We start from the raw sequence: 57,006 nt of genomic DNA, 5'->3' as shown, positions 1-57,006 counted from the left end.
TTCACCATCGCATTAAACTTATGCGCGCGAATAGTCTTGATATTGCGTTCAAGCTGCGCCGCGATTTCGGGAATGGAATATCCGCATGACATATAACGTAAAATTGCTCTTTCCGTTGGGCTTAACATCCGGTTCTGACTGCAGTACCAGTGGTTAAGCATATTGTCATTAATGCGCAGCGTTTCGCTCAACAATACCACTAACTCCTTCAGCAGGTGTTCAAGGGTCACCGATTTACTGACCACACCGTGAAGACGTGAAGGCGAAAGATGGCTAATCAACCTCGCCTCCATCTCATCCGAGACCAGGATAATGCGCTGAATATGGCTATGCGTAAACGCGAGATCCCGCAGATGCGCCAGGCAGTTACGTCGTTCTTCTCGCGCATCGGAAAGCGAATAGATCAGCGAGAAAAAATTCACGTGTTGCAGTGCTTTCTTAAAGCCATCAAAATCATTAAACAGGTGCAGTTGATATTGGCTGAGTTCAGGCTGCGTAAAAAGATGCTGCAGCCCGACCGCACTCATCGAGCAATTTTCGATGATGGCGATATGTCTTGTTGAATCGGTTTTTTCCATTCCTCGAACTCTCCATAGGCTGACATTAAACTCAGCTCTCTCATTCCCTGTGTACTGTTGATCCAGGCGTACATATCGGCATTACTCCGCAATGACAGCCTTCGCATCGCACTGTTTTTCTGCGCACTGATCGTTTTATTGCTCTTTTTAAGCAACGTAGCGATTTGGTTAATCCCCCACCCTTTGCCTAACAGGCGAAGCACCTTACGTTCTGAGTGCGTGAGCGCAATAAAGTGTTCTTCGTCATCCTCACTTTCCTCAGGTTCTGGGGTTAATAACGTCTGGCTTATCCGTTCTGCGCGTTCACTCCCTGCCCGGATAGCGTTAACGACACCTTCGATAGGTTCCATATCAGAAAGCAGCGTGCTTTCCGGCCGCATAAGCAGCTCAACGGCAATAGGGTAAAACGGCCGGGAGACCAAAAAGATCCAGTGGATTTCCCGGTACTGGTTCAGTAAGCGGTAATACTCTTCGAGCGTACCCCGTGGGTTCCTGTATTCGCCTGAAACGTCGGCGATAATCACATCTGCGCGGCGCAACTGAAGCAGGGTTAACTCCTGCAGTGAGCGGCAGTAGGTCAATTCAAAATCGGGGAAATGACGTGCCATCACGTCCCCTAACCCATTCTGCATGACGGGTATCCGGCTAATGACAACGCCATGCTTATCAGGCAACGACAACATAGACCCTCCGTGTCCATTTTCCTTCGGTGCGTCATGTAAAACGCACCAGGGTATAAATATTTTCTTCCCTGAGTATAAAAAGATTAATACAAGCAGAAGATGAGATATGTTCTTAGTTTAGGAAATGCCTAAAACAGCGCTAATATCTCACAAAGCGCAAATCAATTTAATTGTGCAGACATTAAAATATCAACAAAATAAAATTAGAATTTCTAAATACAAATATTTTATTATTTCAGATTAATAATTCATCGTATTAATAAATTAATCCTGTAAGTCGTCGTGACGAGGGGGGGTAACTGTTTGCATAAACCTTGATCTGACCCACAGCAAGAGCCACTGCACTTTGTGCTAAAAGTAGGCGTTACGGGCCAACCGGCAACTATTCACCTTATCTTCGGGATAATACATGCAGGCAGATCGGTCAACGCAGCGTGCTATCACGCGGCTCTGTATTCAGTGCGGTCTTTTTCTGCTCCAGCACGGCGCGGAAAGCGCGCTGGTCGAGGAGCTTTCAACCCGGCTGGGGCTGGCGCTGGGGATGGACAGCGTTGAGAGCGCTATCTCGTCCAACGCCATTGTGCTGACCACCATTAAAGACGGGCAGTGTCTTACGTCCACCCGTAAAAATCACGACCGCGGCATTAATATGCACGTTGTAACCGAGGTCCAGCACATCGTCATCCTGGCTGAGCATAAGCTTCTCGATCTCAAGGAGATTGAAAAACGTTTTAACCAAATCAAGCCATTACGTTATCCACGCTGGCTGGTCGTGCTCATGGTGGGGCTGTCATGCGCCTGTTTTTGTAAGCTCAATAAAGGCGGCTGGGACGGCGCGATCGTCACCTTTTTCGCCAGCAGCATCGCCATGTACGTGCGCCAGCTGCTGACGCACCGGCAGCTGCACCCGCAAATTAACTTCTGCATTACCGCGTTTGTTGCCACTACGGTGTCTGGCCTGCTGCTGCGCCTGCCGCAGTTTGCCGCTACCCCGACGATTGCGATGGCCGCCAGCGTGCTTCTGCTGGTGCCGGGCTTCCCGCTGATTAACGCCGTTGCCGACATGTTTAAAGGGCACATCAATACCGGCCTGGCACGCTGGGCTATCGCCAGCCTGCTGACGCTGGCGACCTGCATCGGCGTGGTGATGGCGATGACGCTGTGGGGGTTACGAGGATGGGCGTGATAGATTTTCTGCTGGCGCTGGCACAGGACATGGCCCTGGCGGCCATTCCTGCCGTCGGCTTTGCGATGGTATTTAACGTTCCGCAACGCGCTCTGCCGTGGTGTGCGCTGCTGGGCGCAATTGGCCACGGCTCGCGAATGGTGATGATGACGGCGGGCTTTAACATCGAATGGTCGACGTTTATCGCCTCTATGCTGGTCGGCAGCATCGGTATTCAGTGGTCGCGCTGGTATCTGGCGCATCCGAAAGTGTTCACCGTCGCCGCCGTTATCCCGATGTTCCCCGGCATATCTGCCTATACGGCGATGATTTCCGCGGTGAAAATCAGCCATTTTGGCTACACCGAGCCGCAGATGATTCTTCTCCTTAGCAACTTTCTTAAGGCGTCCTCCATCGTCGGTGCGCTCTCTATCGGGCTGTCGATACCCGGGCTATGGCTCTACCGCAAACGCCCGCGCGTTTGATATTTGTGTTATTTCGCTGCCGTGGAGATAATCTTTCTGGTCCGTTTGGTAAAAATAAGGAAAGGATGTGGCTAACTCTGGCAGCGAACACCCCAATCACAGTGAAGAATCGAGCCTGAAAGAGAAAATTTTTCAGAGCGCTATCGCGCTGTTTGCCGAATTTGGACTGAACGGCGCCCGCATGGAGCAGATCGCGGAGAAAGCAGGTACCACCAAACGCATGGTCGTTTACCATTTTAAAAACAAAGAAAATCTCTACCTGCTCGTCCTGGAGTACGTTTACACCCAAATTCGCGCCAGTGAAAAGGCGCTTAGCCTGGCGGATATGCCTCCCGTCGAAGCGCTGGTCCATCTGGTTGAAGCCACCTTTGACTATCATGCCGACCACCCGGATTACATCCGTATTATCTGCATGGAAAACATGCAGCGCGGCCGTTTTATGCAGCAGTCAAACTATCTGCGGCAGGTCAACCGCAGCGCGCTCGACCTGCTGGAAGGCATCCTGCGCCGGGGCAAAGAAAAACAGCTTTTCAGCCAGACGGTTGACGCCCGCGACCTTCATCGTCTGATCAGTAGCTTCAGCTTTCACTACGTTGCCAACAGCTACACCTTCACCCTGCTGTTTGAAGAGGGTGCAGACGAGCAGGCCCAGCGCCAGCACTACCGTAAAATGGCCGTTCAGGTGGCGCTGCGTTATACCTGCCCCTAAAATTGCTTGCAATTAAATCGTGCACAATCTATATTCATTTCATGAACGCAAAAACGAACGACACGACCGCTGCGCTCCTGCTGGATAACCAGCTCTGTTTTGCCCTCTATTCGGCAAATCTGGCGCTTAATAAGCTGTACCGGCAACTGCTGGCGCCGCTAAACCTGACTTACCCGCAATATCTGGTGATGCTGGTGCTATGGGAGCAGGATGACGTGACGGTGTCGGACATCGGTGAACGGCTGTTCCTTGACTCCGCAACGCTGACGCCGCTTCTGAAGCGTCTGGAAAGCGCAGGGCTAATCAACCGCCACCGCTCGCGTAAAGATGAACGTCAGGTCGCCGTCACGCTGACTGAAGCCGGACGTGAACTTCAGCAGCAAGCACTGAGTATCCCACACGCGGTGGGGTGCGCCGCACAGTGTGATACCGACACCATGCTGGCGCTCAAGCAGCAGTTGGAACTTTTGCGACAACAGATTCAACGCGCGTAAGGCTATACTTTACGCGTTATTATTTAACCATATATATCGCACGCTATTTAATAGCACACATTAAAGCAAGATGAGGAACCTGCCATGTCTTTAGAAAAAGTTGTTTATACCGCCAAAGCAAAAGCAACCGGGGGCCGTGACGGCCGCGCGACCTCTTCCGATGGAGTTCTGGACGTTAAACTGGGCGTGCCCAAAGAGATGGGCGGTATGGGTGGAGAAGTCACGAACCCTGAGCAGCTGTTTGCTGCGGGTTACTCTGCCTGCTTCCTGGGCGCGATGAAGTTTGTGGCGGCTCGCGACAAATTTACCCTGCCAAAAGAAGCGTTTATTGAAGGCGAAGTGGGTATAGGCCCGCTGCCGACCGGTTTTGGTATCGAAGCAAAACTGAATATCCACGTTGAAGGTATGGATCCTGCGGAAGCCAAAAAGCTGGTCGATGCGGCGCATATCGTTTGCCCGTACTCTAACGCGACCCGCGGCAACATCGACGTGACCCTGAATATCATCGCGTGATAACTGCCTGATGGCGCTGCGCTTTTCAGGCCTACGACTGTAGCCCCGGTAAGCGCAGCGCCACCGGGGAAATCCCCTCCATCCCCTCCCCTCTCTGTGCTACCATAAGCCCATATCACGCCCGTAGTAATCAGTTGAGTAAGCGTTATGTCCTCCAGAATTCTGACCACCAGCATTGCTGGCATTGATGCCTTTATGCGCGACCCACGCGGTGTGTTGACCCACGCCGAAGGCGGCACGGTTGCGGTTTTTGCCGACAACGCGCCGGCGTTTTACGCAATCACGCCGGAACGTCTGGCGCAGCTTCTGGAGATCGAAGCGCAGATGTCACGTCCGGCAAGCGACGTCACGCTGGATAACCAGTTTTTTGAAGAACCGGTTAATACCCCGCTAACCGTTCCGATGGGCAAATTTGTCCTGTACGCGGGCTGGCAGCCTGACGCAGATTTTCAGCGGCAGGCAGCATTGTGGGGCATTGCGTTAACCCAGCCAGCCACCGCGGAAGAGCTCGCCGCGTTTATCGCCTGGTGGCAGGCGGAAGGCAAAGTGTTCACCCACATTCAGTGGCAGCAAAAGCTCGCGCGTCATCTTCAAATTACCCGCGCCAGTAACAATGGCCAGCCTAAGCGCGATATCAACACGTTTTCAGAACCGGATAAACAGATCCCGAGTGGATTCCGAGGTGCGAAATGAAGAACGTCGGCGACCTGATGAAACGTCTGCAAAAAATGATGCCAGCCAACGTGAAGCCCGCCTTCACCACGGGTGAAGAGCTGCTGGCGTGGCAAAAGGAGCAAGGTAAAATTCGTGCCGCCGCGCTCGCCCGCGAAAACCGGGCGATGAAAATGCAGCGCACCTTTAACCGCTCCGGTATTCGTCCCCTGCATCAGAACTGCTCGTTTGATAACTATAAAATTGAGACCAGCGGGCAGATGAACGCGCTCGCCGCCGCGCGTCAGTACGTGGATGAATTTGACGGCAATATCGCCAGCTTCATTTTTAGCGGCAAGCCGGGCACAGGTAAAAACCACCTCGCGGCCGCCATCTGCAACGAACTGCTTCTGCGCGGTAAATCGGTCCTCATCATCACCGTGGCCGATATCATGTCCGCCATGAAAGACACCTTCAGCAACCGTGAAACCAGCGAAGAGCAGCTTCTTAACGATCTGAGCAATGTCGATCTACTGGTCATCGACGAGATTGGCGTTCAGACCGAATCCCGTTATGAAAAGGTCATTATTAACCAGATAGTCGATCGCCGCTCTTCGTCCAAACGTCCCACCGGGATGCTGACGAACCACAACATTGACGAGATGACCCGCTTACTGGGTGAACGCGTCATGGACCGCATGAAGCTGGGCAACAGTCTGTATGTCATTTTCGACTGGGACAGTTACCGCAGCCGCGTCACCGGCAAAGAGTATTAAGACAGTTCCAGGAATCGCCAGCAGGGCGCAGGTATATACTGGAACCCCTTCCGGCCCAAAACGGACCTTTTTGAGAAAGCCATTATGAAAAAACAGATTCTTATCAGCACCTTTTTAGGCGCGATGCTGATTACCGGCGCAGCACAAGCGGCTTCGTGGCAGGAGTCCCTGTCAAGCGCAGCGAATGAGCTGACCAAAGAGAGCAGCAGCGCCCAGGGCGGGCTCTCGGGCTCTTCTCTCACCAGCCTGCTGAGCAACAGTTCCCAGAGCCTGAGCGCGGGCACGATGAACAACGCGGCGGGGATTCTGGAATATTGCGCTAAGCAAAAGCTGGCCTCGGTGACCGACGCGCAAAACGTGAAAAACCAGGTGCTGGGTAAACTGGGTCTCGACACGCAGGAGCAAAAAGCGGATACCAGCTATATGGACGGCATTCAGGGCCTGCTTAACGCGCAAAACGGCCAACAGCTTAACCTGAGCACCCTCGGCAACTCCGTCCTGGCAAAACAGGTGAAAACCAAAGCCTGCGATCTGGTGCTGAAACAAGGCGTTAATTTCATCTCCTGATCCGCCCCATTTTCTGCCACAACACGCCGCGTTTAATGCGATAGGCTTGCATCGCGGCGTTAAACGAGCGTTTTTCCTACCTGCCACCGTCTCAGCGTCCGTTTGTCAGGATGCGACCATCCTCATAAAAACGATTTTATAAACCAAATCCTAACAACAGCACACTTTCGTGACACTAAAATTGCAGCTAAACGACATCGCCATTACATTGTCTTACCAAAAATAAACAGTTAGCCAGCGAAGCACCTGGCGTCATGAGGATATGCTGTTGTCAGAATTCATCTCTCTTATCCTTTTCCTGGCTTCCGTCGGCGTTTATGCCTGGAAAGCTGGCCGTAACACCTGGTGGTTTATCGCCACGCTGGTGGTGCTCGGCATTTTTATCATTTTAAACATTACCTTATACGCCAGCGATTACTTCACCGGCGACGGCATTAACGATGCTGTGCTCTACACCCTGACGAACAGCCTGACGGGCGCGGGGGTGGGTAAGTACATCCTTCCGGGGCTGGGGCTGATCGTGGCGCTGGTGACGATTTTCGGCGCGCTCGCCTGGGTGCTGCGCCGCCGTCGCCATCTCCCTCACCATCATGGCTACAGCCTGCTGGCGCTGTTCCTGGCGCTGGCCTCCGTTGATGCCAGCCCGGCGTTTCATCAAATTACCGAGCTTGTGAAATCCCAGTCGCGTGACGGCGACCCAGACTTCGTGGCTTATTACAAAGAGCCGTCAAAAACGATCGCCAACCCGAAGCTCAATCTGGTCTACATCTACGGTGAAAGCCTGGAGCGTACCTACTTTGATAACGACGCGTTCCCTAACCTGACGCCGGACCTGGGCGCGCTGAAAAACGAAGGCCTCGATTTCAGCCACACCATGCAGTTACCCGGCACGGATTATACTATCGCCGGGATGGTGGCCTCCCAGTGCGGTATCCCGCTCTTCGCGCCTTTTGAAGGCAACGCCTCCGCTTCAATGTCGACGTTCTTCCCGCAGAATATTTGCCTGGGCGATATTCTGAAAAACTCCGGCTATGAAAACTACTTTATGCAGGGAGCAAACCTGCGCTTTGCCGGAAAAGATGTGTTTCTGAAATCCCACGGTTTTGACCACCTGTATGGCTCGGAAGAGTTAAAAACGACGGTTGCCGATCCGACCTACCGCAACGACTGGGGCTTCTATGACGATACGGTGCTGGACGAAACCTGGAAGAAATTTGAGGAACTGTCCCGTGCCGGGAAGCGTTTTTCTCTCTTTGCGCTGACGGTGGATACCCACCATCCGGACGGGTTCGTCTCGCGCACCTGTAAGCGCAAAAGCTATGACGTGGATGGCAAAAACAATAAGTCTTTCAGCGCCGTGACCTGTAGCCAGGAGCACATCGCCGCGCTGGTCGAGAAAATCAAAACCTCGCCCTGGTTTAAAAACACCGTCATCGTCGTCTCGTCCGATCATCTGGCGATGAAAAACAGCGCGTGGGATCAGCTCAACAAGCAGGACCGCAGCAATCTGTTCTTCGTCCTGCGCGGCGACAAGCCGCAGCAGGAGACGATCGCCACCAAGCGCAACTCCATGGATAACGGCGCGACGGTGCTGGACATTCTGGGCGGCGACAACTTTATTGGCCTTGGACGCAGCACGCTGTCCGGACAATCCCTGTCGGAGGTCTTCCTCAACATGAAGGAGAAAATTCTCGCCTGGAAGCCCGACATCATCCGCCTGTGGAACTTCCCGAAAGAGATGAAAGACTTCACCATCGATCGGGATAAAAACACCGTCGCCTTCTCCGGCAGCAATTTCCGTCTGCCGCTGCTGGTACGCGTGTCGGATAGCCGCGTTGAACCGCTGCCGGAAAGTGAGTACTCCGCGCCGCTGCGTTTCCAGCTGGCCGATTTCGCCCCTCGCGATAACTTCGTCTGGATCGACCGGTGTTACAAAATGGGCCAGCTCTGGTCACAGCCGCTGGCGCTTTCTACCGACTGGTGCGTCTCTCAGGGGCAGCTTGGCGGGGAACAAAACGTGCAGCATGTTGACAAAGCCCAGTGGAAAGGCAAAACCGCCTTTAAAGATACGGTGATTGATACGGCTCGCTATCAGCACAACATCGACATGCTTAAAATCGTCGACAACGACATTCGTTATAAAGCGGACAGCTTCATCTTTAACGTGGCCGGCGCGCCTGAAGAAGTGAAGCAGTTTAGCGGTATCTCCCGTCCGGAGTCGTGGGGACGCTGGTCAAACGCGCAGCTGGGCAACGAGGTGAAAATTGAGTACACGCATCCGCTGCCGGAGCAATTTGATCTGGTGATCACGGCCAGGGCGTACGGGCCTAACGCGAATAAACCCGTACCGGTGCGCGTGGGCGATCAAGAGCAGACGCTGACGCTTGGAAATGACGTAAGCACTCACACCCTGCATTTTGAGAATCCATCGCGCAGCAGTACCCTGGTGATTGTGCCGCCAGACCCGCAGTCCACCAATGAGGGAAATATCCTTGGGCATTCACCGCGCGAGATCGGAATTGGCATGGTTGAAATCAAAATCATTAGCAAAGCGGGTTAATGCGCGTCGCGCCCGGCGTTCTGCCGGGCGCTTATGAAAATAAATAATCCTTTATAAATATTATAAATTAGATAAAAACACTTTATATAAGCCATTTTTATCTATAAATACCCTGTCAAAAACCAAATCTATAAAATGTGCAGCTCCTGTAATCACCACGGAGCGTTACGCACATTTATCATGCTAACCGGCTATAAGTTCGAATCCATCCGGGCACTGCGCAGTGAAAATGTGATTGCCTGGGAGGTATTGTCCACGGCAAAGCCCCACGTCAATCTTGAAGATTACTTTGGCTCGATGTCCGCGACGCAGCGTAAAGCGCACTTCTTTGCGCAGCTTCGTTACGCCATGTTTTACATGGATGGCGACAAGTATTATCTCAATGCGACATCGGATTTACTGCTGGAAACGGGCTTCCTCGACAAGCTAAAAGAAGAAACCCCGTACCCGGAGAGACTTGCTATCGAGATCACCGATCTCCATACGATGGTCCAACTCGACGATACGCAAAGCCGGGCGCTGCGAAAATGCATCGCGACGCTCCATCAGTGGGGGATAGAAGTATGGGCAGACGATGTCTGCGAAGACCTTCTTCCCGACCTGCTGGCCAGCCAGATCCGCTTCTTCGGCATCAAAATTGACAAACATACCTTCTGGAACGGACGGACCGAGCAGGCGAAGTTTCTGCATCTCACCCGCCAGTGCAAGCGCGTCGCCAGCAAGGTGCTGATCGAAGGCATCGAAACCACCCGTGATTTCGCGCTGGCCCGTGCCAGTACGGCCGACTACGGCCAGGGTTATTTGTGGAGGATGGAATGACCCCTTTCATCCTGAATGCTGGCTATAAGGTCATCGTTTTGAGCAGCAACACGTTTTTATGGCTCGGCCTCCATTCAATAATATCGACCGCTGTGTCCCCCCGTCCTGAGGCGTACTGGATTAACAATGTTAATCCAGAAGGGTTTCTGCGTTTGCAGAAGCTGCTCAATACGCATGCCGGACAGAACTGGCTGTTATTTACGGATGCGGACCAGGTAAACGACATTAACGCCTTGCCAGGCAATGAACGGGTCAGAGTGGTCGTGGACAATGTCTCCCTTGCCCAACTGAGCCACTGCTTTAGCGACATGACCTTCTCTTTCGAAAATACCGCCACGCTCACGTACCAGGAAATGCGGGTTTGCATGCTGTTTCACAAAGGATTCAGCCCGGTGCGTATCGCACAAATCCTTAATAAGTCACCGAAAACGATTTACACCCACAAGCGTAACGCGATGAATAAATTTTGCTGTCAGAACCTGGCGGATTTCCATCGAAAACTCTGCCTGCTGGACGCTCTGGCCACTTCTTTGTAATTGCACTGTTATTCACCTCAGGAAATAAGCTCATGAAAATTATCTCCACTGTTATATGTTGTTCCTCTCTCCTGCTTCCTGCCGCTGCGATCGCCGCAGAGGGTACAGCAAGCGCGACGATGCACGTTTCACTTGAGGTAGTAAAATCCTGCACCCTCAAAGCCAACGATCTCAATTTCTCGCGCCACGGGTCGGATGAATCAAGCGAAATTCAGGCCAAAACGCAGGTCAACATTGTTTGTACCAACGGTACGCCGTTCACTCTCTCCGCCACCAGCAACGATAGCAGCGAAAACGGCACCTTTTGGCTGAAGCCGGACAACGGCGAAACGGACGCACAGAAGATTGCGTGGAAACTCTTTGCCGATGAGGGCAAACAGACGCAAATCACCAGCACCGATGGACTCACCGACACCGGCAACGGTATGGAGCAGGAAAAGACGCTGTACGGCGTTATTGACGCAGGGGCTCTTATGACCGCACAGGCCGGTGCCTATAGCGACGATGTCACCTTAAATCTGGTGTATTGATCATGCGACGTTGTCTTCCCTGCTTCCTTCTCTGGCTCCTGATGCTGACGCTGCTGTCGCGCTACGCGCTGGCCGCCACGCTTCAGGTAGCCCCTGTGACGCTCGATCTCCAGAACGGTCAAAAAGCATCCGCGATCTACCTCACTAACAGCGGAAAAGCAGCCATCCATGCTCAGATACGGGTTTACGAATGGAACCAGCAAAACGGTAAGGATGTGCTCACGGCCACCGACGAGGTGGTCAGCAGCCCGGCGATGACCTCTCTGGCGCCGGGCCAGCAGCAGCTGGTGCGCATCATCGTTGTGGCGCCAGAAATCCGTGAACAGGAGCAAAGTTACCGGCTGGTCATTGATGAACTGCCGGATACAACATCCCGGGCGGCCAATCCCAACGCGGTGCACTTTCTGCTGCGTTACTCCATTCCCGTCTTTATTGCCGGAAACCAGAATATGCCCGTCAGCCACGATGTCCTGTACTGCGAACAAGCGGAGATTCCGGGAGCGATCCGCTGCTATAACGCCGGAAACAGCCATATTCGCCTGAGCCATCTGCAGGCTCTGACGGTCAGCGGGCAGGTTGTGGGATCGGTGAAAGGGCTGGCAGGTTATGTCCTGCCGGGACAGACCGCGCTTATGACACTTAAGCAGGCTCCATACCACACACTCAGCGCGCTACGCGCCTATCTCAATGATGCCCCCCATGCCAGTCAGATTCCCCTGCACCCGCTCGATACTCGCGCTCCTGCTTTGGCTACCGCTCATGCTGTCAGCCCGGACTGACACCGCCGCCAATACCGTACAATGGCTGGCCATCACGGTGAATCATGCCCCTCGGGGGGAAGTATGGGCCTGCCGGGTAGTGGGTGAGGCGCTGTGGATTGAGCGCGGCGACCTCAAAAAACTGGGGCTTCACGCCCCGGACGGTCACAACGAGTGGGTTGAGCTGACGTCCCTGCCGGGCCTGAAGGTCAGTCTCGATTTACATGCGCAACAGGTCTCCATTACCGCTGACGCAAAGGCGCTCGACGGTCTGCAGCATCTGGCTTTCGAGAGGCCAACCTCGCAATATCGCTATCCTGAGGCGCAGCCCATAAGTGCGTTTACGCTCGGGTATGCCCTTTATGCCAGCGATTCACAAGGGAACCGCCAGCTTAACGCACAGACCTCGCTGACGGCATCCGGGGCGCTTCCCGGAACGTTCAGCAGCAGCTTTTCAAGCCATGCAGGTGAGGAAAACCGCGCGGATCGCCCCCACCACACACGCCTTGAAACCCGCTGGCAATGGGACAACACAGACTCGCTGACCAGCCTGGCACTGGGGGACAGCATTACCACAGGCACCCGCTGGAGCCGACAGGTACGCTTTGGTGGGCTGCATTGGGCGCGTAATTTTGAGCTTAATCCGCAGCTCAACACCGAACCACGCAGCCGTTACAGCGACACTGCGGTCCTGCCTTCAACTGTCGATCTATACATCGACGGGCTTAAGCAGAGCAGCCAACGCGTGACGCCGGGGAATTTTCTGCTGGATACCCTGCCCTCCTTCACCGGAAGCGGACAGGCGGAGGTGGTTATTACCGACATCAACGGCCAGCGTCGTACCGTACAACTCGATCTCTACGGTGCGCCGGGGATGCTGGCGGAAGGGCTCAGCAGCGGTTCACTGGATATCGGCTGGATGCGGCAGAACTACACCCTGCGCTCTGATGACTATGCCCCCTCGCCTGTGCTCGACGCGGGCTGGCGCTATGGGGTGAATAACCAGCTGACGCTGGCGTTGCACACGGAACAGCAGAGTAAGCTGCACAATGTCGGGACAGGGGTCGACTGGCTGATCTCGCCCAACACAGGGATTGTCAGCCAGCATGTTGCCCTGAGCAGCAGCCCCTATGGTCAGGGAAAACAGTGGGGTCTTGGCTGGCAATGGAACGGCCACGGGACGGGCATCTCTGCCAGTACCGTCCGTACCGATGACGCATTTGCCGATAACGCCCGCACGATCGGTGCCATGCCGGTCAGACGCAGCGATAGCGTTTGGCTAAGCCGCTCCGTTCCCCGTTTCGGTACTGTAGGTGCAGGCTGGGTACAGCAAAACATTCGGGGCAGCAGACTGCGCTATCTCAACGCCTCCTGGTCCACCTCGCTACCAGCCCATCTGTCCACCACGTTGAGCTATACCCGTTCGTTTACGGATTCGTCGAGTCAGGTTCAGCTTCTGCTCTCGATCCCGTTAGGTCGTGAGGATACCCTCTCCGTTCAGGCCAGCCGCGATATGCCGCGCATGGATTATCGCCACCAGCCGGACAATCGGCTCGGCGGTTGGTCATGGCAGATGGGGCAAAGCGTTGGCGAGCACCGGGATAAGTATGCAGACGTGGGCTATCTGGGCCATACAGGTGAGTGGCACGCCGGGCTGGAGCAAGGCGCTAAGTCGGGCAACCAGTACGCCTCAGCCGAAGGCAGCCTGACGCTGCTCGATGGCAGCCTTCATACCCTGCGCTACAGCCAACAGGGCCTGGCGCTGGTCTCAACGCACGGCGTTGGACACGTGCCGGTGATGCTGGAAAACCGCCCGGCAGGCGAAACCGATGAAAACGGTTATCTGCTACTGACCGACCTGCCGCATTACCACAACAGCAAAGTCAGCATCAATCCGCTGGATCTTCCTGTCGATGTGATGGCCCCCGTCACCGACATGCATGCCAGACCGGGCAACGGTAGTGCGGTAAAGGTCGATTTCAACGTCCATCATGCCGTGACGGTTCAGGCCCGACTGGTCGACAGTCGCCACAAGCCGCTCCCGCTGGGCAGCATCGTTTCTACGCCACACGGCGCCACCATCGTCGGACGCGACGGTTTTATCTGGCTTGAAGACCCGCCTCTGCCGGGTGAACTGGTAGTGAACATCGGCGAGGGAGAGTGCCGGGTCACGCTGCCGGCCCCGCGTTCCGCTTCATCAATACAGAACATTGGAGAACAACTGTGTCATTAAGAGCACCGTTATTGCTGCTGCTCGTGCTGTCCATGAAGGCGATGGCAGCAGCATGCTGGATAACCTCACCCGCCGTCATCAACTTTGGCCGAGTCGTGGCGGGTAATACCGCCTCGACCAATACCGAGGTAAAATTTAGCTGTCAGGCCAGCAATAATGGCGCGATGGAATATATCAATGTCTGCCTTAGCAGCATTGATACTCCCCCCTTTCAGATGCTGTCGCCGTCGGACCAGGAGGGGAAACAGTACACCCTGCTCTTCCGTCTGCTTAGCGGCGTCGTACGTTCTCAGGAGCTGGGCCCCGCCAGCGGCGGGGATCTGATTCAGCAGACTCTCACTGCGAAAAGTAATACCAGCATCAGCGGAAGTTTTCCGCTTATCGCCACCCTCCCGGCAGGGCAAATCCAACTTCCGGCGTACCACTATTACAACTACAACATGAATTTGCGCCTCGCCTGGCACAGCGCCCCCCGTCAGGATGCGCTGCAAAACTGCTCGGACGGCTCCGCGGAGGGAGAACAGGTGCAGGGTGGCACCAACGCGCAGGCTGAAATCAGCCAGGGATGCTACATAGAACGTGTCACCCCGCTCAACTTCGGCACGCTGAACAGCTCCGCCACGCTGCGCCCGACGCGTTCCACGGCAACACTCACCACGCGCTGTCCGGCCAGCACGGCGTTTACCCTTGCCATGGGCAGCGGCAACCATGCCAGCGGCAATCAGCGGCAGCTTTGCAACAACGAAGGTCAATGCCTGCGCTACGGGCTCTGGCAGGATGCCGCTGCCACGCAACGCTGGGGCGATCAGCGCAGCGGCGATGCGCTGCACGTTACCAGTTCCGCAGGCGGCACTCAGAACTTCACCGTTTACGGAGAAGTCCCGGCCCAGCCGCTGAGCGGTACCGGGGAATTTATTGATGACGTGATAATCACGCTAACTTATTAAACCACCTAAAATCCCGTCTGGATCAATGTTATCGGTAACAATGGCGTTAAAATAGCCAGCAGTTATGCTCAGAAGATGTAAACACCTTCTCTTTAAATTCATTATCTCTGTCTGTTTTACAACACATTATGAAATACCTGCTTGCTGACACCATCGTCTACAACGACGAGGACGGTTCTGTTGCTCTGATCAATGCGCCGGATGAGGATGCGCAGATCCTCACCTGCACGGCCAATACCATCATGAGGCTGCTGGTTCAGCATCATGGGAACGTGGTCGAACGTGACACCTTTCTCCATGAGGTCTGGGATCAGCGTGGGCTCCAGGGGTCTAACAATTCGTTAAATCAGTACATCAGCATTTTACGCAAAATGCTGATCAGCCTGCTTCCCGACGCGCTGTTTATCGTCACTGTTCCCAAGACCGGCTTTATGCTCAGCGCCGACGTCACGGTAACGGCCCTGGAGGAAGCGCCTCCGGCAGCCAGAACGGCTAAACCGGCATGGCGTGTTCGACCGGAACGCCTGTTCTGCGGCGCGCTTACCCTGGCGATCGTGGCGCTGTGCCTCTGGATAACGGCGATCAAACCCGAAAACCCGCAGAGGGAAATCCATCTGCTGACCCATATCGACACCTGTCCGGTCTACACCTTTACGCCGCTGGCGGATGTGTTTCGCGAAAAGGCGATCGCCCTGGCGCAAACCCTTCGGCAGGACGGCCATCTCCCTTGTCTGAAAAATTCAGTTTTCTATATGCACATCCAGAGAGCTTTTTTCTACGGCCATGAAGGGCGACTGGTGCTTTCACAGTGTTCCCTCACGCAGGATAAAGCGAGCGCTTGTCGTACGCTTTACTATGACGAGTGATGTTATGCGACACATAAAAATTTGGCTCTTTCTGATCCTTAACCTGATGCTAACCGGCGGCGCGCTGACGTGGTATTTTTATACCCCCCCGTTGTCGGTGACCTGCGGCGGCAATCTGACCTTCTCTGACAAACGTGAAAATCATTATTTTACGTTTGATGGGGAGATCGTCATGCGTTTTCACCCTGACAAAACCGGGTATATCACCCTGAACGGCAACATCGGGAATACCCCGCAAAGCTGGGAAGTGTCTCGTCAGGAGATGTTTAACTGGCGGCATGTGGAGGGTGAACTGTATGAGATTATCATTCAAAAAGTGGAGCGTTTTAGCCACGACGCGATGCCCCCTGGCGTATTTGAAAAATACGTCACCGGCCTGACGCTGGGGAAAAAAAGGCTCCTGGCGGTAGAACGCACGCCGCATGATGCGCTGGTGATTAGCAACTTTTACTCGCCGGTGCTGGTCTGCTCGAAATAATGTCGGAAAGTCAGGCTATACTTCCCGCCATGAATATTTACTTTCGCCCCAGCACCTGCGACGACGTTGCCGCCCTGCCCGCCATTGAGCGCGCGGCGGCCGGGCGCTTCCGTGGCTTCCCGGCACTCGCCTGGCTTGCCGATGGCGAGGTCATTTCCGCAGAGCAACACCTCGGCTATGTCGAACGCGGGCTAAGCTGGCTGGCGCTGGCAAACGACCACCCCGTCGGGTTTATCCTTGCCGAAGCCCATCCTTCATCACTTTTTATTGTCGAACTCTCGGTTGATCTGGACTGGCAGGGAAAAGGGATCGGCAGGCAGCTCATCGCCTGCGTGGCAGACCATGCCCGTAACAGGGGGCTGACAGCGCTGACGCTGACGACGTTCAGGAACGTCCCGTGGAATGCGCCGTTCTATGCCCGGCTGGGGTTTGAAAAAATGACTACCCTGACGCCTGAACTGCGTCAGAAAAGGGAAGAAGAGACAGCGCACGGTTTCGCGTATGAAACGCGCTGCGCCATGCGCCTGCCGCTATGATATCGCCCGGTGGCGCTGCGCTTACCGGGCCTACAACAAGCTTCCGTTGGCCGGGTAAGGCGTAGCCGCCACCCGGCACAACACACGGCGTTAGAAGGTTTCCCAGTTATCGCCCGCGTCCGCCGTCGCGACTTTACGCGACATCACCGGCGCGGCAACGCTTTTCGCGGCAGCGAACTCGCGCGCCTTCATCTGCTCCTGCTGAATGCGGAACACCGCCACGGCCTGCGTCAGACGGCTCGCCTGCTCTTCCAGAGCCGCCGCCGCTGCGGCTGACTCTTCCACCAGCGAGGCGTTCTGCTGGGTCACGCGGTCCATCTCTGCCACCGCCAGGCCCACCTGGTCGATACCGCGGCTCTGCTCGTCGGACGCAGAGGCAATCTCGCCCATGATATCGGTCACGCGGGTCACCGCGTTCACGATCTCACCCATGGTTTCACCGGCGCTTTCCACCAGCGTTGAACCCACTTCCACGCGTCCCACGGAGTCTTCAATCAGGCTCTTGATCTCACGTGCTGCCTGAGCGCTGCGCTGGGCCAGGTTACGCACTTCCCCTGCCACCACCGCAAATCCACGGCCCTGTTCGCCCGCACGCGCCGCTTCTACCGCCGCGTTCAGCGCCAGGATGTTGGTCTGGAAGGCAATGCCGTCGATCACGCTGATGATATCGGCAATTTTCTGCGAACTGCCCGCGATGTCGCGCATGGTTTGCACCACGTTGTCCACCACCTTGCCGCCCTTCTGCGCGGTTTCAGACGCGCTTAGCGCCAGGTGGCTCGCCTGACGGGCGTTCTCGGCGTTCTGCTTAACGGTCGCCGTCAGCTGCTCCATGCTGGCAGCGGTCTCTTCCAGGGAAGCGGCCTGCTGTTCAGTACGGGAAGAGAGGTCGTTATTGCCCATCGCGATTTCGCTCGCGCCGCTATAAATAGCGTTCGCGCCGTTACGCACGTCGCCCACGGTACGCACCAGCTCGCCCTGCATATGACGCAGCGAGTCGGCCAGTTCGCCCATCTCGTTAGAGCCTTCCACGTCGATGCGCTTCACCAGGTCGCCGCTGGCGATGTGGCGGATATTGTCAATGAGACGCGTCAGCGGAGAGATCAGCGCCTGCTTGATACCCAGCCAGACGGCCACAATCACCACCAGCACGGCAACCAGCACGCTGATCAGCACCCAGATAGCCTGAGTGTAAGAGCTGTTGCTGTCTTCAACCGCCATCTGGTACAGCTTGTCGTTCTGCTGCAGGTAGCTCACGTACTGCTTCTCGAATCCATCCTGGTAGCTCTGGGTCGGCTGGTCGAAGAAGGCGTTGATTTTGCCCGCCCCCAGCAGCTGAATCAGCTCAGCCAGCGCACCGTGGTAGATATCGTAGTTACGTTTAATTTCTAGCGCAGCGGCGTCGCTCTGACGCGGGTCGCGCGGCAGGGCTTCATAGTCAGCCCAGTTTTTTTCCGCCTGTTTCAGCGAGGCAGACGCAATCTGCATCAGATCGTTAACGGTCGCGCCGCTGCCGATATTGTTCTGATCCATCATGTAGCGGATGCCCGCGCGGTTCAGGGTATTACGGGTTTGCAGCAGCGCAACCCAGCTCCCGTTAAGGGTGGATTGTTGCTGACGAATGGTTTGCAGGACGGTGAAATTCTCTTTGTCATTCTTCAGAGCATTAAAGAAAAGACCACCGGATGTGAGTTGTAAAAGGCCAAATATCGCTAAAACCAGCATTAAGCTGGTGACAATCTTGATACGGTTTAACATGTTTTCTCTTTCCTCAGACAGATACAGAATTTTCGGCCTGGAAAGGGAAAACTTTACGAAAATCATCCTGGAATTTGTGGTTTTTACTCTTCTTCCCGCGCTGCGTTATGCCGGTTTCCGAGTTCAATAAACTCTTCCAGCAGCGCCGTCAGCTGCTTCATCTTCTCCGGCGTGTATTCCGCCTCAATCTGCTGATACGCCTCTTCCACCTGCGCCTGGGCGTGCTCGTACAGCGCATTTCCCTCTTTGGTCAGCGACACGTACAGCTTGCGCTGGTCGTTCACCGGCTTTAAGCGCAGCACCAGGCCGTCGCGCTCCATGCGCGTCAGAATGCCGGTCAGGCTCGGGCGCAAAATACAGGTGCGAAACGCCAGATCGTGAAAATCCATCGACGGATGTTCAGCCAGCACGCGCACGATGCGCCACTGCTGCTCGGTGAGGTTATGCCGCTTCACAATCGGACGGAAGTACGACATCGCCGCTTCCCGCGCCTGCAAAAGCGCGATGGTTAATGAATCATGCATAGCCTCTCCCCTTCACATCATTAACAAGTAAATGATTCATAAAAGATGTTTTTATAAACAACACGTTTCCTGCCAGAAAGTCTAACAGAAACCATTCGTTTTTATTAATCAACTGATTTACATAGGATTAAAATCCATAATGTAAATTTATTGTTATTCATATCACAAATTTTTCACTTCTGATTGCGAAATAAACAGCAAAAGCATAAAACCAGATCATTAACATATTAATGAAATCATAACCCGGACCGTCGGGGTGAGGAGTAGGTGAATGAAAGGTACCGTATTTGCCGTCGCGCTGAACCACCAGAGTCAGCAAGAAGCCTGGGCTGAGGCGTTTGAAAAAGCCCCTTACAACACGCCGCCAAAAACGCCGGTGTGGTTTATCAAACCGCACAACACGGTGATTCGCGCGGGCGAGCCCATTCCTTTCCCGCAGGGGGAAACGGTGTTAAGCGGCGCGACGGTGGCGCTGGTTGTGGGTAAAACCGCCAGCAGGGTGCGCGTAGAGGACGCCGCGGCCTACATCGCCGGCTACGCGCTGGCCAACGAGGTGAGCCTGCCGGAAGAGAGCTTCTACCGCCCGGCCATCAAGGCCAAATGCCGGGACGGCTTTTGCCCGCTCGGCGAAATGGTCGCCGTTGATAAGGTGGATAACCTGACCATCATCACCGAAATCAACGGCCGCGAAGCGGACCACTGGAACACCGCCGATCTGCAGCGCAGCGCCGCCGAACTGCTGAGCGCCCTGAGCGAATTCGCCACCCTCAATCCCGGCGATGCGATCCTGCTCGGCACGCCGCAAAGCCGCGTGAAGATCCGCCCGGGCGATCGCGTGCGGATTCTGGCGGAAGGTTTCCCGCCGCTGGAAAACCCGGTGGTGAACGAGCGCGACGTTGCCCTTTCCCACCGCACGCCTGAACACGCCACGCTGTTCGCCCTCGGTCTTAACTACGCCGATCATGCCAGCGAGCTGGACTTCAAGCCGCCCACCGAGCCGCTGGTGTTTATCAAAGCGCCGAACACCTTCAACGGTGACAACCAAACCTCGGTGCGCCCGAACAACGTCGAGTACATGCACTATGAAGCGGAGCTGGTGGTGGTCATCGGCAAAACGGCCCGCAAGGTGAGCGAAGCCGAGGCGATGGACTATGTTGCGGGCTATACGGTCTGCAACGACTACGCCATCCGCGACTATCTCGAAAACTACTACCGCCCGAACCTGCGGGTGAAAAGCCGCGACGGGCTGACCCCCATCAGCCCGAACATCGTGCCGAAAGAAGCCATTCCTGATCCGCATAACTTAACCCTGCGCACCTTCGTCAACGGCGAACTGCGTCAGGAAGGCACCACCGCCGATCTCATTTTCAGCATTCCTTACCTGATTGCGTATCTGAGCGATTTTATGACCCTACAGCCGGGCGACATGATCGCCACCGGCACGCCGAAGGGGCTGTCCGACGTGGTGCCGGGCGATGAAGTGGTGGTGGAAGTGGAAGGCGTGGGCCGCCTGGTGAACCGGATTGTCAGCGAGGAGACTGCAAAATGAAAAAGATTAACCACTGGATCAACGGTAAAAACGTCGCCGGAAGCGAGTACTTCCATACCACTAACCCGGCCTCCGGCGAGGTATTAGCGGAAGTCGCCTCCGGCGGTGAAGCGGAAATTCATCAGGCCGTTGCCGCCGCTAAAGAGGCGTTCCCGAAATGGGCCAACCTGCCGATGAAGGAGCGCGCGCGCCTGATGCGTCGCCTGGGGGATCTGATCGACCAGAACGTGCCCGAGATCGCCGCCATGGAAACCGCCGACACCGGCCTGCCGATCCACCAGACCAAAAATGTGCTCATCCCGCGCGCCTCGCACAACTTCGAGTTCTTCGCCGAGGTGTGCCAGCAGATGAACGGCAAAACCTACCCGGTCGACGACAAAATGCTCAACTACACGCTGGTGCAGCCGGTGGGCGTCTGCGCGCTGGTGTCGCCGTGGAACGTGCCGTTTATGACCGCCACCTGGAAGGTCGCGCCGTGCCTGGCGCTGGGCAACACCGCGGTGCTGAAGATGTCTGAACTCTCGCCGCTGACCGCCGACCGTCTGGGCGAGCTGGCGCTGGAGGCGGGCATTCCGGCGGGCGTGCTGAACGTGGTGCAGGGCTACGGGGCGACGGCAGGCGACGCGCTGGTGCGCCACCACGACGTGCGCGCCGTCTCCTTCACCGGCGGCACCGCCACCGGGCGCAACATCATGAAAAACGCCGGGCTGAAGAAATATTCCATGGAGCTGGGCGGCAAATCCCCGGTGCTGATTTTTGAAGATGCGGACATTGAGCGCGCGCTGGACGCCGCGCTGTTCACCATCTTCTCCATCAACGGCGAGCGCTGCACCGCGGGCTCGCGCATCTTCATCCAGCAGAGCATCTACCCGGAGTTCGTCAAGCGCTTCGCCGAACGCGCCAATCGCCTGCGCGTGGGCGATCCGACCGATCCGAACACCCAGATTGGCGCGCTCATCAGCCAGCAGCACTGGGAGAAAGTCTCCGGCTATATCCGCCTCGGCATCGAGGAAGGCGCCACCCTGCTGGCGGGCGGCCCGGACAAACCGACCGATCTGCCTGCACACCTGAAGGGCGGCAACTTCCTGCGCCCGACGGTGCTGGCGGACGTCGACAACCGCATGCGCGTGGCGCAGGAGGAGATCTTCGGGCCAGTGGCCTGCCTGCTGCCGTTTAAGGACGAGGCGGAAGGCCTGCGTCTGGCGAACGACGTGGAGTACGGCCTGGCGTCGTACATCTGGACCCAGGACGTCAGCAAGGTGCTCCGTCTGGCGCGCAACATTGAAGCGGGCATGGTGTTCGTCAACACCCAGAACGTGCGCGACCTGCGCCAGCCGTTTGGCGGCGTGAAGGCCTCCGGCACCGGCCGCGAGGGCGGCGAGTACAGCTTCGAGGTGTTCGCGGAGATGAAGAACGTCTGCATCTCCATGGGCGACCATCCGATTCCAAAATGGGGGATCTGACAATGGGCAAGCTAGCGTTAGCGGCAAAAATCACCCACGTGCCGTCGATGTATCTTTCCGAGCTGCCGGGGAAAAACCACGGCTGCCGCCAGTCCGCCATCGACGGGCATAAAGAGATCAGCAAGCGCTGCCGTGAACTGGGCGTGGACACCATCATCGTGTTCGACACCCACTGGCTGGTAAACAGCGCGTATCACATCAACTGTGCGGAGCATTTTTCGGGCGTCTACACCAGCAACGAGCTGCCGCACTTTATCCGCGACATGACGTATGACTACGACGGCAACCCGGAGCTCGGGCAGCTGATCGCCGACGAAGCGGTGAAGCTCGGCGTGCGCGCCAAGGCGCACAACATTCCGAGCCTCAAGCTGGAGTACGGCACCCTGGTGCCGATGCGCTACATGAACGCGGATAAGCACTTCAAAGTGATCTCCATCTCGGCGTTCTGCACGGTTCACGACTTTGCCGACAGCCGCAGGCTGGGCGAGGCCATCGTCAGCGCCATCGAAAAGTACGACGGCACCGTGGCGGTGCTCGCCAGCGGCTCGCTGTCGCACCGCTTTATCGACGACCAGCGCGCGGAGGAAGGGATGAACAGCTACACCCGCGAGTTTGATCGCCAGATGGACGAGCGCGTGGTCAAGCTGTGGCGCGAAGGCCAGTTTAAAGAGTTTTGCAGCATGCTGCCGGAGTACGCCGACTACTGCTACGGCGAGGGGAACATGCACGACACGGTGATGCTGTTGGGGATGCTCGGCTGGGACCGCTATGACGGCAAGGTGGAGTTTCTCACCGAGCTGTTCGCCAGCTCCGGCACCGGCCAGGTCAACGCCGTTTTCCCGCTGCCCGCGTAAGGAGTTGTTATGCCGCACTTTATTGCTGAATGTACCGACAATATCCGCGCGCAGGCCGACCTGCCGGGGCTGTTCGCCAAAGTGAACGAGGCGCTGGCCGCCACGGGGATCTTCCCGCTCGGCGGCATCCGCAGCCGCGCCCACTGGCTGGACACCTGGCAGATGGCGGACGGTAAGCATGATTACGCCTTTGTGCATATGACGCTGAAGATCGGCGCCGGGCGCAGCCTGGAGAGCCGGGAAGCCGTGGGGGAGATGCTGTTTGCGCTGATCAAAACCCACTTCGCGGAGCTGATGGCGGAGCGCTATCTGGCGCTGTCGTTCGCCATGGAAGAACTCGATCCGACGCTCAATTACAAACAAAACAACGTGCACGCGTTGTTTAAGTAGCCGTCTGCTCGCCCGGTGGCGCTTCGCTTACCGGGCCTACAACGGCCAAGAACGTAGGCCGGGATCGCTACGCGCCACCCGGCAAAAACAGGATATCGCCATGCTGGACAAACACACCCATACCCTGATCGCCCAGCGCCTGCATCAGGCGGAACAGTCCCGGGAGCAGATCCGCGCGATCTCGCTGGAGTACCCGGAGATCACCATCGAAGACGCCTACGCCGTACAGCGCGAATGGGTGAGCCTGAAAATTGCCGAAGGCCGCGTGCTGAAAGGCCACAAGATTGGCCTCACCTCGAAAGCGATGCAGGCCAGCTCGCAGATTAGCGAGCCGGACTACGGCGCGCTGCTGGACGACATGTTCTTCCACGACGGCAGCGACATTCCCGTCGACCGCTTTATCGTCCCGCGTATCGAAGTGGAGCTGGCCTTCGTGCTGGCAAAACCGCTGCGCGGCCCGAACTGCACGATCTTCGACGTCTACAACGCCACGGATTACGTCATTCCCGCCCTGGAGCTGATCGACGCCCGCTGCCACAACGTTGACCCGGAGACCCAGCGCCCGCGCAAGGTGTTCGACACCATCTCCGATAACGCCGCCAACGCCGGGGTGATCCTCGGCGGTCGTCCGATTAAGCCCGACGCGCTGGATTTGCGTTGGATCTCCGCCCTGCTCTACCGCAACGGCGTGATCGAAGAGACCGGCGTCGCCGCGGGCGTGCTTAACCACCCGGCGAACGGCGTGGCGTGGCTGGCGAACAAGCTCGCGCCGTACGACGTGCAGCTTGAGCCCGGACAAATCATCCTCGGCGGCTCGTTTACCCGTCCGGTTGCCGCCAGCAGAGGCGACACCTTCCATGTTGACTACGGCAACATGGGCTCCATCAGCTGCCGCTTTGTATAAGGAGGCGACCATGCAAAACGCATTCAAAGCGGCGCTGCAGGCGGGCCGCCCGCAAATCGGTTTATGGCTGGGGCTGACCAGCAGCTACAGCGCAGAGCTGCTGGCCGGGGCCGGTTTTGACTGGCTGCTGATCGACGGCGAGCACGCGCCGAACAGCGTCCAGACCGTGTTAACCCAATTACAGGCTATCGCCCCTTATCCCAGCCAGCCGGTGGTGCGCCCGTCGTGGAACGATCCGGTGCAGATCAAGCAGCTGCTGGACGTGGGGGCGCAAACCCTGCTGGTGCCGATGGTGCAAAACGCTGACGAGGCGCGGCTGGCGGTAAGCGCCACCCGCTACCCGCCTGCGGGCATTCGCGGCGTCGGCAGCGCCCTGGCGCGCGCGTCGCGCTGGAACCGCATCCCGGATTACCTGCATCAGGCTAACGACGCCATGTGCGTGCTGGTGCAGATCGAAACCCGCGAGGCGCTGAAAAACCTGCCGCAGATCCTGGACGTGGAAGGCGTCGACGGCGTGTTTATCGGCCCGGCGGATCTGAGCGCCGACATGGGCTTTGCCGGCAATCCGCAGCACCCGGAGGTGCAGGCCGCCATCGAGCAGGCGATCGCGCAGATCCTCAGCGCGGGCAAAGCGCCCGGCATCCTGATGGCGAATGAACAGCTGGCGAAACGCTATCTCGGCCTCGGCGCATTGTTTGTGGCGGTCGGTGTGGATACCACCCTGCTCGCCCGCAGCGCCGAAGCGCTGGCGGCCCGCTTTACCGACGTCACCACAGCAGTTGATAACAATAAATCCGTCTACTAAACGTACGATGTGGAGCGCAACATGACGACCTCAACCCTGCATAATAAAGATGTAGAACATCGCGCAATAAATAAGCTGTTCCGTCGTTTGATCGTGTTTCTCTTTATCCTGTTTGTTTTCTCGTTTCTCGATCGCATTAACATCGGCTTTGCCGGGCTGACGATGGGCAAAGATCTGGGCCTCACGTCGACCATGTTTGGCCTGGCCGCGACGCTGTTTTACGTCACCTACGTGCTGTGCGGGATCCCCAGCAACATCATGCTGGCGAAGGTCGGCGCACGCCGCTGGATCGCCGGGATCATGGTGGTGTGGGGCATCGCGTCCACCTGCACCATGTTCGCCACCAGCCCCGAAACGCTTTACGTCCTGCGCATGCTGGTGGGCATTGCGGAAGCCGGTTTCCTGCCGGGGATTTTGGTCTATCTCACCTGGTGGTTCCCGGCCTATCACCGCGCCCGCGCCAACGCGCTGTTTATGATCGCCATGCCGGTGACCATGATGCTCGGCTCGATCCTCTCCGGGTACATTCTGGCGATGGACGGGCTGTGGAACCTGAAGGGCTGGCAGTGGCTGTTCCTGCTGGAGGGGTTGCCGTCGGTGGTGCTCGGCGTGGTGACCTGGTTTTACCTCAACGACACGCCGGATCAGGCCACCTGGCTGGATGAGGACGAAAAGCAGGCGCTGAAAACGATGATCGCGCGCGAGCAGGAGGTCGCCATCGCCCAATCCGTCACGCCGCGCTCGACGCTGCGCGAGGTGCTTACGCCCGCCGTGCTGCTCTACACGCTGGCCTACTTCTGTCTGACCAATACGCTGAGCGCGATCAACATCTGGACGCCGCAGATCCTGCAAAGCTTCAACACCGGCAGCAGCAATATCGTGATTGGCCTGCTGGCGGCGATCCCGCAGTTTTGTACCATCCTCGGGATGATCTGGTGGAGTCGCCGCTCCGACAGGCTGAAAGAGCGAAAAAGGCACACCATCCTGCCGTACCTGTTTGCAGCGGCGGGATGGATGCTGGCCTCCGCGACCGATCACAGCCTGATCCAACTGCTTGGCATCATCATGGCCTCAACCGGATCGTTTACCGCCATGGCGATATTCTGGACCACGCCGGATCGGGTTATTAGCCTGCAATCCCGCGCGGTGGCGCTGGCGGTGATCAACGCCATCGGTAATGTCGGATCCGCCGTCAGCCCGCTGCTGATTGGGATCCTGCGCGACGCGACCGGCAGCTTCAGCTCCGGGCTGTGGTTCGTGGCGGGTCTGCTGGTGGTCGGCGCGCTGGTGCTGACGCGTATCCCGATGACGCAGCGGGTTCAACAGAGGAACGATCATGTGCCAGAGCCCTATCGCCAACATTGATATCAGCAAGGAGTACGACGAAAGTCTGGGCACCGACGACGTTCACTATCAGTCGTTCGCCCGCATGGCGGCCTTTTTTGGCCGCGACATGCAGGCGCATCGTCACGACCAGTACTTTCAGATGCACTTTCTCGACACCGGGCAGATTGAGCTCCAGCTCGACGACCACCGCTATTCGGTGCAGGCGCCGCTGTTTGTGCTGACGCCGCCGTCGGTGCCGCACGCGTTTATCACCGAATCCGACAGCGACGGGCACGTGCTGACGGTGCGCGAGGATCTCATCTGGCCGCTGTTAGAAGTGCTCTACCCCGGCACGCGGGAAGCGTTCGGCCTGCCGGGGATCTGTCTGTCGCTTGCCGACAGGCCTGACGAGCTGGCGGCGCTGAAGCACTACTGGCAGCTCATTGCCCGGGAATCCACGGAACAGCTGCCGGGCCGTGAGCATACGCTGGTCCTGCTGGCGCAGGCGGTATTTACCCTGCTGCTGCGCAACGCGAAGCTCGACGACCACGCGGCCAGCGGGATGCGCGGCGAGCTGAAGCTGTTCCAGCGCTTTACCCAGCTGATCGACACCCATTACCACCAGCACTGGACGGTACCGGAATACGCCAGCGAACTGCACCTGACCGAATCCCGCCTGACGGACATCTGCCGCCGCTTCGCCAACCGCTCGCCGAAACGGCTTATCTTCGACCGGCAGCTGCGCGAGGCCAGGCGCCTGCTGCTGTTTTCCGACAGCGCGGTCAGCGAGATTGCCTGGCAGCTGGGATTTAAGGATCCGGCCTATTTCGCCCGGTTTTTCAATCGCCTGACGGGCTGCTCGCCCAGCGCGTATCGGGCGCAGAAAGTACCGGTTTCCTGAGCGCATCGCGGTATGTAGGGCGGGTAAGCGCAGCGCCACCCGCCAAAAACCCGCACAGATCACAAATCCCAATCCCGCCCGAAAAGTACCCGCCGTTGTCCCAATCGTCCCTTCACGTTCCGCCCCTCTCACGCTTCAATTAAACAACAAAAACAAAACATAAATTTAACAACCATCTTCCGATACGAGGTCCCTATGAAGCCTGAAGATTTCCGCGCTGATGCCAAACGTCCGTTAACCGGCGAAGAGTATTTAAAAAGCCTGCAGGATGGACGCGAGATTTATATCTACGGCGAGCGCGTTAAGGACGTCACCACCCACCCGGCGTTTCGCAATGCGGCGGCGTCCATCGCCCAGATGTACGACGCCCTGCACAAGCCGGACATGCAGGACACGCTGTGCTGGGGCACCGACACCGGCAGCGGCGGCTACACCCACAAATTTTTCCGCGTGGCGAAAAGCGCCGACGACCTGCGCCAGCAGCGCGACGCCATCGCCGAGTGGTCGCGCCTGAGCTACGGCTGGATGGGCCGCACGCCGGACTACAAAGCGGCGTTCGGCTGCGCGCTGGGAGCGAACCCTGCCTTCTACGGTCAGTTCGAGCAGAACGCCCGGAACTGGTACACCCGCATTCAGGAAACCGGCCTGTACTTTAACCACGCCATCGTCAACCCGCCGATCGACCGCCACAAGCCGGCGGACGAGGTGAAGGACGTCTACATCAAGCTGGAGAAAGAGACCGATGCCGGGATTATCGTCAGCGGTGCGAAAGTCGTCGCAACCAACTCGGCGTTGACCCACTACAACATGATCGGTTTTGGCTCCGCGCAGGTGATGGGCGAAAACCCGGACTTCGCGCTGATGTTCGTCGCGCCGATGGATGCCGAAGGCGTGAAGCTGATCTCCCGCGCCTCGTATGAGATGGTGGCAGGCGCAACCGGCTCCCCGTACGACTACCCGCTCTCCAGCCGCTTCGACGAGAACGACGCGATCCTGGTGATGGATAACGTGCTGATCCCGTGGGAAAACGTGCTGATCTACCGCGATTTCGACCGCTGCCGTCGCTGGACGATGGAGGGCGGCTTCGCCCGCATGTACCCGCTGCAGGCCTGCGTACGTCTGGCGGTGAAGCTCGACTTCATCACCGCCCTGCTGAAGAAATCCCTGGAGTGCACCGGTACCCTGGAGTTCCGCGGCGTGCAGGCGGATCTCGGTGAAGTAGTGGCCTGGCGCAATATGTTCTGGGCGCTGAGCGACTCCATGTGCTCCGAAGCCACGCCGTGGGTGAACGGCGCGTACCTGCCGGACCACGCGGCGCTGCAAACCTACCGCGTGATGGCCCCGATGGCCTACGCGAAGATCAAGCACATCATTGAACGCAACGTGACCTCCGGGCTGATCTACCTGCCGTCCAGCGCGCGGGACCTGAACAACCCGCAGATCGACCAGTATCTGGCGAAGTACGTGCGCGGCTCCAACGGAATGGATCACGTCGAACGCATCAAGATTTTGAAACTGATGTGGGACGCCATCGGCAGCGAATTTGGCGGTCGTCACGAGTTGTACGAAATCAACTACTCCGGCAGCCAGGATGAGATCCGCCTGCAATGCCTGCGTCAGGCGCAAAGCTCCGGAAATATGGACAAGATGATGGCAATGGTCGACCGCTGCATGTCCGAGTACGACCAGCACGGCTGGACCGTGCCGCACCTGCACAACAACAGCGATATCAACATGCTCGACAAGCTGCTGAAATAGCGCAGCGGGAGGTTACAATGCATTCAGATGAACAACGCCTGCGTTTTCGCGACGCAATGAGCAGCCTGTCGGCGGCGGTCAATGTGGTCACCACCGAGGGCGATGCCGGACGCTGCGGCATTACCGCCACCGCCGTCTGCTCGGTGACGGATACCCCGCCGTCGGTCATGGTCTGCATTAACGCCAACAGCGCCATGAACCCGGTCTTTCAGGGCAACGGCAGGCTGTGCGTCAACGTGCTGAACCACGAGCAGGAGATCATGGCCCGCCACTTCGCCGGGATGACCGGGATGGCAATGGAGGAGCGCTTTGCCCTCTCCTGCTGGCAGAAAGGCCCGCTGGGGCAGCCGGTGCTGAAAGGCGCGCTGGCGAGTCTGGAAGGCGAGATTACCCAGGTGCAAACCATCGGCACGCATCTGGTTTATCTTGTCGAAGTGAAAAATATCATCCTGAGTGACGCGGGACACGGCCTGATCTACTTTAAGCGCCGTTTCCACCCGGTAATGATGGAGATGGAAGCCGTCGTGTGATCCCCCTCGCGCTGGCCTTTTTTCGGGCCAGCGCCGCTTTCTACAAAAATTCCTAAGGTTTCCGCTAAATCACGCCGTTATATATCCATAAGAGAAATTTTCTGTGCCTGAATACTGACATCTCCGGTCAGTGCTTTTGCATTGTTCAGCGCATACCCAATATACAGGAAGACCTTATGGCTAAAACGACGCGGAGCCGCTCGGCTGAACGTCTGGTCGATATTCTCCTTGAGCTACATTTACACGGGGTGGTAAACCGCAGTGCGCTAATGGAGAAATTTAAAATTACCGAGCGCACCGTCTACCGGGATTTAAATGCGCTCTCGCCCATTGTTGAACATACCGGTAACGGGCTATATCGACTGATCCATTCCGCCCAATCTCCCGGCGGGCAGGGATTACATCATGCTCTGGCTAACTTCCTGAATGCCGATAACTTTTTCCCTGAAAGAAATACGGACTTCTGGCAAAAGCTGGAGGCGCGCGTCGACGAAAACCATATTCTTATCCTCGGTAATGACGCAGAGCACACGGTGCAGCGTGATATCCGCCGCCATTTAGCGAAAATCGAGAAATCGATTAAGAACCATAATGTCTGTCAGATCGTTTATAAGGGTAAAACCCGTCTGATTAATCCCTATAAACTCATTAACAAAAAAAATATATGGTATTTACAAGCTACCGAGAATAGCCGGTTGAAATCCTTTTCATTAAGCCAGATTAGCTGGTTTGATGTTCAAAAAACCTTTTTTACTCCTGATGAAAATGTTCGGGAACTGCTGGAAAAAAGCCTCGACCCGTGGGTGTCCGAAACTACTTTCACCGTGAAAATATTCATTAAGGATAATATTTCACATTACTTCCTGCGCCGCGATCTCCTGCCGGAACAGGAGCTGCTGGAGGAGCGGCGCGGCGGCGTCACGCTGCGCTGCCAGGCGGCACACGAAAACCAGATCCTGCCGCTGCTGTTCTACTGGCTGCCGAATATTCAGATCCTGGAGCCAAGCTGGCTGAAGGAGAAGCTCATCAAGACGCTGGAAAGCTACCTGTCGATGGAGCGCAGCCCGGAAAACCACGTGATCTCAATCACATAATTTCCCCGACCAGCGGCGAGCCTGAACCACTCGCCGCGTCCTTTGACCGCTCACCCATCACTTTCAACCACTCACTCATTTATCGTCCTTTACGCGCGCGCGGATCTGGCACGATCGCTCCAGCATTAATCAATACCTCCTCACAACGAACCCTGACCCTTTTTTCTTTACATAAAAAACCAGGTCTTACTATGGATACTAAAAAACTACTTAAGCACGTGCCCTGGGCCTTACTCGGGATCCTCGGTGCTTTCTGTCTGGCGGTTGTCGCATTACGCCGGGGCGAACACGTCAGCGCCCTGTGGATCGTGGTCGCGTCGGTCTCCGTCTACCTTGTGGCCTATCGCTACTACAGCTTATACATCGCGCAGAAGGTCATGAAGCTCGACCCGACGCGCGCCACCCCGGCGGTCATTAACAATGACGGTCTGAACTACGTGCCAACCAACCGCTACGTGCTGTTTGGTCACCACTTTGCCGCTATCGCCGGTGCTGGCCCGCTGGTTGGCCCGGTACTGGCCGCGCAAATGGGCTACCTGCCAGGTACGCTCTGGCTGCTGGCGGGCGTGGTGCTGGCGGGTGCGGTGCAGGACTTTATGGTGCTGTTTATCTCCTCGCGCCGTAACGGTTCGTCGCTGGGTGAGATGATCAAAGAAGAGATGGGCCGCGTGCCGGGCACTATCGCCCTCTTCGGCTGCTTCCTGATCATGATCATCATCCTCGCGGTGCTGGCGCTGATCGTGGTGAAGGCGCTGGCCGAAAGTCCGTGGGGCGTCTTCACCGTCTGCTCTACCGTACCGATTGCGCTGTTCATGGGCATCTATATGCGCTTCCTGCGCCCTGGCCGCGTGGGTGAGGTATCGGTGATCGGTATCGTGCTGCTGGTCGCCTCCATCTACTTCGGCGGCGTGATTGCGCACGACCCGTACTGGGGCCCGGCGCTGACCTTTAAAGACACCACCATCACCTTCGCGCTGATCGGTTACGCATTCGTTTCTGCCCTGCTGCCGGTGTGGCTGATTCTGGCTCCGCGCGACTACCTGGCGACCTTCCTGAAAATCGGCGTGATCGTCGGGCTGGCAATCGGGATTGTGATCATCAACCCTGAGCTGAAAATGCCGGCGGTAACCCAGTACATTGACGGCACCGGTCCGCTGTGGAAAGGCGCCCTGTTCCCGTTCCTGTTTATCACTATCGCCTGCGGCGCCGTGTCTGGCTTCCACGCGCTGATCGCCTCCGGCACCACGCCGAAGCTGATGGCTAACGAAACCGACGCGCGCTTTATCGGTTACGGCGCGATGCTGATGGAGTCCTTCGTGGCGATCATGGCGCTGGTTGCGGCCTCGATTATCGAGCCAGGCCTGTACTTCGCGATGAACACTCCACCGGCGGGTCTGGGCATCACCATGCCAAACCTGCATGAGATGGGCGGGGAAAATACCGCGCTGATCATGGCGCAGCTGAAAGAGGCCAGCGCACACGCGGCGGCGACCGTCAGCTCCTGGGGCTTCGTGATCTCGCCTGAGCAGATCATGCAGACCGCGAAGGACATTGGCGAACCGTCCGTGCTGAACCGCGCAGGTGGCGCGCCGACGCTGGCCGTGGGTATCGCACACGTGTTCCACAAAGTGCTGCCGTGGGCGGACATGGGCTTCTGGTACCACTTCGGTATTCTGTTCGAAGCGCTGTTCATCCTCACCGCGCTGGATGCCGGTACCCGTGCGGGCCGCTTCATGCTGCAGGATCTGCTGGGCAACTTCGTGCCGTTCCTTAAGAAAACCGACTCTCTGGTAGCGGGTGTTCTGGGTACTGCCGGGTGCGTAGGCCTGTGGGGCTACCTGCTGTATCAGGGCGTTGTCGACCCGCTCGGCGGCGTGAAGAGCCTGTGGCCTCTGTTCGGTATCTCTAACCAGATGCTGGCAGCCGTTGCCCTGGTGCTCGGTACCGTCGTCCTCGTGAAGATGAAGCGCACCAAATACATCTGGGTGACCGTGGTTCCTGCGCTGTGGCTGCTGCTCTGCACCACCTGGGCGCTGGGCCTGAAGCTGTTCAGCACCAACCCGCAGCTGGAAGGCTTCTTCTTCATGGCTAACCAGTACAAAGAGAAGATTGCCGCAGGCGGCGCGGATCTGACCGCGCAACAGATTGCCAACATGAACCATATCGTGGTGAACAACTACACTAACGCGGGTCTGAGCATTCTGTTCCTGGTGGTGGTGTACAGCATTATCTTCTACGGCATCAAAACCTGGATGAAAGTGCGCAACACCGAAGGCCGTACGGATAAAGAGACCCCGTACGTGCCGGTGCCGGAAGGCGGCGTGAAGACCTCTTCACACCATTAATCTGGTTGTATTCAGCCCCGCTCCGGCGGGGCTTTGTTCTTATCAGGATGGACTATGTTTGGTAACTTAGGCGAAGCAAAAAAATACCTCGGTCAGGCGGCGAAGATGCTGATTGGCATTCCGGACTATGACAACTACGTTGAGCATATGAAGACCAACCATCCGGATAAGCCGTATATGACCTACACCGAATTCTTCCGCGAGCGTCAGGAAGCGCGCTACGGCGGAAGTGGAGAAGGCGGCGTCCGCTGCTGCTAAAGGAGAGACCATGACCCCGATTGCCGTTACCCTGCTGACCGGTTTCCTCGGCGCCGGTAAAACCACCCTGCTGCGCCACATTCTGAACGAGCAGCACGGCTTCAAAATCGCCGTCATCGAAAACGAATTTGGCGAAGTCTCCGTTGACGATCAATTAATCGGAGACCGCGCCACGCAAATCAAAACCCTGACCAACGGCTGCATCTGCTGCACCCGCTCTAACGAGCTGGAAGACGCCCTGCTGGACCTGCTCGACAGCCGCGATCGCGGTGACATCGGCTTCGACCGTCTGGTGATCGAGTGCACCGGCATGGCCGACCCCGGCCCGATTATTCAGACCTTTTTCTCGCACGATATTCTTTGCCAGCGCTACCTGCTGGACGGGGTGATTGCCCTGGTAGACGCGGTCCACGCCGACGAGCAGATGAACCAGTTCACCATTGCCCAGTCTCAGGTGGGCTACGCCGACCGCATTCTGCTGACCAAAACCGACGTGGCAGGCGACAGCGAAAAACTCCGCGAGCGCCTGACGCGCATCAACTCGCGCGCGCCGATTTACACGGTGACGCATGGCGATATCGATCTATCCCAGCTGTTTAACACCAACGGCTTTATGCTGGAGGAGAACGTCACCACGAAACCGCGCTTCCACTTTATGGGAGACAAGCAAAACGACGTGGCGTCGATTGTGGTGGAGCTGGACTATCCGGTGGACATCAGCGAGGTCTCCCGCGTGATGGAGAACCTGCTGCTGTCGTTTGCCGACAAGCTGCTGCGCTACAAAGGCATGCTGTGGATCGACGGCGAGCCGAACCGCCTGCTGTTTCAGGGCGTACAGCGCCTGTACAGCGCCGACTGGGACCGCCCGTGGGGCGATGAAGCGCCGCACAGCGTGATGGTGTTTATTGGTATACAGCTGCCGGAAGAAGAAATCCGAGCAGCGTTTGCGGGTCTGAAGAAATAACCGCCTTGCTTCCCCTCTCCCCTTTGGGGAGAGGGTTAGGATGAGGGATAAAATTATTTCAACGCCTCCGGCAGCGTCACAATCCACAGCTCGCTCTCTGACTCCGGCTTCTTCAGCGGCTTCACGCTGAGCGTAGTTTCCACCGGTTTATCATCCAGCGTCAGCTTGCCTTCCTCGTTAACCCGATAGTCCTTGAGCTTTTTGCCCTCGACCGGATGCTGCATCGCCACCTTCACGCCAAAGTCGTTATCGTTCGCCACCGCAAGCCGTTTGCCGTCGATCAGCGCCAGCCCTTCGGCCTTCTCCTGCTTCCAGCCCAGCGCGCGCAGATCGACGACCTGCGTTTTTGCAGCAAGGGTAATGCCGCGCTGTGCCAGGGTTTTCTCATCATCAAACTCCGGGTACTCGCCCGGCTTGTCGAAAGCGGTCAGGTCGCTCGCCTTGCTGAGATCCACCTTGTAGATAAGGTTACGCATCGCGTCATTTTTATCCTCACCCTGTTCAATCAGCAGGATGTGCTGGTCGTCCAGCGCCACGATGTCGCCGATTTTGGCGTCGCTGTTTTTGCTGTAGGCCGCGCTGTCGATAGGGTAGCCATACATCGCCGTTTTCCCGGTCGCCGGGTCGAAGCTGACCAGACGCGTAAACAGCGCCTGCTTTTTGCTCTTACCGTCGATATCCAGCGTGCTTTGCACGGCGGCGATAATCCGCCCGTCCGGCATCCGGGTCAGGCCTTCAAAGCCCCGGTTCGGCTGGCGCCATTTGATAACGTTTGGCAGACCGCCCGCGATGGATTTTTCCCCTTCCGCCGCCTGCGGCCCGTGGATCGCCAGAATTTTCCCTTTGCTGTCGACGTTAATCAGGAATGGGCCATACTCGTCGCACAGCCAGAAGCCGCCCTTGCCGTCCGGGGTGATGCCTTCCGTGTCCAGCCCGCGGTTGTCACCCTTCAGAATGTTGAGGGTATCGCTGAACGCCACCTCGTTGGTGGCTCCAATCACGCCGCTTTGCAGCGGCAGGCCGTTAATCTCGCCTTTATCATCATGCAGCGGGCGGGCATCCGTTGCCTCCGCTTTGCCGTTCTGAACGCGGATGGTCATCAGCAGCGGCGCGAAATCCGGCGTGACAAAAATTTTGGCTTCGTTTTTACCCATTTTGGGCGCATCGGCGTTAGGACCGCGATCGGTTACGGTCGCGAAGGTCAGAGCATCGCCCTGCTTGCCCGTAAACAGCAGGCCGGAGCCAATCCCTACCGGGAGTCCATTCGGAAACGCACCGGCAAACGCGCCGCTGTATTTCACGTGTGAGCCGTCAGGGAAGCTGACAACATAGTGCTCAGCCGTGGGCTGCGCCGCCAGGCCAGAGAAAGAGAGCGTACTGCCGATAAGCACAGGAATGATTTTTCTTTTCATATTGTTAGCATCCGGAAAGTGAAGCCCACAACGTAATGAACAAACGTGTCAGAAAAATGACATGGAAAGGAAACGTGGCCGGACACCTGAACAAATAATGACCATAAAAATGTAAAAATTTGTTTTTTTATGTGATTTTAGAAATGGAATTGGAAAGTATTAGAAGCGCAATTAATGCATATCAAATCACTATCCCTGCCTCGTTCAGATTTCGTTTAGTCAAAAAATTAAACTGTTCCTCAACACCTCAAATTTGCGCGTTGACACACCGACAACCCAACTTAAGCGTTACAAATAAAGATAAAAGAATTAACAATTACAGCATGAAAAGTCGATTTGCATCACATTTGCAGTCATAAACATCGCTTGTTAAGGTGCCCCCAGATTAATTTGATGATGAGGCACGAAACATGAAAAAACTGAACATTCTTCTTCTTTCTGCACTGACCGCCATCTCGGGTTCCGCACTGGCAATGGGCGGCAGCATTGAGCAAGGTAAAAACTTTACCAACCTCAACCTGGAAATGGGCAAATCCTCATCCGGTGTTTATCTCGAAAGTAACTGGCTGAAAAACACCGACGACGGTACCCAGACCGGTGGCGTGGGCGCAGGCTACAACCTGGAAGTGGGCCCGGTGATGCTGAATGCAGGCGCAAAAGCCATCTACATCGGCCCGAAAAAAGGCGATAACGGCGTGGCCTTCCCGATTGGCGGCGGCGTAAACGTTGCGCTGACCGACAGCATCCACGTCTATGGCGAAGGCTATGCGGCACCAGAAGGCCTGAACAACAGCGTGAAAAACTACGTTGAAGCTAACGGCGGCGTAAGCTGGACCCCAATCAAACCGGTTACGCTGAAAGTAGGCTACCGCCACGTGAGCGTTGACGGTAAAGATGGTCGTCCAAACCACACCCTGATTGATGGCGCATATGTCGGCGGTGGAGTTAGCTTCTGATGAAACACCGCATTACCGCGCTTTGCGTTCTGAGCCTCACGCTGATGCTCACCGGCTGCGTCCAGTACAAATGGGTAAAACCGGGCGTGAGCGACGCTGAGATGAATAAAAAGCTCACGGAATGCGAAGCGCAGGCCCTGATCGATCTGCCTCCGGATAACGTAGTGACCGGTTCGAGCTCGGAAAAAACGGACAAAAAGAACAAGAAAAAGGATATTTCCACGAGCTACACGGTTGAAGACGCGAATGAATATCGCCGGGATACGTTAGTCGACAGCTGCATGTTCAAAAGCGGCTGGGACAAGATCGAAGTACAGTAATCAACTGAAAAAACCTGCCAACCGGCAGGTTTTTTTATTACCTCTTACTTACGCACCACCACCAGCTTCTGGTTCACAAACTCTTTGATCCCCAGATCCGACAGCTCGCGTCCGTAGCCGGAACGCTTCACGCCGCCGAACGGCAGCTCTGCTGCGGTATCGGTGAGCCAGTTGATGTACACCATCCCGGTCTCGATCCGCGACGCCATTTTCTTCGCGCGCTCGATGTCCTGGCTGAACACCGCCCCGCCCAGGCCGTAGTGGGAGTCGTTCGCCAGCGCGACCGCCTCGTCGTCGTTTTTCACCACGTACATCTGCGCAACCGGGCCGAAAAACTCTTCGAAGTACGCCGGGTTCTCACGCGATATATTCGTCAGGATCGTCGGTTCGAAGAAGCTCCCGTCGCGCTGCACCGGCTTGCCGCCATAGTGCAGCGTGGCACCGTTTTTCACCGCCTCGTTAACCTGTTTGGTCAGCGTTTCCAGCGCATCTTTGGAAGAGAGCGGCCCCAGCGTGGTGCTCTCGTCCAGCGGATCGCCAATCTTCACCTGCTTAAACGCCTCGGTAAATTTGCTGAGGAAGGCATCCGCAATCTTTTCATGCAGGATAAAGCGCTTCGCCGCGGTACAGACCTGCCCGGCGTTGTTGAGCCGCGCATTCACGCCAATCTTAACCGCTTTATCCAGGTCCGCGTCGTCCAGCACCACGAAGACGTCGTTACCACCCAGTTCGAGGGTCGATTTCTTAATGTGCTTCGCCGCCTGCGCGGCCACCACGCTGCCCGCCTTTTCGGAGCCGGTTAGCGCTGCGCCCTGCACGCGATCGTCTGCGATGATATTCGCCACCTGTTCGGACGAGATAAACAGGTTCGTCCACGCCCCTTCCGGCGCGCCCGCCTCGCGCACCAGATGCGCAAAGGTCTCGGCGCAGTGCGGCACGATGCTGGCATGCTTGGCGATAACGGGGTTACCCGCCGCCAGGTTTGGTGCCAGGACGCGCATCAGCTGGTAGTAGGGGAAGTTCCACGGCTCGACGGCCATCAGCACGCCGATGGGGTGATGCTCCACCCACGCTTCCCCAAGTTCAGAGTCGTACTTCACCGGGGCGAGGAACTGCTTCGCGTTGTCGGCGTAGTAGCGGGCGATCTGCGCGCAAAGCTTCACCTCGCCGCGGCTCTGTTCGATGAGCTTACCCATCTCCTGGCTGGCGATTTTGGCCAGCTCCTCCACGCGCTCGTCGATCAGGTCGGCAAGCTTATGCAGCACCGGCAGGCGCTGGCTGATGTCGCCTTTCGCCCATTCCGAATGGTAAAGCGCATCGGCCGCCTTCAGCGCCGCTTCGATATCCGCGTCGGTATGTGAGGGGTATTCTTTGATGAGCTGGTTAGTGGCAGGATTTACTGTCTGATAAGCCATATCGAATCTCCATGTTTTACCGCTTAGGGTATTAAGGGTAGTCAACATGACTGGCTGTGGACGTAAAGTTGGGTATATCCGGAAGGTTCTGAGTTAAGCAGTGCCGGACGGTTCGCTGACGTGGTATAAAAAACGTCCAGAAGGAGTTTCCATGACCGATACCCGATACGTTCGCCAGACTTTTCACCGCGCCAGGGGCCTTGAGCTGCGCAGCACCTGGCAAAGCACGCAGGCGTACAAACGCCACAGTCACCCTCAGCTCTCCATCGGCGCGATTGTTGAGGGCCAGACCTGCTGCGTGTGCCATGACCAAGAGTACATTCTTCATCCCGGGGACCTCATTGCGATCCCGGCTTATGTGCCGCACAGCTGCAACCCCGTCGACGGGCAGCCGCGCAGCTACCATATGCTCTATATCGACACCGATCTTCCTCTGGCGCTACAGGTGATTCGTAACCCTGCCCTGTTTGCCCATTACCTGGACGTCGTTAAGACAATGTCTCCAGCGTCCGTGGAGGCGCTGCTTTCTGCCCTTCCCCGCTGCGCGGATAACGCAGACGCGCTTCGCCCAACCAGCCAGCAGGTTCAGGAGGCGTTTCTTGCCGACCTGGCCGCACCGCCTTCGCTTGACGAACTTGCCCAACGCTTCTCGCTGCGCAAGGAGACGCTGATCCGTACCTTCCGGCAGGACACCGGCCTGACGCCGGGCAGCTTCCTCAACATCTCCCGCGTGGAGTTCGCCAAAGCGCGGCTACGTGCCGGGGACGACATCGCCGACGTCAGCTACCAGAGCGGCTTTGCCGACCAGAGCCATTTTCATAAGACCTTCGTCAGCTATACCGCCGCCACGCCGCGCCAGTACGCCACGGGCCGATCAATATCAGACAATAAATAGGTTCTGCAGCGCCGTAGCCTGTCCTCAGATGGTTAACTGAGGTCGCTATGGAACTGTTCTTCCCTTCCGCTTTTCTCGCTCTGGCGCTGGCGCATTTTGTTGCGCTGTTGAGCCCGGGTCCGGATTTTTTCCTGCTTGTGGGCTACGCGGCGCGCTATCGGCTGCGCGGCAGCGCCGGGCTGTGCGTCGGCATCGCCGCGGGTAACGCGCTCTATATTGTTCTGGTGATTATCGGCTGGAACGCGCTGCGCCAGTTTACGTGGCTGTTTACGCTTATCGAGGTATGCGGGGCGCTGTACCTGCTGTGGATCGGCTCGTATCTGGTGCGCAGCCAACCGCAGGCGCTGGCGCTTGCAAAAACTCGACAGCGGTGCCCTTCTCTGATCAAGCAGATCCTGCTGGGGCTGGGATCGGCGCTGTTAAATCCAAAAAATGCGCTGTTCTACCTGGCGCTGATGACGGCGTTACTCGGGCCGGACGTCACGCTGCTTCAGCAGGCGACCTGCGGCGTCTGGATGGTGATGGTGGTGCTGGCGTGGGATCTGGCGCTGGTGTCGATGATGGGGCTATCGGCGGTGCAACAGAAGCTCAGCCGTTCGCTGTGGTGGATTGAGCGCACGGCGGGCGTGGTGCTGATGGGGTTTGGCGGGTGGGTGCTGTGGCGGGTGCTGGCAAATAGTGTGTTGCCCCTATAGAAAGCAACGCCTTTATTACCTTACAAAATAAGTGACTTAGCTATTAGTATTTCCTCCCTGACGTGGCAAGCTAACGCCACAGCAATCGTTAAGGGAACAACGTGAAAAATTACAAAGTCATTACGCCACTTTTTCCAACCTATGCGCAGGTTCAGGCAATGATGAAAGCCGTCTCCGGCTATTCAGTGAATTCTGTACGTAACATGATCAATGCGATTCAGGAACAAACCGGCACGCCGCAAAATCCGGTTGACTGGTCTGAACCTGATATGTGGATCAACGAACGCCTGAAAGGCGAAGACGCTGAGATCGCGCTGCGGATCTGGAATCAGGATAATCACATCCTCAATCCGCGCCATAGCTACGGTAGCTATTTGTTTCTTAACTCTTCTGTCTTCGAGCTGATGGAAACGACGCAGAAAGATACCTGGGTCCCTACCCAGCGCGGGCAGCAATTTCTGAATAATGATGATGCCACGTTACGCGCGCTCGACGATAAAGAAGGGTTACTGCAACTCCTTGAACTGCTTGCAGGACGTGAAATGTCCCGTCGTGCTGACTTACTCCCGGAATGGCAGGCTTTTTTACACCAGCATTCAAAGTTCGCTTCTACCAGTTCTATCAAAAGCACGCTCTACTCGCGCCTCTACAACCTGATCGATCGCGATATGGTCGCCCGTGAAGGGATGAGTTACTACATCACCGATAAAGGCCGGGCATGGTTAGCGAATGCGTTACCGGCCCGAAAAGCCGATCCGCGAAAAGAACTTCTGGACGCGGTGAAGCGCTACAACCAGCAGCAAAAAGAGCAGCTTCGCGAACAAATCAGCACCATGAATCCCTACAAGTTTGAGCATTTGATTGGTCAACTTCTGGAAGCGATGGGTTATGAACAGGTGGAAGTGACCAAAGCGTCGGGCGATAAGGGCGTCGACGTTGTCGGCAGAGTTCAGGTGGGCATTACCACCATTACGGAAGTGGTGCAGGTTAAGCGTATGCAGAGCAATATTACCCGTCCTGTTATCGACCAGTTACGCGGTGCGTTGCCTTATCACAGCGCGATCCGGGGCACGCTCATCACCACCGGGCGTTTTGCCGGGAACTGTGAAAAAGCGGCTCTGCATCCCGGTGCGGCTCCTATTACCTTGATAGATGGTGACCGGCTGCTTGAACTGCTGATTGAGAATAATGTTGGCATTCGACGCAGCAACGCGGTCGAGCTGCTGGATGTGGATTTACAGGTTTTTGATGAGCTGGAAGAGGGATTAAAAGGCGAAATTTAACGTCTTAATCGCTACAATAGACGCCATATTTTTCCTGATTGAGTTCATCATGGCCAAAGCACCAACAAAAAAAGCCAAAGCAAAGAAAGGCTTTGAAGACACATTATGGGATACCGCGAACCAGCTTCGCGGTAGCGTTGAATCCTCCGAGTACAAACACGTTGTACTGAGCCTCGTGTTCCTGAAATTTATCAGCGATAAGTTCGAGGCCCGTCGTCAAAAAATGAAGGACGAAGGCCAGGAAGACTTCCTGGAAATGGAGGTCTTCTATCAGCAGGACAATATCTTCTACCTGCCGGAAAAGGCGCGCTGGTCGTTCATCAAACAGAACGCCAAACAGGATAATCTCGCCGTCCTGATTGATGATGCCCTTTCTACTATTGAGAAGCGCAACCCGACGCTGAAAGGCGCGCTGCCGGATAACTACTTCAGCCGTCAGGATCTGGAAACCAAGAAGCTGGCATCGCTGATCGACACTATCGACAATATCGAAACGCTGGCGCATGAAACCGACGTTGAAGCGCTGTCGAAAGAAGACCTGGTCGGCCGCGTATACGAATACTTCCTCGGCAAGTTTGCCGCCACCGAAGGCAAAGGCGGCGGTGAATTCTATACGCCAAAATGCGTGGTGACGCTGCTGACCGAAATGCTCGAACCGTTCCAGGGCAAAATTTATGACCCATGCTGCGGCTCAGCGGGGATGTTTGTGCAGTCTGTGAAGTTTGTTGAAAGCCATCAGGGGAAAAGCCGCGATATCGCCCTGTACGGTCAGGAACTGACAGCCACCACCTATAAGCTGGCGAAGATGAACCTCGCGATTCGCGGTCTTTCCGCCAACCTTGGCGAGCGCCCGGCGGACACCTTCTTCAGCGACCAACACCCGGATTTAAAAGCCGACTACATTCTGGCAAACCCGCCGTTTAACCTGAAAGACTGGCGTAACGACGCCGAGCTGACCAACGATCCGCGCTTTGCAGGCTACCGTACTCCGCCAACCGGCAACGCCAACTACGGCTGGATTTTGCATATGCTCTCCAAGCTGTCGGCCAACGGTACCGCCGGTTTTGTGCTGGCGAACGGTTCGATGAGTTCAAATACCAGCGGCGAAGGCGAGATCCGCGCGCAGATGATCGAAAACGATCTGATCGACTGCATGATCGCCCTGCCCGGCCAGCTGTTCTATACCACCCAGATCCCGGTCTGCCTGTGGTTTATGACCAAATCGAAGGCTGCCGATCCGGCTAAAGGCTACCGCAACCGTCAGGGCGAAACGCTGTTTATCGATGCGCGTAAACTCGGCACCATGATGAACCGCACCACCAAAGAGCTGACGGCGGACGATATCGCCACCATCGCAGATACTTACCATGCGTGGCGCAGCACGCCGGAAGAGCTGGCCGAGCGCGTTAAGCGCGGCGACAGCAAGCTGGCGCAATATGAAGACCAGGCTGGGTTCTGCAAGGTCGCCACGATTAAAGAGATCAAGGCTAATGACTATGTGTTGACCCCGGGCCGCTATGTCGGTGCTGCTGAGCAAGAAGATGACGGCGTGGCGTTTGAAACTAAAATGAGAGAGTTGTCGAAGACGTTGTTTGAGCAAATGAAGCGGGCGGAAGAGCTGGATAAAGCGATTCGTCAGAACCTGGAGGCGCTGGGTTATGGGGAATAATATCAAACTGTCTGAAATATGCACCGATATATCATACGGTTATACAGCCAGTGCAACCTCGAAAGAGATCGGCCCTAAATTTCTCCGTATTACCGATATACAAGGCGGTACAGTTAGCTGGGATCATGTACCATTTTGCGAAATAAGCAAAAATGATACGCATAAATACCTACTCGAAAAAGGTGATATTGTTATAGCAAGAACGGGTAACAGTACTGGGGAGAATTATATTTTCGACTCTGATGTTAAAGCCGTCTTTGCATCATATCTTATTCGTTTTCGAGTCGATAGCACTAAGGCAAACCCCTTATTTGTATGGCTACAAATGAGGACGCCAGAATGGTGGAGTTTTGTCGAGTCAGTGAAATCTGGCTCAGCTCAGGCAGGAGCTAATGCTAAAGTTTTAGGTCTTTTTGAACTAGAATTACCTGAACGAGAAATACAGGACTCTATTGTTGAAATAGCGTTTAATTTGATTAACAAGCAAAATACTAATTTATTAATCAATCAAACCCTAGAACAAATGTCCCAAACCCTGTTCAAATCCTGGTTTGTGGATTTCGACCCGGTGATTGATAACGCACTGGATGCGGGAAATCTAATCCCGGAACCGCTGCAATCTCGCGCCGACCTGCGTCAAAAAGTACGCAATAGTGCAGATTTCAAACCACTTCCGGCGGATATTCGTACACAGTTCCCTGCTGAATTTGAAGAAACAGAGTTGGGTTGGGTGCCGAAAGGTTGGAAAATATCCACTGCTGGCGATGAATTAGTTGTGAAAGGTGGTTCAACGCCAAGCACTTCAAATGCAGATTTTTGGGAAAACGGCACTATTCATTGGACAACACCTAAAGACTTAACAGGTAATGAAAGTAAGGTATTACTGGATACCAGCAAAAAAATCACAGAGTTAGGTTTGATAAAAATTTCATCTGGTTTATTACCAACTGATACAGTTTTGATGTCATCACGAGCACCAATAGGATATTTAGCTCTAGCTAAAACACCTATGGCTATAAACCAAGGTTATATAGCCATTCCTTCATCTAAAAATTTATCGCCAGAATATATTATCTACTGGCTTGAAAATATTATGGATGATATCAAGGGAATGGCTGGAGGAACGACATTTGCAGAAATTAGCAAAAGCGCCTTTAAAACTATTAATTTAGTTATTCCGTCTAAAAATATATTAGCTGAATTTACACGATTAGCTCACCAACATTTTGAAAAAGTAGTTAGCAATGCACGGCAAATAACTGCATTAACAAACTTCCGCGACACCCTGCTCCCCAAACTCATCTCCGGCGAGCTGTCCCTGGAAGATCTCCCCGACATCATCAAACAAACCGAAGCCGCATAACGCATTTTTGCCCCTGTAAAATCAGGGGCTTTCTGGTAAGGTTTCCTCTTATTACAGGAGCACTTACCAGAAAACCAGCCAGGGCCGGAGCGGGATATGCATCTCTCATTCAGTGAAGCGAAGTTAGAACAGGCAATAATTGAACTGCTACAGGAGCAGGGCTACCAGCACCTGACAGGCGACAATGTGCCGCGTTCCAGCCTCGATCAGGTGATAATTGAAGACGATCTTCACCACTATCTCGCATCCCGCTATCAGGCCGACAGTATTACGGAAGACGAAATCCAGCGGCTGATTAAACAGTTCGCTACCCTTCCCGCTTCCGATCTCTACGAAAGCAATAAGATCTTTTGCACCTGGCTGGCAAATGGCTTCCTGTTTAAACGCGACGACCGTCAGCAGAAAGATCTCTATATCGAACTGCTCGATACCCGGCACCTGCCCGCCGCGCTGCGTGAGCTATTCGATAACGAAGAGGAACCACTGCAACAGGCTGCTGAAACGCCTGCAAGCTATCTTATCCAACCGTTAAACCGCGTAAAGATCGTTAATCAGCTGACCATCACCGGCAAAGAAAACCAGCCGCGCATTCCGGATGCCATCCTGTATATCAACGGCCTACCGTTGGTGGTGTTCGAATTTAAAAGCGCCGTTCGCGAGCAGGAAGCCAATATTGGTGATGCGTATAAGCAGCTATGCACCCGCTATCGTCGCGATATTCCGCAGCTGTTTGTCTATAACACGCTGTGCATCATCAGCGACGGCGTGAATAACCGCATGGGCAACCTGTTTGCGCCTTATGAGTATTTCTACTCCTGGCGTAAAGTCACCGGTAACGAAAACCGAGAGCAGGACGGCATTCCTTCCCTGCACGCAATGATTCAGGGACTATTTCACCCGGTACGCCTGCTGGATGTGATTAAAAACTTTATCTGCTTCCCGGATAAAGCCAAACACGAAGTGAAAATCTGCTGCCGCTATCCGCAGTACTACGCGGCGCGTAAGCTCTACTACAGCATTGAGCGGGCGCGTAAACCTTACGGTAACGGTAAAGGCGGCACCTACTTTGGCGCCACGGGCTGCGGTAAGAGCTACACCATGCAGTTCTTAACCCGCCTGTTAATGAAAAGCGTCGAGTTTGCCAGCCCGACCATCGTGCTGATCACTGACCGTACCGATCTGGACGATCAGCTCTCCACGCAGATGTGTAATGCCAAAAATTATATCGGTGACGATACCGTGGAGCCCGTCACCAGCCGCGACGATCTGCGGGAAAAGCTTGCCGGTCGTAATAGCGGCGGCGTCTTCCTGACCACCATCCATAAATTTACTGAAGACACCGAATTGCTCTCCGAGCGAAACAACGTCATTTGTATCTCTGACGAAGCGCACCGCAGCCAGGTCAATCTGGATCAAAAAGTGATCGTCGATAAAGAGAGCGGAAAGGTACGCAAGACCTGGGGCTTTGCCAAATATCTGCACGACTCGCTGCCAGCAGCCACCTATGTCGGTTTTACCGGGACGCCTGTAGACGCCACGCTGGATGTCTTCGGCGCGGTAGTGGACAGCTACACCATGACCGAATCCGTTCAGGATGAGATTACGGTACGCATCGTCTATGAAGGTCGCGCAGCAAAAGTGATCCTGGATGCCAGCAAGCTGGAAGAGGTAGAGAAATATTACGAAGAGTGCGCTAACGCGGGCACTAATGAGTGGCAGATCGACGAAAGCAAAAAAGCCAGCGCCACCATGAACGCAATCCTCGGAGATGAGGATCGCCTGAAGTCGCTGGCGGAAGACTTTGCTAAACACTATGAAAAACGCGTCGCTGAAGGCTCAACGGTGAAAGGTAAGGCCATGTTTGTCTGTGCCAGCCGGGAAATTGCCTGGGATTTATATCGTCAGTTGAAGGACTGTCGACCGGCGTGGTTTGAGGTTAAACAGGCCCCTGAAGGGGTTGAGCTTACCGAGCAGGAGCAGAAAGAGCTGCCGCCGTCCGAAATGGTCAAGATGGTGATGACGCGAGGTAAAGACGATGATGCCAAACTGTACGACCTGCTGGGCAGCAAAGAGTATCGTAAAGAACTGGATAAACAGTTCAAAAATGCAAAGTCGAATTTCAAAATCGCTATTGTGGTCGATATGTGGCTGACAGGTTTCGACGTGCCGGAACTGGACACCATTTACATCGATAAGCCTCTGCAAAAACATAACCTGATTCAGACCATCTCCCGTGTTAACCGCAAGCTGGAAGGGAAAAGCAAAGGCCTGGTGGTGGACTATATCGGCATCAAGCGCCAGATGAACCAGGCACTGGCGATGTATTCCCGCATTGACGCCACCAACTTTGAAGACATTCAGCAGTCGGTCATTGAGGTAAAGAATCATCTCGACCTTCTGTCGCAAGTTTTCCACGATTTCGACAGCCGCGCTTACTTCACAGGAGAGCCTCAGGCTCAGCTGGCATGTTTGAATCTGGCGGCAGAATTTGTCTTGCGTACCCAGAAAACTGAACGTCGATTTATGGGGCTAGTGAAGCGCCTTAAGGCAGCCTACGATGTCTGCTGCGGCAGCGAGGCGCTATCGCAGCCAGAGCGAGATCGTATCCATTTCTATCTTGCCGTGCGTTCCATCGTCTTTAAGCTGACCAAGGGTGATGCTCCTGACGTTACCCAGATGAACGCCCGTGTGCGAGAGATGATTTCTGACGCATTAAAGGCAGATGGCGTGGAAGAGCTATTTTTCCTGGGCGATAAGAAAGCAGAATCGATCGATATTTTCGACGAGGATTATCTGGCGCGTATTAATAAGATCAAGCTGCCCGCAACAAAGATCCAGCTTCTGCAGAAACTGCTGGAGAAAGCCATCAGTGACTTTAAAAAAATTAACCAGCTTCAGGGAATCAACTTCACCCGTCGCTTCCAGTCCATCATGGATAAATATAATGAGCGCCGGGAGGACGACGTGCTCAATGGTGAAGAGTTTGATCACTTCAGTCAGGAAATGACCGACATTATCTATGATATTAAAACCGAAATGGGCACTTATGCAGATTTGGGAATTGATATCGAAGAGAAAGCGTTTTATGACATCCTGGCACATATGCGTGACAAGTATCAGTTTACCTATGAAGACGACAAGATGCTGGTGCTGGCAAAAGAGATGAAAGCAGTGGTTGATAACACGTCAAAGTATCCAGACTGGAGTAAACGTGATGACATCAAAGCCAAACTTAAAGTTGAGTTAATTCTTTTACTGCATAAACATAAGTTTCCTCCTGTAGCAAACGACGAGGTCTATCTGGGCGTATTGATGCAGGCAGAAAATTTTAAACAAAATATGGGCTCGATAAAAATTTAATATGTCCACTGATTTTGGCAAAGACTCTTCTTCCGGTGCAATAAGGATTATAAGGAGCATATCATGGCCGAAGGATTAAAAATGTTTTACGCGCGTGATGAGCGCAATGTACACTCCCGCATTCCTGTAAAAGATATTAAAGAGAGCGATAGAGAGGGGCTGATATGTGAGTTCTGCCCCGCTAAAATCAGCTGGGTCAAGGCGCACAAACGTAACGGCAAGAACATTTCAGCGTTTTTACGTTTACAGAAAAATGAGGAACATGCATTCAATTGCAAAAACAGCGTCAAATCAGCGATTACTTCTCTTGTAGCCCATTCACAGAATATTGAAGACGGAAAACTTCTCCTCGAAGCGCAAGATTCAGCGTTCATCTTCCGAATGAACGTCCTTATTGAAGCCAGTGCCGCTCTAAGAAAATCCACTTTAACATTAGAGGAAGAATCCGATCCGGAAGAAAAAGCACGCAAGCGAATTCGATATAAGAAAACAGAAAAACATCTCGCTGATTACTTTAACACGGCTACAGGCATTGCCAAAATCAGAGCAAAAATAGAGGAAAGCAGCGATAAGAAAACACTATCTGACCTTGTCAAGATAGATTATAACGGCAAGAAAATTAGCTGGAATGACTTTTTCTATGATGAAGACCGTTATCCCATTCTTTTTAAAAAGGCCGCAAAAATCGCTCATCCTGTCGCAATTCTTATAACGGTTAAAAAAGCGCGAGAACACATTAATAATGAAAGGAATAATTTCTTCGCCCTCAAAGGAGAGGTATGCACACTGGAGCATGAGGATAAAAGCAAAGAGTTTTTCGCACCAGGTTTAACTTGTAACGATGCTACCTTTTTTGAAAACCTCGAACCAAAAGACGAGATTATTGTTGTCGGTAAAGTACGCCCAACAACAAACCACTGGGGTGAAGGGAAAATCTATAAGAATTTGAACTTTACTATTTTTAACAAAAAACAAATCACACGGTTAAAAGATTGAAATACATAAATTATTACACTCTGGCAACGGGAAACCATTTGTCTCCCGTTGCCAGTTAGTCAAGCCCCTAACCGGTAATCCCAGTCATCCGAATGAATAACGTTACCGTCACGGTAATGCCAGGTAATCTTTTCATAACGAAGCAAAACAAGCTCAAGATGGCCCTGTTTTTCATGGTAAGTCTCTTTCACGTCATGCATCAATGAAAACACCGTGACGACCTTCACCGCTTCCAGCGTTATCGTGAAATAGATTTCTTCCTGACCGGCATCATTGATTCTGTAAAGGTCGATAGTCGCTTTCCTGAGCGTACCGCCCGTGCTAAGCGCTTTATAGAGAAAAACGCTGGAGGCATCAATTTCTTTCTCAATAAGAAAGGGACGATGCTGGCGTTTACTCAACGCTCTGCCATTATGTAGGTCAGAGTTATAGCATACGTTATGATAGAGCCCTAATACCTGAATTTGGTTTTCACGGTCTTTAACTATCACGCTCCCTTTTATGATATTACCCGCATCGTCAGTTAATGACATATATCCCGGAATGGCCATTTAAATATCCTTATCGAATGGAACAGAGTTTTCAACCGTAGCGATGATAACGGCAAGACATCTTTTACCCTTTGGGCTTTTAACCTTAAACATCTCCCTGATTGAATCGACATAAAGCTTATTACTCTCTGCTTCCGTCTCGGGGAAATTGGCAAAAGCGCAGACTTGTTCAATAGTGAGCAACGGTTTATCGTCATTTAAGATTGCTAAAACACCCTCAGGGTTATGCGGGATGGCTTCAGAAAGCGATGCCTTTAAATCTTCAGCCGTACTAGCGTCCACTCCGGGCTCAAGGGCACACGCCACGGCTAACCATGCCTGAGTTCCTTTACCTATCTCTGGAATGACATGATTCCACCATTCCGACTCACCGCTATCATTAGCATACAACTCTGCTACAACACTTCTTGCACCTTTATCGTTTATCATCTGGATAATCTGCGCAGGAGTGTGGTTTTTGGCAAAGAGAGTCATCGGAGCACATAAGAAGAGCAGTGCAATCATATATTTCATTATCGCACCACCAGTATTGTGTCACCTGAATCATAAATAATATGGCGCTTGTCCTGGCCGTTCATAATGATGCAGCCTGCTGATGCAGAACCTGGCGGCTGACCTTTTTTATCACCATGAATTTGAAAATGATCTCTACCAAAGGTATTGGTCCCCGCTATAGGCTCAAGGATAATCGCCTCAGCACTTTTATGATTATTCCATCCGGCAATAAAATAAATACCTCTGGGAATGGGTCCTCTGTTTCGTTGACTTTCACACTCTGGCTTATCTTTCGATTCACCCGCACCGCTGTAGCAGTTAGCGACAAACACACCATTATGACTCAATATCCCTGTCGAAACTTTATACTCCCATGTCATCAATACCGTCTCCTCTCATGAATAGTCCTTTATCTTATGGTTAATAAGAGCGTTAAAATGGCTACGATGGTCACAAAACATCAAGCCCAAAATAAATAAGCACAAAAAATATAGAAAAATTAATAATAGATAACTTTGATGTATATAATTTTTATATAAAAGCCGTGTGTTCAGGCAGAGATTGCGTCTCCTCCTTACACCAGCTTTGCACTTTTGGTTCACTTGCCTCTATCCTTAACCCATGGAAAAAATCGCTGAACTCAAACGCGCCAAGCTGCTGGCGCTGTCGCTGCTGCTGATTGCCGCCGCGGCCTTTGTCACCACCCTCTTCCTGCCGCAGACCTTCTGGGTGCGCGGCGTCAAAGCCATTGCCGAGGCGGCGATGGTCGGCGCGCTGGCGGACTGGTTTGCCGTCGTCGCGCTATTCCGCCGGGTTCCCATTCCGTTTATTTCGCGCCATACGGCGATTATCCCGCGCAATAAGGACCGAATCGGCGACAATCTCGGCCAGTTCGTGCAGGAGAAGTTTCTTGATACTCAGTCGCTTGTGGCGCTGATCCGCCGCTATGAGCCAGCGCAGATGATTGGCGCCTGGTTCAGCAAGCCCGACAACGCCAAGCGCGTCGGGCTGCATCTGATGCAGGTGATGAGCGGTTTTCTTGAGTTAACCGACGACGGGCGCATTCAGCGCCTGCTCAAACGCGCGGTGCATAAAGCTATCGACAAGGTCGATTTCACCGAAACCAGCGCCGTCATGCTGGAGAGCATGACCAAAAACAACCGCCATCAGGTACTGCTGGACGCCATCATCAACCGCCTGATTACCCTGATTCAGCGGGAAAGCACGCGGGAGTTTATTGCCGATCAGATTGTCCACTGGCTCAAAACCGAGCATCCCCGCAAGGCGATGGTGCTCCCCACGGAGTGGCTGGGCGATCAAAGCGCGGAGATGGTGTCGAACGCGGTGAACACGCTGCTGGACGATATCAGCCACGACCGCACGCACCAGATCCGTCAGGCGTTCGACCGCGCCACGCTGAAGCTTATCGACAACCTGAAAAACGATCCGGAAATGGCGGCGAAAGCCGACAACATCAAGCACTACCTGAAAAACGATGAGGCGTTTAACCGCTATCTGGGCGAGATGTGGGCTGACCTGCGCCAGTGGCTGAAGGCGGATATGCAAAGCGATGACTCGCGCGTGAAGCAGCGCATCGCCAACGCCGGGCTGTGGTTTGGCGAAACGTTAACAAACGACGCCAGCCTGCGCGCGTCGCTGAACGAGCATCTGGAGCAGGCCGCGCACCGCGTCGCACCGGATTTCGCCGCGTTCCTGACCCGCCACATCAGCGACACGGTCAAAAGCTGGGACGCCAAAGACATGTCCCGCCAGATTGAGCTGAACATCGGCAAAGACCTGCAGTTCATCCGCGTCAACGGCACGCTGGTGGGCGGGACGATAGGCCTCATCCTGTTCTTACTCTCGCAAGTCCCAACGCTTATCCATTCAGCGTCCTGAGGATCAGCGCCTTCATGCTGGTAATAGCTGCATCGGGGGAGGCGCTCCCCTGATGCAGCGCGATCCCCAGCTCTCCTGCATCTGGCAGCAGGTGGCTGTCGATCCGTAACGTCTCGGGCAGACCAATACGCGTGCGGAGCGTAATACCCAGCCCAGCGCTAACTCCCGCCCACAGCCCGCTCAGGCTATAGCTGGTATAAGCGATACGCCAGGGAATACCTGCGGCATCCAGTGCCGCGATGGCCCGGCTTCGCAGGAGGCAGGGCGCGTCAAACATCACCAGCGGCAGCGGCTCACCTCGTTGCAGAAGAACCTCAATGTCCTCGCGGGACCGGCAAATCCATGCCAGCGGTTCGCTTCGCACGTAGTCGCCTTCTCGACCTTCCTGCCAGACCAGCGCCAGATCGAGTTCATTCGCCGCCACGCCGCGCAGCAGCGGCGGGTTGCGATCGACACGTGCCGTCATGCGAAGCTCAGGGTGTTGTCTGTGAAAATCGCCGAGGACCTTCGGCATCACGGACTCGCCAAAGTCCTCCTGCATACCCAGCCGCACCTCGCCCTGAAGCAACTCACCTCTGATAGCCCGGAGCGCTTCATCATTTAATACCAGCATGCGTCGGGCGTAGCTCAGCAGAATTTCACCCTCTCGGGTCAGTGCCAGCGTACGCCCCTGCTTAACGGTCAGAGCCACGCCACACTGCTGCTCCAGCTTTTTTAGCTGGGCGCTAATCGCCGACGTGGACCGACACAGCCTGTCCGCCGCCTCGGCAAAACTGGCGGACTGAATCCCCTCCACAAAGCTGCGCAGCGCGTCCAGGTCTAATGTTGAAAAGCGTTTATCCATATCATCCTCATTTTCAGGACATTCAGTCCTGAACATTGCGATTTTATTTATGGTGGCAGCCTGCGAGGGTGATTTCCAGACGACAGGAGGAATAAAAATGAGCACAACACTGAATCGCGACACGCTTGCGCAGGTTTCCCCTAAGCTGGCGGAACTGAGCCAGCAGGTACTTTTTGGCGATATCTGGCAGCGTCCGCAGCTAGCCCCGCGGGATCGCAGTCTGATCACGCTTGCCGCGCTGGCAGCCCTGGGGCGCACCGCGCAGCTTCCCTGGCATATCGGCTTCGCCCGGCAAAACGGCGTGACGGACGACGAAATAGCCGAAGCGTTTACCCATCTGGCGTTTTACGCAGGCTGGCCGGCCGCCGTCAGTGCGCTGAGCAGCCTTGCAGAGGAGAAACAATAATGCCGTTTGTTCGTATCATGACGGGTGACCGCTATAGCGAGATGCAGCAAAAGCAGATCTCGGACATTCTGCACCAGGCGCTGACGGAAACCTTCGCCGTTCCCGCACAGGACAGATTCCATTTTTTTGAATGCTTCGCGGCCGGGGATCGATACATTGATCGGCACTATCTCAGCACGGGCAGAACGGAGGGGGCGATACTGTTTAATATCGTTGCTGGTAAGCCGAGGAGCACTGAACAGAAATCTGCCCTCTACCGCCAGCTGGCTGCGCAACTGAATGAGAAGATGGGCATTGACGGTGGAGACGTGATGGTCGTTATCCAGTTTACGGCCGCTGAGGACTGGAGCTTCAGCGGCGGCAAACGCTATCAGCCCTGAATGACGTAGCGCGTGGCGGCGAAACGGTTCAGGATCAAATGCACCAGAAAGACCATCGTCAGCGTCGCCACCAGCGAAAAGGTCACGGAGGTGATGCGATAGAGATCGCTGAACACCAGGTCGCTGTCCGGGTGCATGTTCTGCCCGAACATAATGCCGATGGTCGTGATGCTGGAAAACCCCACGCCCGCGCCCACTTTCTCCATCACGTGCAGCCGCGCGCCAAACGCCAGGCCGAGGCCAATCAGCGGCATCATCAGCAGCATATGGCTGCTGTGATCGTAGAGGATAAGCTGCACCACCAGAATGTAGAGGCAGCCCAGCACTACCCCGACCACGCGCCAGATGGAGCTCATCACCGCGCCGCGGTAGTGCATAGGGAACAGGATCAGAATTCCTGCCATTAGCGCCGAGAGCGAATCGCTTAAGTCGCTAATCTGAAACACCACGAAAATCATCGTCGCGACGCTGCCGGAGAGCAGCGACTCGTGGCGTACGCGGGCGTCGTCTTTCTCAATCAGCGGCGGCGGCTTGCGGGGCTCCACGTCCGGCAGCAGGTAGTTCATCAGCGCGCTCAGGCACACCGCCATCACGCTGGCTTCGATGTTGGAAAACAGCAGCGTGTGCCAGTTGGTGGTGGGGTAGCTCATAAAGTTGAGCATTACGCTCTGGCACACAACGCCCATCGAGCCGAACAGGAACAGCGGCCCTTTGCTCATAAAGCGAAAACGCATCACGTAAAGGGCAAATACCACCAGCGTCATGATGACCGGCCATTGGGAAAGATAGCCGATGATAATCACCATTTCGACGCAGTTCAGCGATGCGCTGAAGATAAACTGCTTCGCCACGTGGCGGTTAAACACCGGCACCAGCGACAGCAGCATGATCGGATAGACCACGAAAAACACGCCGTAGCTGGTGTTGTAGAAGCTCGATATGCTCAGGGCAATCATCCCGGCAAAAACGATGCGCAGGGTCTGGCGAAAGTCGTTTGCCGTGTAGACGATGTTGCCGTGCGGGGTAAAGACCCGCGCCAGCGTATTAATAGACATAGTGAAGCAGGCTCACCAGGTGGATCTGCATTCCGGAGAAGAAGCGCGCAAACGGCCCTTCGCTGTTGTAGAGCTGCACGGTCGCCCGCGCGCCGGTTGGCAGCGGCTTCGGCAGCGGCTCATCCAGCGTGACGTGAATGCGCATGCGCTGAGCGTCTCGTACCCAGCGGTTAGAGGTCTCCGGCTGGGAGAGCTGACCGTTAACCGCCTCCTGGCCTGCGAGGATCCCCGCGTCGCTGCTGGCCACGTGGGCGCGGAACACCTGCCCCGGGAAGGCGTCAAACACTACTGCGGCATCGGTGCCCTGACGGGTATGGCGCAGGCTCTTCTCGCGGAAATCGGCCACGATATCGGTCTGGTTGTTTACCAGCGCCAGCGCGGCGGAGCCGGATGAGGCGTAAAAACCGGGGCTTAACTGCAGGTTACTGACCGTGCCGTCCGCCTGGGCGTAGACCTTTGTCCAGCCGAGGTTCAGCTCTGCTTCATCCAGCGCGTTGCGGTATTTTTGCAGCGTCACGTTGCGGTGTTCTTCGCGCTCGCCGCGCTGGATGCGCAGGTTCCGGATGTTGGCCTGAATCGTGCTGACGGACTGCTCGCTGCTCTGCCAGGCGGTGCGGACCTTATCCAGATCCGCCTGCGAGACGTTCTGTAACGTGCTCAGCTTCTGATAGCGTTCGAAGGTCACCTTGTCGTTACGCGCGGTCAGCACCGCGGTTTTCAGGCTGGCCTGCGCGGCGGCGATCTGCGCGTCCAGCTGTTCGTTAGAGAGACGCGCCTGCTCCAGCGCGATTTGCGCCGCTTCCACTTTATTGCGAAACGGCGTGTCGTCGAGCTCAAACAGCAGATCGCCTTTCTTCACCTGGCTGTTGTTGTGGACATGTACCGCCGCCACGTAGCCGGAGACGCGCGGAGAAACCGGCGTCACCACGCGCATGACGGTGGAGTCCGGCGTCAGCGGGATCCAGATATCCGCGACGACAAAATAGATAAACATCAGCAGGAAAGAGGCAATACTCACCCTTACCCAGCGGGCAAACTTTTGTTCAGGGGTCATTATTTTTCGGTCTTGTTGTCTTCTTCGCGGATTGTCCGCAAATTGCAGGCGATTTGATTTAACGTGGCGCTGAAAATCTCAATATGCTCCGGCGCGATGTGTTGCGATACGCGAGCCTGATAGGTCTCAATCACCTGAGTGAGCCTTTTTAATATGGCTTTTCCCTCAGGCGTCAGCGTCAGAAGCCGGATGCGCTTGTCATAAGGCGATGTGGTGCGCAGCAGGTAACCCTGTTTTTCCAGCTGTGTCAGGGTGCGCATCAGCGGCGGCAGTTCAATACCCTGCACCTCCGCCAGCTCACTCATTGAGACGTTATCCCCGAGCTGATGAAGCTGCATCATCACCGTCCAGCTCGACTGGGTTAAGCCGGTATCGAGAATGGCATCATCGATCACCGCACGCCACTGGCGCACGATCATCGCCATCCGCATGCCCATCGGCCTGCGGCAGAACAGTTCTTCTTCACTCATGGGGAAACCTCTCGTCACACGCGGTCAAGATAATAGTTATCAGGGTAAGTATCAAGAAACGCGAGACGAAAGAGCAGGAATTGCGAAAAGGGTGTCTCCCTCTCCCTGTGGGAGAGGGTCGGGGTGAGGGCCCCAGCCCGCAGTGGAGTTTAGCGGCTAAAATGCCTCCTGACGGCACTTTTTCCCGAAGCCGTCACCACCACCTCCCGATACCCCGCCACCCGCTGGATCCACCCTTTGCTTTCCAGATGAATAAGCAGCGCCGCGCCAGCTTCGCCTCCGAGGTGAAACCGCCGCTCGCTCCAGTCCAGACAGGCGCAGCAGGCCTTGCGGCGCGGATGAGCGCTTAACGACACGCCGAGCTTCAGAAACTGCTCCCGGCCATACAGCGTGAGCGCTGAACCGTCTGCCTCCAGCCAGCCTTCCACCTGCATGAAATCGTAGATCTTTACCGCCACCGCGCCCGCCAGATGATCGTAGCAGGTGCGCGCCTCCCGCATGGCCTTCGGCGCGGTGGTTTCCGGCGGCGCAATGCGGCTCCAGGAGAGCCCCATCATCTGTTCGATCAGCTCCGCCACGTCGTGCCCCGCCAGACGATAGTAGCGGTGCCGCCCCTGAGACAGACAGGTAATCAACTTTCCCTCCACCAGCCGGGCGAGATGCCCGCTGGCGGTCGACGGGGCGACGTCTGCCGCGGTGCTCAGTTCGGTGGCGGTCCACGCCCGCCCGTCCATCAGCGCGCACAGCATCTTCACGCGCGACGGATCGGCCATTGCCGCCGCCACCGCCGCAATGGCCTGCTCCAGCGCCGCGCCGTTATCAGTCGGTAAGCTTGTCTTTAACATGTGCTGCCCAGGGTTCGGTGATCTCTGCGGCCAGCTTATCATCATCCGTCAGCAGAATAAGGTGATTCGCATGGTCGCTGTACTGGGTAAGAACAGACACGCCGCGTGCCGCCAGCGCCGCCGCAATTTCACCCAGCTCGCCGGGACGCGACTGCCTGAGTTTTCTGATAACCGGCCTGCGCACCGCCTGCACGGTAAACCCGGCCTCCACCAGCACGCGGCGGGCTTTTTCCCCGTCCTCCACCAGGAAATGGGCATCGGTACCGAATACGCCGCCCCCCTCAAGCCCTACGCCGTTGCGCCCCAACAGCTGTCCAAAGCGCGCCAGCTCGCCGGGCC

At 55.6% G+C, this 57,006-nt stretch carries 59 protein-coding genes (2 of these 59 running past the window's edge); 44 read left to right on the top strand and 15 right to left on the bottom strand.

Annotated features, from left to right (window positions below; genetic code table 11):
- Nucleotides 1-527, bottom strand: the 5' portion of a protein-coding gene (bglJ, locus tag IM299_RS15390) for a DNA-binding transcriptional activator BglJ (RefSeq protein ID WP_041911299.1). Its footprint begins 109 nt before the window's first position; the window shows 527 of its 636 coding nt (coding positions 1-527); its start codon is at nt 525-527; the stop codon falls past the left edge of the window.
- Nucleotides 524-1,261: a LuxR C-terminal-related transcriptional regulator gene (locus IM299_RS15385; RefSeq protein ID WP_048957173.1), complete on the bottom strand. Its 738-nt coding sequence runs from the start codon at nt 1,259-1,261 to the stop codon at nt 524-526. The genes bglJ and IM299_RS15385 overlap by 4 nt, the downstream gene beginning before the upstream one ends.
- A gap of 409 nt (nt 1,262-1,670) precedes the next feature.
- Here IM299_RS15385 and IM299_RS15380 point away from each other — a divergent pair, with 409 nt between their 5' ends.
- From IM299_RS15380 to IM299_RS15295, 18 genes are all read left to right on the top strand, one after another.
- The gene (locus tag IM299_RS15380; protein WP_028015422.1) at nt 1,671-2,447 is read left to right on the top strand and encodes a threonine/serine exporter ThrE family protein; all 777 of its coding nucleotides are present in this window, start codon (nt 1,671-1,673) and stop codon (nt 2,445-2,447) included.
- Complete coding sequence (locus IM299_RS15375; RefSeq protein WP_041911301.1) at nt 2,438-2,911, top strand: threonine/serine exporter; 474 nt, start codon at nt 2,438-2,440, stop codon at nt 2,909-2,911. Before IM299_RS15380 ends, IM299_RS15375 begins: the two co-directional genes overlap by 10 nt.
- A gap of 67 nt (nt 2,912-2,978) precedes the next feature.
- Nucleotides 2,979-3,620: a TetR family transcriptional regulator gene (locus tag IM299_RS15370; RefSeq protein WP_048957174.1), complete on the top strand. Its 642-nt coding sequence runs from the start codon at nt 2,979-2,981 to the stop codon at nt 3,618-3,620.
- A 41-nt stretch (nt 3,621-3,661) separates the two neighbouring features.
- Nucleotides 3,662-4,114: a MarR family winged helix-turn-helix transcriptional regulator gene (locus IM299_RS15365; protein ID WP_045631172.1), complete on the top strand. Its 453-nt coding sequence runs from the start codon at nt 3,662-3,664 to the stop codon at nt 4,112-4,114.
- An 84-nt stretch (nt 4,115-4,198) separates the two neighbouring features.
- The gene (locus IM299_RS15360; protein ID WP_013095463.1) at nt 4,199-4,627 is read left to right on the top strand and encodes an organic hydroperoxide resistance protein; all 429 of its coding nucleotides are present in this window, start codon (nt 4,199-4,201) and stop codon (nt 4,625-4,627) included.
- A gap of 147 nt (nt 4,628-4,774) precedes the next feature.
- Entirely contained in the window at nt 4,775-5,320 is a 546-nt protein-coding gene (dnaT, locus tag IM299_RS15355; RefSeq protein ID WP_028015418.1) for a primosomal protein DnaT, read from the top strand.
- Nucleotides 5,317-6,054, top strand: coding sequence for a DNA replication protein DnaC (gene dnaC, locus IM299_RS15350; protein WP_028015417.1), 738 nt, complete (start codon nt 5,317-5,319; stop codon nt 6,052-6,054). The genes dnaT and dnaC overlap by 4 nt, the downstream gene beginning before the upstream one ends.
- Before the next feature lie 84 nt (nt 6,055-6,138).
- Entirely contained in the window at nt 6,139-6,621 is a 483-nt protein-coding gene (locus tag IM299_RS15345; RefSeq protein WP_193357764.1) for a DUF2501 domain-containing protein, read from the top strand.
- Nucleotides 6,622-6,889: 268 nt separating this feature from the next.
- Nucleotides 6,890-9,181: a phosphatidylglycerol--membrane-oligosaccharide glycerophosphotransferase gene (opgB, locus tag IM299_RS15340; protein ID WP_193357763.1), complete on the top strand. Its 2,292-nt coding sequence runs from the start codon at nt 6,890-6,892 to the stop codon at nt 9,179-9,181.
- A gap of 180 nt (nt 9,182-9,361) precedes the next feature.
- Nucleotides 9,362-10,000, top strand: coding sequence for an EAL domain-containing protein (locus IM299_RS15335; protein ID WP_048957175.1), 639 nt, complete (start codon nt 9,362-9,364; stop codon nt 9,998-10,000).
- Nucleotides 9,997-10,536, top strand: coding sequence for a helix-turn-helix transcriptional regulator (locus IM299_RS15330; RefSeq protein ID WP_048957176.1), 540 nt, complete (start codon nt 9,997-9,999; stop codon nt 10,534-10,536). The genes IM299_RS15335 and IM299_RS15330 overlap by 4 nt, the downstream gene beginning before the upstream one ends.
- Before the next feature lie 32 nt (nt 10,537-10,568).
- Entirely contained in the window at nt 10,569-11,066 is a 498-nt protein-coding gene (locus IM299_RS15325; RefSeq protein WP_048957177.1) for a spore coat protein U domain-containing protein, read from the top strand.
- Nucleotides 11,067-11,068: 2 nt separating this feature from the next.
- Nucleotides 11,069-11,845 (top strand): molecular chaperone, encoded by a 777-nt coding sequence (locus IM299_RS15320; protein WP_048957178.1) that lies wholly within the window; start codon nt 11,069-11,071, stop codon nt 11,843-11,845.
- Entirely contained in the window at nt 11,766-14,057 is a 2,292-nt protein-coding gene (locus IM299_RS15315; RefSeq protein WP_227013121.1) for a fimbria/pilus outer membrane usher protein, read from the top strand. Before IM299_RS15320 ends, IM299_RS15315 begins: the two co-directional genes overlap by 80 nt.
- Nucleotides 14,048-15,004 (top strand): spore coat U domain-containing protein, encoded by a 957-nt coding sequence (locus tag IM299_RS15310; protein WP_048957180.1) that lies wholly within the window; start codon nt 14,048-14,050, stop codon nt 15,002-15,004. The genes IM299_RS15315 and IM299_RS15310 overlap by 10 nt, the downstream gene beginning before the upstream one ends.
- 128 nt (nt 15,005-15,132) lie before the next feature.
- Nucleotides 15,133-15,870 carry a winged helix-turn-helix domain-containing protein gene (locus IM299_RS15305; RefSeq protein WP_193357762.1) on the top strand — a complete coding sequence of 246 codons (738 nt, stop codon included), beginning with the start codon at nt 15,133-15,135 and terminating at the stop codon, nt 15,868-15,870.
- A 4-nt stretch (nt 15,871-15,874) separates the two neighbouring features.
- Entirely contained in the window at nt 15,875-16,348 is a 474-nt protein-coding gene (locus IM299_RS15300) for a hypothetical protein (protein ID WP_048957204.1), read from the top strand.
- Nucleotides 16,349-16,377: 29 nt separating this feature from the next.
- Nucleotides 16,378-16,884 (top strand): GNAT family N-acetyltransferase, encoded by a 507-nt coding sequence (locus tag IM299_RS15295; RefSeq protein WP_193357761.1) that lies wholly within the window; start codon nt 16,378-16,380, stop codon nt 16,882-16,884.
- Nucleotides 16,885-16,974: 90 nt separating this feature from the next.
- Here the strand turns inward: IM299_RS15295 and tsr are convergent, their stop codons facing one another.
- The gene (gene tsr, locus IM299_RS15290; RefSeq protein WP_028015406.1) at nt 16,975-18,639 is read right to left on the bottom strand and encodes a methyl-accepting chemotaxis protein; all 1,665 of its coding nucleotides are present in this window, start codon (nt 18,637-18,639) and stop codon (nt 16,975-16,977) included.
- A gap of 83 nt (nt 18,640-18,722) precedes the next feature.
- Entirely contained in the window at nt 18,723-19,163 is a 441-nt protein-coding gene (gene hpaR / locus IM299_RS15285; protein WP_023334396.1) for a homoprotocatechuate degradation operon regulator HpaR, read from the bottom strand.
- 271 nt (nt 19,164-19,434) lie between these two features.
- Here hpaR and hpaG point away from each other — a divergent pair, with 271 nt between their 5' ends.
- The 14 genes from hpaG (at nt 19,435) to yjiA (ending at nt 34,304) form a co-directional block, all read left to right on the top strand.
- On the top strand, nt 19,435-20,712 hold the full coding sequence (gene hpaG / locus IM299_RS15280; protein WP_048957183.1) for a 4-hydroxyphenylacetate degradation bifunctional isomerase/decarboxylase: 1,278 nt from the start codon (nt 19,435-19,437) through the stop codon (nt 20,710-20,712).
- A complete protein-coding gene (hpaE, locus tag IM299_RS15275) occupies nt 20,709-22,175 on the top strand; it encodes a 5-carboxymethyl-2-hydroxymuconate semialdehyde dehydrogenase (RefSeq protein WP_045400869.1) in 1,467 nt (488 codons plus the stop codon). Before hpaG ends, hpaE begins: the two co-directional genes overlap by 4 nt.
- A gap of 2 nt (nt 22,176-22,177) precedes the next feature.
- A complete protein-coding gene (gene hpaD, locus IM299_RS15270; protein ID WP_193357760.1) occupies nt 22,178-23,029 on the top strand; it encodes a 3,4-dihydroxyphenylacetate 2,3-dioxygenase in 852 nt (283 codons plus the stop codon).
- 9 nt (nt 23,030-23,038) lie between these two features.
- Nucleotides 23,039-23,419 (top strand): 5-carboxymethyl-2-hydroxymuconate Delta-isomerase, encoded by a 381-nt coding sequence (locus IM299_RS15265; protein WP_063438163.1) that lies wholly within the window; start codon nt 23,039-23,041, stop codon nt 23,417-23,419.
- A 100-nt stretch (nt 23,420-23,519) separates the two neighbouring features.
- On the top strand, nt 23,520-24,323 hold the full coding sequence (gene hpaH / locus IM299_RS15260; protein ID WP_048957186.1) for a 2-oxo-hept-4-ene-1,7-dioate hydratase: 804 nt from the start codon (nt 23,520-23,522) through the stop codon (nt 24,321-24,323).
- A gap of 10 nt (nt 24,324-24,333) precedes the next feature.
- Entirely contained in the window at nt 24,334-25,128 is a 795-nt protein-coding gene (gene hpaI / locus IM299_RS15255) for a 4-hydroxy-2-oxoheptanedioate aldolase (RefSeq protein ID WP_193357759.1), read from the top strand.
- A 21-nt stretch (nt 25,129-25,149) separates the two neighbouring features.
- Entirely contained in the window at nt 25,150-26,493 is a 1,344-nt protein-coding gene (hpaX, locus tag IM299_RS15250; protein ID WP_048957187.1) for a 4-hydroxyphenylacetate permease, read from the top strand.
- Nucleotides 26,465-27,355: a 4-hydroxyphenylacetate catabolism regulatory protein HpaA gene (hpaA, locus tag IM299_RS15245; RefSeq protein WP_193357758.1), complete on the top strand. Its 891-nt coding sequence runs from the start codon at nt 26,465-26,467 to the stop codon at nt 27,353-27,355. The genes hpaX and hpaA overlap by 29 nt, the downstream gene beginning before the upstream one ends.
- A 195-nt stretch (nt 27,356-27,550) precedes the next feature.
- Nucleotides 27,551-29,113 (top strand): 4-hydroxyphenylacetate 3-monooxygenase, oxygenase component, encoded by a 1,563-nt coding sequence (gene hpaB / locus IM299_RS15240; protein WP_193357757.1) that lies wholly within the window; start codon nt 27,551-27,553, stop codon nt 29,111-29,113.
- A 17-nt stretch (nt 29,114-29,130) separates the two neighbouring features.
- Complete coding sequence (locus tag IM299_RS15235) at nt 29,131-29,643, top strand: 4-hydroxyphenylacetate 3-monooxygenase reductase subunit (protein ID WP_041911318.1); 513 nt, start codon at nt 29,131-29,133, stop codon at nt 29,641-29,643.
- 176 nt (nt 29,644-29,819) lie between these two features.
- The gene (locus IM299_RS15230) at nt 29,820-30,737 is read left to right on the top strand and encodes a YafY family protein (protein WP_048957191.1); all 918 of its coding nucleotides are present in this window, start codon (nt 29,820-29,822) and stop codon (nt 30,735-30,737) included.
- A gap of 191 nt (nt 30,738-30,928) precedes the next feature.
- Nucleotides 30,929-33,082, top strand: a complete 2,154-nt coding sequence (locus IM299_RS15225; protein WP_028015394.1) for a carbon starvation CstA family protein — start codon at nt 30,929-30,931, stop codon at nt 33,080-33,082.
- 54 nt (nt 33,083-33,136) lie between these two features.
- Nucleotides 33,137-33,340 carry a YbdD/YjiX family protein gene (locus IM299_RS15220; RefSeq protein WP_003856610.1) on the top strand — a complete coding sequence of 68 codons (204 nt, stop codon included), beginning with the start codon at nt 33,137-33,139 and terminating at the stop codon, nt 33,338-33,340.
- A gap of 10 nt (nt 33,341-33,350) precedes the next feature.
- Nucleotides 33,351-34,304 (top strand): GTPase, encoded by a 954-nt coding sequence (gene yjiA / locus IM299_RS15215; protein ID WP_048959792.1) that lies wholly within the window; start codon nt 33,351-33,353, stop codon nt 34,302-34,304.
- Between the two features lie 53 nt (nt 34,305-34,357).
- Here yjiA and IM299_RS15210 read toward each other — a convergent pair whose 3' ends face one another.
- On the bottom strand, nt 34,358-35,716 hold the full coding sequence (locus IM299_RS15210; protein WP_193357756.1) for an esterase-like activity of phytase family protein: 1,359 nt from the start codon (nt 35,714-35,716) through the stop codon (nt 34,358-34,360).
- 410 nt (nt 35,717-36,126) lie between these two features.
- Between IM299_RS15210 and IM299_RS15205 the strand changes: the two genes are divergently transcribed.
- Together IM299_RS15205 and IM299_RS15200 are read left to right on the top strand one after the other, a co-directional pair.
- Nucleotides 36,127-36,672 carry a YfaZ family outer membrane protein gene (locus tag IM299_RS15205; protein ID WP_028015391.1) on the top strand — a complete coding sequence of 182 codons (546 nt, stop codon included), beginning with the start codon at nt 36,127-36,129 and terminating at the stop codon, nt 36,670-36,672.
- Nucleotides 36,672-36,992, top strand: coding sequence for a hypothetical protein (locus IM299_RS15200; RefSeq protein ID WP_028015390.1), 321 nt, complete (start codon nt 36,672-36,674; stop codon nt 36,990-36,992). The genes IM299_RS15205 and IM299_RS15200 overlap by 1 nt, the downstream gene beginning before the upstream one ends.
- Nucleotides 36,993-37,036: 44 nt before the next feature.
- Here the strand turns inward: IM299_RS15200 and IM299_RS15195 are convergent, their stop codons facing one another.
- Complete coding sequence (locus IM299_RS15195; RefSeq protein WP_193357755.1) at nt 37,037-38,407, bottom strand: NAD-dependent succinate-semialdehyde dehydrogenase; 1,371 nt, start codon at nt 38,405-38,407, stop codon at nt 37,037-37,039.
- 151 nt (nt 38,408-38,558) lie between these two features.
- Here IM299_RS15195 and IM299_RS15190 point away from each other — a divergent pair, with 151 nt between their 5' ends.
- From IM299_RS15190 to IM299_RS15160, 7 genes are all read left to right on the top strand, one after another.
- On the top strand, nt 38,559-39,302 hold the full coding sequence (locus IM299_RS15190) for an AraC family transcriptional regulator (RefSeq protein ID WP_060573261.1): 744 nt from the start codon (nt 38,559-38,561) through the stop codon (nt 39,300-39,302).
- A gap of 47 nt (nt 39,303-39,349) precedes the next feature.
- Nucleotides 39,350-39,997: a LysE family translocator gene (locus IM299_RS15185; protein ID WP_193357754.1), complete on the top strand. Its 648-nt coding sequence runs from the start codon at nt 39,350-39,352 to the stop codon at nt 39,995-39,997.
- Between the two features lie 101 nt (nt 39,998-40,098).
- Entirely contained in the window at nt 40,099-41,280 is a 1,182-nt protein-coding gene (locus tag IM299_RS15180) for a restriction endonuclease (RefSeq protein WP_193357753.1), read from the top strand.
- Between the two features lie 49 nt (nt 41,281-41,329).
- Nucleotides 41,330-42,949 carry a class I SAM-dependent DNA methyltransferase gene (locus IM299_RS15175; protein WP_193357752.1) on the top strand — a complete coding sequence of 540 codons (1,620 nt, stop codon included), beginning with the start codon at nt 41,330-41,332 and terminating at the stop codon, nt 42,947-42,949.
- Nucleotides 42,939-44,312: a restriction endonuclease subunit S gene (locus IM299_RS15170; protein ID WP_193357751.1), complete on the top strand. Its 1,374-nt coding sequence runs from the start codon at nt 42,939-42,941 to the stop codon at nt 44,310-44,312. Before IM299_RS15175 ends, IM299_RS15170 begins: the two co-directional genes overlap by 11 nt.
- A gap of 96 nt (nt 44,313-44,408) precedes the next feature.
- Complete coding sequence (locus tag IM299_RS15165; protein ID WP_193357750.1) at nt 44,409-47,672, top strand: type I restriction endonuclease subunit R; 3,264 nt, start codon at nt 44,409-44,411, stop codon at nt 47,670-47,672.
- Nucleotides 47,673-47,735: 63 nt separating this feature from the next.
- The gene (locus IM299_RS15160; protein ID WP_193357749.1) at nt 47,736-48,668 is read left to right on the top strand and encodes a hypothetical protein; all 933 of its coding nucleotides are present in this window, start codon (nt 47,736-47,738) and stop codon (nt 48,666-48,668) included.
- Nucleotides 48,669-48,727: 59 nt separating this feature from the next.
- Here the strand turns inward: IM299_RS15160 and tssD are convergent, their stop codons facing one another.
- The 3 genes from tssD to IM299_RS15145 are packed head-to-tail and all read right to left on the bottom strand — an operon-like array spanning nt 48,728 to nt 50,094.
- Complete coding sequence (tssD, locus tag IM299_RS15155) at nt 48,728-49,219, bottom strand: type VI secretion system tube protein TssD (protein WP_193357748.1); 492 nt, start codon at nt 49,217-49,219, stop codon at nt 48,728-48,730.
- Entirely contained in the window at nt 49,220-49,732 is a 513-nt protein-coding gene (locus IM299_RS15150) for a hypothetical protein (protein ID WP_193357747.1), read from the bottom strand. It abuts the gene before it with no gap.
- Nucleotides 49,732-50,094, bottom strand: coding sequence for a tlde1 domain-containing protein (locus IM299_RS15145; RefSeq protein ID WP_047363831.1), 363 nt, complete (start codon nt 50,092-50,094; stop codon nt 49,732-49,734). The genes IM299_RS15150 and IM299_RS15145 overlap by 1 nt, the downstream gene beginning before the upstream one ends.
- 241 nt (nt 50,095-50,335) lie before the next feature.
- Between IM299_RS15145 and IM299_RS15140 the strand changes: the two genes are divergently transcribed.
- A complete protein-coding gene (locus IM299_RS15140; RefSeq protein WP_193357746.1) occupies nt 50,336-51,613 on the top strand; it encodes a DUF445 domain-containing protein in 1,278 nt (425 codons plus the stop codon).
- On the opposite strand, the gene IM299_RS15135 is transcribed toward IM299_RS15140, so the two are convergent.
- Nucleotides 51,594-52,457 (bottom strand): LysR substrate-binding domain-containing protein, encoded by an 864-nt coding sequence (locus IM299_RS15135; protein WP_047363827.1) that lies wholly within the window; start codon nt 52,455-52,457, stop codon nt 51,594-51,596. The two genes, IM299_RS15140 and IM299_RS15135, sit on opposite strands and share 20 nt — an antisense overlap.
- 97 nt (nt 52,458-52,554) lie before the next feature.
- Here IM299_RS15135 and IM299_RS15130 point away from each other — a divergent pair, with 97 nt between their 5' ends.
- Both IM299_RS15130 and IM299_RS15125 read left to right on the top strand, forming a co-directional pair.
- The gene (locus IM299_RS15130) at nt 52,555-52,863 is read left to right on the top strand and encodes a carboxymuconolactone decarboxylase family protein (protein ID WP_028015385.1); all 309 of its coding nucleotides are present in this window, start codon (nt 52,555-52,557) and stop codon (nt 52,861-52,863) included.
- Complete coding sequence (locus IM299_RS15125) at nt 52,863-53,243, top strand: tautomerase family protein (RefSeq protein WP_063154861.1); 381 nt, start codon at nt 52,863-52,865, stop codon at nt 53,241-53,243. Before IM299_RS15130 ends, IM299_RS15125 begins: the two co-directional genes overlap by 1 nt.
- On the opposite strand, the gene IM299_RS15120 is transcribed toward IM299_RS15125, so the two are convergent.
- The 5 genes from IM299_RS15120 to IM299_RS15100 all read right to left on the bottom strand — a co-directional run.
- Nucleotides 53,234-54,298 carry a DUF2955 domain-containing protein gene (locus tag IM299_RS15120; protein WP_045259544.1) on the bottom strand — a complete coding sequence of 355 codons (1,065 nt, stop codon included), beginning with the start codon at nt 54,296-54,298 and terminating at the stop codon, nt 53,234-53,236. The genes IM299_RS15125 and IM299_RS15120 overlap by 10 nt on opposite strands.
- Nucleotides 54,288-55,355: an HlyD family secretion protein gene (locus IM299_RS15115; protein WP_028015382.1), complete on the bottom strand. Its 1,068-nt coding sequence runs from the start codon at nt 55,353-55,355 to the stop codon at nt 54,288-54,290. The genes IM299_RS15120 and IM299_RS15115 overlap by 11 nt, the downstream gene beginning before the upstream one ends.
- On the bottom strand, nt 55,352-55,822 hold the full coding sequence (locus IM299_RS15110; protein WP_047367261.1) for a MarR family winged helix-turn-helix transcriptional regulator: 471 nt from the start codon (nt 55,820-55,822) through the stop codon (nt 55,352-55,354). The genes IM299_RS15115 and IM299_RS15110 overlap by 4 nt, the downstream gene beginning before the upstream one ends.
- Nucleotides 55,823-55,971: 149 nt before the next feature.
- On the bottom strand, nt 55,972-56,667 hold the full coding sequence (locus IM299_RS15105; protein WP_048957602.1) for a helix-turn-helix transcriptional regulator: 696 nt from the start codon (nt 56,665-56,667) through the stop codon (nt 55,972-55,974).
- Nucleotides 56,642-57,006, bottom strand: partial view of an amino acid-binding protein gene (locus tag IM299_RS15100; protein ID WP_045631062.1) — the 3' portion only. Its footprint extends 31 nt past the window's final position; 365 of the gene's 396 nt are visible here — the last part of the coding sequence; its start codon lies off the right edge, out of view — the gene reads right to left on this strand; it ends in the stop codon at nt 56,642-56,644. Before IM299_RS15100 ends, IM299_RS15105 begins: the two co-directional genes overlap by 26 nt.

The sequence above is a fragment of the Enterobacter cloacae complex sp. P47BA genome, from assembly GCF_014930485.1.
GTDB classification, from domain to species: domain Bacteria; phylum Pseudomonadota; class Gammaproteobacteria; order Enterobacterales; family Enterobacteriaceae; genus Enterobacter; species Enterobacter bugandensis.
Note: the sequence above shows the minus strand (reverse complement) of the source record. Positions and strands in the feature narration are given on the sequence as shown.

Bases quoted from the DNA above. Each gene is read 5' to 3' on its own strand.
- IM299_RS15150 (WP_193357747.1), bottom strand. From the start codon at position 49,732: ATGAAATATATGATTGCACTGCTCTTCTTATGTGCTCCGATGACTCTC.
- IM299_RS15300 (WP_048957204.1), top strand. From the start codon at position 15,875: ATGCGACACATAAAAATTTGGCTCTTTCTGATCCTTAACCTGATGCTA.
- IM299_RS15145 (WP_047363831.1), bottom strand. From the start codon at position 50,094: ATGACATGGGAGTATAAAGTTTCGACAGGGATATTGAGTCATAATGGT.
- yjiA (WP_048959792.1), top strand. From the start codon at position 33,351: ATGACCCCGATTGCCGTTACCCTGCTGACCGGTTTCCTCGGCGCCGGT.
- IM299_RS15360 (WP_013095463.1), top strand. From the start codon at position 4,199: ATGTCTTTAGAAAAAGTTGTTTATACCGCCAAAGCAAAAGCAACCGGG.
- IM299_RS15195 (WP_193357755.1), bottom strand. From the start codon at position 38,407: ATGGCTTATCAGACAGTAAATCCTGCCACTAACCAGCTCATCAAAGAA.
- IM299_RS15325 (WP_048957177.1), top strand. From the start codon at position 10,569: ATGAAAATTATCTCCACTGTTATATGTTGTTCCTCTCTCCTGCTTCCT.
- IM299_RS15375 (WP_041911301.1), top strand. From the start codon at position 2,438: ATGGGCGTGATAGATTTTCTGCTGGCGCTGGCACAGGACATGGCCCTG.
- IM299_RS15190 (WP_060573261.1), top strand. From the start codon at position 38,559: ATGACCGATACCCGATACGTTCGCCAGACTTTTCACCGCGCCAGGGGC.
- IM299_RS15235 (WP_041911318.1), top strand. From the start codon at position 29,131: ATGCATTCAGATGAACAACGCCTGCGTTTTCGCGACGCAATGAGCAGC.
- IM299_RS15220 (WP_003856610.1), top strand. From the start codon at position 33,137: ATGTTTGGTAACTTAGGCGAAGCAAAAAAATACCTCGGTCAGGCGGCG.
- hpaI (WP_193357759.1), top strand. From the start codon at position 24,334: ATGCAAAACGCATTCAAAGCGGCGCTGCAGGCGGGCCGCCCGCAAATC.
- hpaG (WP_048957183.1), top strand. From the start codon at position 19,435: ATGAAAGGTACCGTATTTGCCGTCGCGCTGAACCACCAGAGTCAGCAA.
- IM299_RS15345 (WP_193357764.1), top strand. From the start codon at position 6,139: ATGAAAAAACAGATTCTTATCAGCACCTTTTTAGGCGCGATGCTGATT.
- hpaR (WP_023334396.1), bottom strand. From the start codon at position 19,163: ATGCATGATTCATTAACCATCGCGCTTTTGCAGGCGCGGGAAGCGGCG.
- IM299_RS15305 (WP_193357762.1), top strand. From the start codon at position 15,133: ATGAAATACCTGCTTGCTGACACCATCGTCTACAACGACGAGGACGGT.
- IM299_RS15160 (WP_193357749.1), top strand. From the start codon at position 47,736: ATGGCCGAAGGATTAAAAATGTTTTACGCGCGTGATGAGCGCAATGTA.
- IM299_RS15130 (WP_028015385.1), top strand. From the start codon at position 52,555: ATGAGCACAACACTGAATCGCGACACGCTTGCGCAGGTTTCCCCTAAG.
- IM299_RS15320 (WP_048957178.1), top strand. From the start codon at position 11,069: ATGCGACGTTGTCTTCCCTGCTTCCTTCTCTGGCTCCTGATGCTGACG.
- tssD (WP_193357748.1), bottom strand. From the start codon at position 49,219: ATGGCCATTCCGGGATATATGTCATTAACTGACGATGCGGGTAATATC.
- IM299_RS15225 (WP_028015394.1), top strand. From the start codon at position 30,929: ATGGATACTAAAAAACTACTTAAGCACGTGCCCTGGGCCTTACTCGGG.
- hpaE (WP_045400869.1), top strand. From the start codon at position 20,709: ATGAAAAAGATTAACCACTGGATCAACGGTAAAAACGTCGCCGGAAGC.
- dnaT (WP_028015418.1), top strand. From the start codon at position 4,775: ATGTCCTCCAGAATTCTGACCACCAGCATTGCTGGCATTGATGCCTTT.
- IM299_RS15200 (WP_028015390.1), top strand. From the start codon at position 36,672: ATGAAACACCGCATTACCGCGCTTTGCGTTCTGAGCCTCACGCTGATG.
- IM299_RS15265 (WP_063438163.1), top strand. From the start codon at position 23,039: ATGCCGCACTTTATTGCTGAATGTACCGACAATATCCGCGCGCAGGCC.
- IM299_RS15185 (WP_193357754.1), top strand. From the start codon at position 39,350: ATGGAACTGTTCTTCCCTTCCGCTTTTCTCGCTCTGGCGCTGGCGCAT.
- IM299_RS15120 (WP_045259544.1), bottom strand. From the start codon at position 54,298: ATGTCTATTAATACGCTGGCGCGGGTCTTTACCCCGCACGGCAACATC.
- tsr (WP_028015406.1), bottom strand. From the start codon at position 18,639: ATGTTAAACCGTATCAAGATTGTCACCAGCTTAATGCTGGTTTTAGCG.
- IM299_RS15165 (WP_193357750.1), top strand. From the start codon at position 44,409: ATGCATCTCTCATTCAGTGAAGCGAAGTTAGAACAGGCAATAATTGAA.
- IM299_RS15170 (WP_193357751.1), top strand. From the start codon at position 42,939: ATGGGGAATAATATCAAACTGTCTGAAATATGCACCGATATATCATAC.
- IM299_RS15175 (WP_193357752.1), top strand. From the start codon at position 41,330: ATGGCCAAAGCACCAACAAAAAAAGCCAAAGCAAAGAAAGGCTTTGAA.
- IM299_RS15125 (WP_063154861.1), top strand. From the start codon at position 52,863: ATGCCGTTTGTTCGTATCATGACGGGTGACCGCTATAGCGAGATGCAG.
- hpaA (WP_193357758.1), top strand. From the start codon at position 26,465: ATGTGCCAGAGCCCTATCGCCAACATTGATATCAGCAAGGAGTACGAC.
- IM299_RS15205 (WP_028015391.1), top strand. From the start codon at position 36,127: ATGAAAAAACTGAACATTCTTCTTCTTTCTGCACTGACCGCCATCTCG.
- IM299_RS15295 (WP_193357761.1), top strand. From the start codon at position 16,378: ATGAATATTTACTTTCGCCCCAGCACCTGCGACGACGTTGCCGCCCTG.
- IM299_RS15380 (WP_028015422.1), top strand. From the start codon at position 1,671: ATGCAGGCAGATCGGTCAACGCAGCGTGCTATCACGCGGCTCTGTATT.
- IM299_RS15365 (WP_045631172.1), top strand. From the start codon at position 3,662: ATGAACGCAAAAACGAACGACACGACCGCTGCGCTCCTGCTGGATAAC.
- IM299_RS15210 (WP_193357756.1), bottom strand. From the start codon at position 35,716: ATGAAAAGAAAAATCATTCCTGTGCTTATCGGCAGTACGCTCTCTTTC.
- IM299_RS15105 (WP_048957602.1), bottom strand. From the start codon at position 56,667: ATGTTAAAGACAAGCTTACCGACTGATAACGGCGCGGCGCTGGAGCAG.
- IM299_RS15140 (WP_193357746.1), top strand. From the start codon at position 50,336: ATGGAAAAAATCGCTGAACTCAAACGCGCCAAGCTGCTGGCGCTGTCG.
- dnaC (WP_028015417.1), top strand. From the start codon at position 5,317: ATGAAGAACGTCGGCGACCTGATGAAACGTCTGCAAAAAATGATGCCA.
- IM299_RS15110 (WP_047367261.1), bottom strand. From the start codon at position 55,822: ATGAGTGAAGAAGAACTGTTCTGCCGCAGGCCGATGGGCATGCGGATG.
- hpaH (WP_048957186.1), top strand. From the start codon at position 23,520: ATGCTGGACAAACACACCCATACCCTGATCGCCCAGCGCCTGCATCAG.
- IM299_RS15330 (WP_048957176.1), top strand. From the start codon at position 9,997: ATGACCCCTTTCATCCTGAATGCTGGCTATAAGGTCATCGTTTTGAGC.
- hpaD (WP_193357760.1), top strand. From the start codon at position 22,178: ATGGGCAAGCTAGCGTTAGCGGCAAAAATCACCCACGTGCCGTCGATG.
- IM299_RS15385 (WP_048957173.1), bottom strand. From the start codon at position 1,261: ATGTTGTCGTTGCCTGATAAGCATGGCGTTGTCATTAGCCGGATACCC.
- IM299_RS15135 (WP_047363827.1), bottom strand. From the start codon at position 52,457: ATGGATAAACGCTTTTCAACATTAGACCTGGACGCGCTGCGCAGCTTT.
- hpaB (WP_193357757.1), top strand. From the start codon at position 27,551: ATGAAGCCTGAAGATTTCCGCGCTGATGCCAAACGTCCGTTAACCGGC.
- IM299_RS15230 (WP_048957191.1), top strand. From the start codon at position 29,820: ATGGCTAAAACGACGCGGAGCCGCTCGGCTGAACGTCTGGTCGATATT.
- IM299_RS15315 (WP_227013121.1), top strand. From the start codon at position 11,766: ATGCCAGTCAGATTCCCCTGCACCCGCTCGATACTCGCGCTCCTGCTT.
- IM299_RS15335 (WP_048957175.1), top strand. From the start codon at position 9,362: ATGCTAACCGGCTATAAGTTCGAATCCATCCGGGCACTGCGCAGTGAA.
- hpaX (WP_048957187.1), top strand. From the start codon at position 25,150: ATGACGACCTCAACCCTGCATAATAAAGATGTAGAACATCGCGCAATA.